27 protein-coding genes and 1 tRNA gene (2 of these 28 only partly in view) are annotated in these 57,671 nt (G+C 41.5%); 15 read left to right on the plus strand and 13 right to left on the minus strand.

Translation table 11 applies throughout. The annotated features are described in order from the left end of the window. Positions 1 to 3,965, minus strand: partial view of a T9SS type A sorting domain-containing protein gene (locus IPJ16_14750; GenBank protein ID MBK7628434.1) — the 5' portion only. It extends 2,047 nt beyond the left edge of the window; the window shows 3,965 of its 6,012 coding nt (coding positions 1-3,965); the start codon lies at positions 3,963 to 3,965; the stop codon falls past the left edge of the window. Between the two features lie 295 nt (positions 3,966 to 4,260). On the opposite strand from IPJ16_14750, the gene IPJ16_14755 reads away from it, so the two are divergent. From IPJ16_14755 to IPJ16_14765, 3 genes are all read left to right on the plus strand, one after another. Beyond that, on the plus strand, positions 4,261 to 6,351 hold the full coding sequence (locus IPJ16_14755; protein MBK7628435.1) for a tetratricopeptide repeat protein: 2,091 nt from the start codon (positions 4,261 to 4,263) through the stop codon (positions 6,349 to 6,351). A 291-nt stretch (positions 6,352 to 6,642) separates the two neighbouring features. Beyond that, on the plus strand, positions 6,643 to 7,830 hold the full coding sequence (locus IPJ16_14760) for a hypothetical protein (GenBank protein MBK7628436.1): 1,188 nt from the start codon (positions 6,643 to 6,645) through the stop codon (positions 7,828 to 7,830). Positions 7,831 to 7,906: 76 nt separating this feature from the next. After that, positions 7,907 to 8,317, plus strand: coding sequence for an FMN-binding protein (locus IPJ16_14765; GenBank protein MBK7628437.1), 411 nt, complete (start codon positions 7,907 to 7,909; stop codon positions 8,315 to 8,317). A gap of 128 nt (positions 8,318 to 8,445) precedes the next feature. Here the strand turns inward: IPJ16_14765 and IPJ16_14770 are convergent. Continuing rightward, positions 8,446 to 8,519: transfer RNA gene (locus tag IPJ16_14770), tRNA-Met, on the minus strand. A gap of 120 nt (positions 8,520 to 8,639) precedes the next feature. On the opposite strand from IPJ16_14770, the gene IPJ16_14775 reads away from it, so the two are divergent. The 4 genes from IPJ16_14775 to IPJ16_14790 all read left to right on the plus strand — a co-directional run bounded on the left by IPJ16_14775 (position 8,640) and on the right by IPJ16_14790 (position 13,046). Further along, positions 8,640 to 9,020 carry an SRPBCC domain-containing protein gene (locus tag IPJ16_14775; GenBank protein MBK7628438.1) on the plus strand — a complete coding sequence of 127 codons (381 nt, stop codon included), beginning with the start codon at positions 8,640 to 8,642 and terminating at the stop codon, positions 9,018 to 9,020. Positions 9,021 to 9,298: 278 nt separating this feature from the next. After that, positions 9,299 to 10,795 (plus strand): LptF/LptG family permease, encoded by a 1,497-nt coding sequence (locus IPJ16_14780; protein ID MBK7628439.1) that lies wholly within the window; start codon positions 9,299 to 9,301, stop codon positions 10,793 to 10,795. Between the two features lie 11 nt (positions 10,796 to 10,806). Next, the gene (locus IPJ16_14785) at positions 10,807 to 12,039 is read left to right on the plus strand and encodes a bifunctional 3,4-dihydroxy-2-butanone-4-phosphate synthase/GTP cyclohydrolase II (protein MBK7628440.1); all 1,233 of its coding nucleotides are present in this window, start codon (positions 10,807 to 10,809) and stop codon (positions 12,037 to 12,039) included. 41 nt (positions 12,040 to 12,080) lie between these two features. Continuing rightward, on the plus strand, positions 12,081 to 13,046 hold the full coding sequence (locus IPJ16_14790; protein ID MBK7628441.1) for a methionyl-tRNA formyltransferase: 966 nt from the start codon (positions 12,081 to 12,083) through the stop codon (positions 13,044 to 13,046). Here IPJ16_14790 and IPJ16_14795 read toward each other — a convergent pair. After that, positions 13,039 to 13,917, minus strand: coding sequence for a glucosaminidase domain-containing protein (locus tag IPJ16_14795; GenBank protein MBK7628442.1), 879 nt, complete (start codon positions 13,915 to 13,917; stop codon positions 13,039 to 13,041). The genes IPJ16_14790 and IPJ16_14795 overlap by 8 nt on opposite strands. 271 nt (positions 13,918 to 14,188) lie before the next feature. Between IPJ16_14795 and cdd the strand changes: the two genes are divergently transcribed. Then, positions 14,189 to 14,686 carry a cytidine deaminase gene (cdd, locus tag IPJ16_14800; protein MBK7628443.1) on the plus strand — a complete coding sequence of 166 codons (498 nt, stop codon included), beginning with the start codon at positions 14,189 to 14,191 and terminating at the stop codon, positions 14,684 to 14,686. Here cdd and IPJ16_14805 read toward each other — a convergent pair. Together IPJ16_14805 and IPJ16_14810 are read right to left on the minus strand one after the other, a co-directional pair. Next, positions 14,673 to 15,368 (minus strand): response regulator transcription factor, encoded by a 696-nt coding sequence (locus tag IPJ16_14805; GenBank protein MBK7628444.1) that lies wholly within the window; start codon positions 15,366 to 15,368, stop codon positions 14,673 to 14,675. The two genes, cdd and IPJ16_14805, sit on opposite strands and share 14 nt — an antisense overlap. A 1-nt stretch (position 15,369) precedes the next feature. Further along, positions 15,370 to 17,010, minus strand: a complete 1,641-nt coding sequence (locus IPJ16_14810; protein ID MBK7628445.1) for a HAMP domain-containing histidine kinase — start codon at positions 17,008 to 17,010, stop codon at positions 15,370 to 15,372. Positions 17,011 to 17,143: 133 nt separating this feature from the next. Between IPJ16_14810 and IPJ16_14815 the strand changes: the two genes are divergently transcribed. Continuing rightward, positions 17,144 to 17,803, plus strand: coding sequence for a hypothetical protein (locus IPJ16_14815; GenBank protein ID MBK7628446.1), 660 nt, complete (start codon positions 17,144 to 17,146; stop codon positions 17,801 to 17,803). 156 nt (positions 17,804 to 17,959) lie between these two features. On the opposite strand, the gene IPJ16_14820 is transcribed toward IPJ16_14815, so the two are convergent. Then, a complete protein-coding gene (locus IPJ16_14820) occupies positions 17,960 to 18,640 on the minus strand; it encodes an RNA pseudouridine synthase (GenBank protein ID MBK7628447.1) in 681 nt (226 codons plus the stop codon). Between the two features lie 11 nt (positions 18,641 to 18,651). Next, positions 18,652 to 19,467, minus strand: coding sequence for a 3-methyl-2-oxobutanoate hydroxymethyltransferase (gene panB / locus IPJ16_14825; GenBank protein MBK7628448.1), 816 nt, complete (start codon positions 19,465 to 19,467; stop codon positions 18,652 to 18,654). A 216-nt stretch (positions 19,468 to 19,683) separates the two neighbouring features. Between panB and dnaK the strand changes: the two genes are divergently transcribed. From dnaK to xseB, 5 genes are all read left to right on the plus strand, one after another. After that, positions 19,684 to 21,594, plus strand: a complete 1,911-nt coding sequence (dnaK, locus tag IPJ16_14830; GenBank protein MBK7628449.1) for a molecular chaperone DnaK — start codon at positions 19,684 to 19,686, stop codon at positions 21,592 to 21,594. Between the two features lie 86 nt (positions 21,595 to 21,680). Then, entirely contained in the window at positions 21,681 to 22,469 is a 789-nt protein-coding gene (locus tag IPJ16_14835) for a toxin-antitoxin system YwqK family antitoxin (protein MBK7628450.1), read from the plus strand. Continuing rightward, positions 22,469 to 24,121, plus strand: coding sequence for a S8 family peptidase (locus IPJ16_14840; GenBank protein MBK7628451.1), 1,653 nt, complete (start codon positions 22,469 to 22,471; stop codon positions 24,119 to 24,121). Before IPJ16_14835 ends, IPJ16_14840 begins: the two co-directional genes overlap by 1 nt. After that, complete coding sequence (xseA, locus tag IPJ16_14845) at positions 24,121 to 25,359, plus strand: exodeoxyribonuclease VII large subunit (GenBank protein MBK7628452.1); 1,239 nt, start codon at positions 24,121 to 24,123, stop codon at positions 25,357 to 25,359. The genes IPJ16_14840 and xseA overlap by 1 nt, the downstream gene beginning before the upstream one ends. A gap of 46 nt (positions 25,360 to 25,405) precedes the next feature. After that, positions 25,406 to 25,603, plus strand: coding sequence for an exodeoxyribonuclease VII small subunit (xseB, locus tag IPJ16_14850; GenBank protein MBK7628453.1), 198 nt, complete (start codon positions 25,406 to 25,408; stop codon positions 25,601 to 25,603). A gap of 179 nt (positions 25,604 to 25,782) precedes the next feature. On the opposite strand, the gene trxA is transcribed toward xseB, so the two are convergent. Then, on the minus strand, positions 25,783 to 26,142 hold the full coding sequence (trxA, locus tag IPJ16_14855) for a thioredoxin (protein ID MBK7628454.1): 360 nt from the start codon (positions 26,140 to 26,142) through the stop codon (positions 25,783 to 25,785). Between the two features lie 150 nt (positions 26,143 to 26,292). On the opposite strand from trxA, the gene IPJ16_14860 reads away from it, so the two are divergent. Next, entirely contained in the window at positions 26,293 to 27,723 is a 1,431-nt protein-coding gene (locus IPJ16_14860) for an HD domain-containing protein (GenBank protein ID MBK7628455.1), read from the plus strand. On the opposite strand, the gene IPJ16_14865 is transcribed toward IPJ16_14860, so the two are convergent. From IPJ16_14865 to IPJ16_14885, 5 genes are all read right to left on the minus strand, one after another. After that, complete coding sequence (locus IPJ16_14865) at positions 27,692 to 28,711, minus strand: endonuclease/exonuclease/phosphatase family protein (protein ID MBK7628456.1); 1,020 nt, start codon at positions 28,709 to 28,711, stop codon at positions 27,692 to 27,694. The genes IPJ16_14860 and IPJ16_14865 overlap by 32 nt on opposite strands. A gap of 159 nt (positions 28,712 to 28,870) precedes the next feature. Continuing rightward, a complete protein-coding gene (locus IPJ16_14870) occupies positions 28,871 to 29,869 on the minus strand; it encodes a type IX secretion system membrane protein PorP/SprF (protein ID MBK7628457.1) in 999 nt (332 codons plus the stop codon). A 28-nt stretch (positions 29,870 to 29,897) separates the two neighbouring features. Next, a complete protein-coding gene (locus tag IPJ16_14875; GenBank protein ID MBK7628458.1) occupies positions 29,898 to 34,376 on the minus strand; it encodes a gliding motility-associated C-terminal domain-containing protein in 4,479 nt (1,492 codons plus the stop codon). Next, the gene (locus IPJ16_14880; GenBank protein MBK7628459.1) at positions 34,289 to 38,998 is read right to left on the minus strand and encodes an Ig-like domain-containing protein; all 4,710 of its coding nucleotides are present in this window, start codon (positions 38,996 to 38,998) and stop codon (positions 34,289 to 34,291) included. Before IPJ16_14880 ends, IPJ16_14875 begins: the two co-directional genes overlap by 88 nt. Positions 38,999 to 39,024: 26 nt before the next feature. Then, positions 39,025 to 57,671 carry the 3' portion of an Ig-like domain-containing protein gene (locus IPJ16_14885; protein MBK7628460.1) on the minus strand. 3,877 nt of this gene lie beyond the right edge of the window, so only the last 18,647 of its 22,524 coding nucleotides appear in the window; its start codon lies beyond the right edge, outside the window; its stop codon occupies positions 39,025 to 39,027.

Here is a 57,671-nt window from a genome sequence, read left to right on the forward strand (position 1 = left end):
TTTTCACTTGCCAGGAAATTCATTCCATTAAGATCAACAACATTCGAGATCTGACCATCTGTTCCTTCAACAGCAATACCATTTACAAGTGAGATTCCGTTAACAAGCGAGATTCCGTTTACAAGTGATATTCCGTTAACAAGTGAGATGCCATTTACAAGAGAAATACCATTCACAAGAGATATTCCGTTCTCAGATATCTCAGATACCCTGAAATTTCCATCTTTAAATTCGACTATCAGGTTACCTGTCTTAACAATGTCATCTGAGTCAAATGGGATTCCATTTACCAGGGATATCCCGTTTACATTGGGGATACCGTTATCAACATGAATTGAAATTCCATTAACAAGTGAGATTCCATTAGTTATATGCTCACTGTTTACCATAACTAAACCGTTGACGTTCAGCAATTCGGCGCCGTTCACCAGTGAAATCCCGTTTCCGATAACATTACCACCTACTGATACGGTTGTGCCTGAGATATTAACTTCAATTCCATTTACCAATGAGATCCCATTTACCAGTGAGATTCCGTTTACCAGCGAAATTCCGTTTGGATTTGCCTGGTTAACAAGTGATATGCCGTTAAGAGCAGTTATATAACCGTTGCTGATTGTTAAAATATTCCCATCATTTACAAGTGCATCACCATTAACGATATCGGTCATATTGACAAAAGGAAGTCCGTTCACAAGCGAAATACCGTTAACAAGTGAAATTCCATTCCCTACTGGTTCTCCGGCCACATAAACAGTTGTCTCATTGCCTGTTACCTCAACTCTTACTTCTATTCCATTAACCAGTGAAATACCATTTACAAGTGAGATACCATTAACCAGCGATATTCCATTAATCAGAGGTACTCCGTTTACGAGTGAGATCCCGTTTACCAGGGAAATACCGTTGGTTAATGCATTGGTATGAGCGGTCCTTACTGAATCAAGTATTGAGCTGATGTTATCAATTACTAAGGGTTGTTCGGTATCCTGAACAATTTCGTATTTGAAATCCAGTTTAGCATCAGGTAATATACTTCCATAAACTACTGTTGTGTCTTTCGGAGTAATCTTAAGCGGTAGTTTATCGATTATAAGGTGTCCCGCATCAACAAATACAAGCTTATATTTTTCAGTAATAGAAAGGTCAAGTTCATTCTCCATGTTCAGTGAAGGGCTTAAAGCGGGCAAAATAGAGTACGATCCCACACCGGTTCCTGAATCAACCACTTTACCTTCGGTGGTTACACTATAATCGAGATGGTTCAGCCTTTCAGCTTCTTCTGAAAGCATTTTTCCTGCAGAAACAGCATCGGTAAGAGAAGAATAATTACCACTCGCTGTTTGAATAAGGTATGTAGATGTATAGTCCGGCATAACAGCACCATATTTTTTATGCACATCAACTGAAGATACAGTAACTGTTATTAATTCCTGATCAGAAGGTTTCTTTGGATTCGACAATCCTCCGTCGAGACGGCTGGGTGACTTTGGAGGTGTATAAGCCATAATAACCGGATTTCCCAGAAATGTATTGGTTACAAATATTGTACTTTCATTTGTCGCTGTAACATTTGCTGATGGAAGTGTATCAGTCCTGAAGACTATCCTGGTTGTATATACCGGATCTGAATCAATTCCGGTTTTTGGAATGAAGAAATCTCCGAGAGCTGTAAATGAGGTAAAAGGATCGCCGGGAGTACCGGTACCTGCCAAAACGAGGTTTGAAATATAAGGCTTTGGATTAGCAAAGAGCCCTATTGCCTTATTGGCCTGAATAAATCCTGCACCGGCAATATTAGCTGGCAGATCCACCGGAATAGCGGAGGCTTTCAATATGTTCAGGATCTCTGCAGGAGATGGAGCAGTACCTGTTCCCAGAGCATTTCTGCCACCGAATTTTATTTTGGCATTAATGATAAGGGCAGCAACAGCTGCTGCATGAGGAGCAGAGGCTGATGTACCAAAGAAATTTGGCATGTCTGTATCCGGATCAGGATTATCTGAATCGACAATCTTATCCCCGTCATCATCTTTCTGCCAGTCACCGTTTCCTGTTAAAAGATTAACAGTTGTGTTCACCCCGTTTGGAGCTAAGAAAGCAGGCTTGTCTGGCCTTACAACACCATTTACCGGAGTCCCTCCCTGAGAGGAAAAAGACATAACCTGAATTGCACCGTTATACTGTGGTGTACGGTCGAACCTTACAGCTCCAACAGCGATAGCTCCTGCAGCATTTGCATGACCAACAATAGTAGAAGTGCCCTTCTTTTGTGCAGCCTCGGCAATTTCAAATTTATCTCCACCCCTGAATAATATATATTTAAAACGAACCGAAGGCATAGTACCGGAGACTTTAGAAATAAGAATATTTGTAGTAGCTCCTCCTGCCTTTACAGAGAATGGTATAACTTCTATTGGGGCTCCACCGGTATTAACCCGGTTAAATCCAAGAACTGTCGATCCGTTACCACTCGACAGATAAAGGTCCATGTCAGTTTTAGTTGTAGACTGGGTTGGGTCCGAACCATCGTCCCATTGCAACACTATTGTATAAGTGCCTTCTCCAAGATTCACAAGCTGATAGATATCGCTACCACCGAAATCATGGGCAGTCCCGGCTATAGTACGGGGAGTCCCCGGACCGGCTAAATATAAATCTTCAAATGACCAGTTTCCGAAATTACCTGCAGATGTGAAAAAGGAAACTCCCTGTCGTACCACATCATCAACAGCACTGGCAACAACTCCGTCACGGAAAAAAGGTTCAGTTATATAGCTGATATCATCAACAATTATATTACATTTTCCTTTGGCGGGATCGGCAAGATCCCTGATTCCGTTTGCCATATCCAGCTCACCCATAGATCCGGTATAAAAAGCCAGTTCTGCGCCGGGAGCTATATCGTGAACAATCTGAAGCATGGCACGGCCTTCGTCGGACATTACTATTCCTGATGCCGCGTCAATATCTTTAAGTACATCAACATTCTTTGTATACCCATTCGGATTAGCAGTTCCGGGAAGGTCTCCATTACTTACATCAGCTGCTGCACCGCCTTTTGTATTATAACTATTTGAAATTACACCTATCTTCACACCTGTTCCATCAATACCATAACCCAAACGTGTAAAATCAGAGCGCAGTGCTTTATCACCCTGACTTTGGGTTAGTCCGGTCTGCTTCACAAAATAATTACCGACACCCGGATAGACTGGTCTGGCGTAATTAAGAGTGGAAGTCAGTGTGTTCATATCCAGCAGTCTGGATATTGGCATCCATCCTGTTAACTGCTTTAAAGCAGCATTTTCTAAAACCTTTTCAAACCCCCATCCGTTGAGGATTGTAAGTAAACTACCTGTCGTACCTACAGATACTGCCTCTATAAATACCTGATATACTCCGTTCTTTACTCTGAGCTGGAATATATTATCAGACTGGGCATTGAAATTAGGATATAAACTCTTGTATGTATTATACAGCGAAGTCAGCTCTGCACCAATAAGTGATTTATTACTAACCTTCCCACCCGGTGGCGGAGCATAATAAGGTATTATGTCGCTAACATCACTGCAATGGTTGGAATTTATATCTGCCGTCACAACCTTTACAACTCCATTAGGCAGAGTTACAGTCCACTGAACCTTGTCCTTAGATGTGAACTCCTGGCTGAAAACCTTATTCTGCACCCCTGTCAGGAACGAGGTTATCGCATATTTCTTTGTTTGCCCGTTATTGTATAGAACGACGCTGTTGGGCTGATCCACAGTAACAACCTGGGTGTTTGGATTATCATATCCGAAATTGGCTTTATATGTTCCATTTCCGATATACTCGACACAGTTAACAACGATATTAATATCCCTCTTCTGACTAAAAGAGGTAAGAGGAAAAAAGAAACTTAATAATAACAGATTTAAAATTACCTTTAAGTAACTTAGGTTGGAAAGACTTGATCTTTTCACGTCGGCAAATTTTAGTTAACAAAACGAAAACAGAAGAATACGATCTAAAAAGCTTATTTCTTGAAAGTTACAGGTTCATTCCACCCTAACACGTTTACTTCTTCCCGTTAACTAATCTATACAAATGGACCTGCTTATGTTTCTAAACAAAAAATAAGCTATAATGTTTATATAGACAATGTAAATTTAAAAATAAATTTTAAATTAGGAGTCGTTATTAACTGTAAATAAACAATTTGAATAGTTTTATGTTGTTTATGAAATAAAGAATAAATACATCTTTAATGACTCTTTAATGAAGAAAGCATTACTCATCTTATTTTCTATAATTCTTACTACTCATCAGGTAAGTGGCATACAGATCACAGTAACGGATAGTTTAAAGCAGGTACTTAAAACCTCCGGGGAAGATACATTAAAGGTTAATATTTTGATTTCCATATGCAAAAATGAATCCAGATCGTCACCAGACAGTGCTATTTTCTACGGTACAGAAGCATTAAAGCTCTCTGAAAGTCTCGGTTTTGGTAAAGGCTCAGCAAATGCCAACAAGTATATTGGAATGGGTTATTATTTTCTCGGTAACTACAGTGAAACAATTAATTACTGGCAGCAAGCCTTAAACAGCTTCGAAGCCATAAACGATAAAATTGGCGTTTCGAATATCCTTAGTAACCTTGGCGCCCTTTATGCAAATCAGGGTGATGATGTAAAAGCCCTGGATTATCATCTGAGATCACTAAAAGCGGCAGAAGAATCTAAAAACACTCTCCGGATAGCAACATCAATGATCAATATAGGAGTTATCTACCTTAATAATCCTAAAACCCATGACCTCTCACTCAAGTATAATCTCTCAGCTTTGCCCCTGAGTGAAAAAATTGAAAATAATGATGCAATAGGTACTGCAAGTGTAAATATCGGTGAAGTATATTTCTACAGGGAATCATATGACACTGCTCTCTTCTATTATGAAAAATCGCTCAGCGCCTTCAGAAAATCGAATTCCGGAAATGTTCCTTATACCCTTACCAACATTGGAAAGGTTTATATGAAAAGCGGCGACTTTAAAAAGGCGATCGAGGTTCAGAAAGAAGGGTATGAGATTGCAAAACAATCAGATGCAAAGCTTGAGATGGCACAAACGCTTCTCGGACTGGCAGAAACATATTCTATAGCAAAAGATATTAAATCGGCCATAAAAACCTACAAAGAAGCCAGTGAGACAGCAGAAGAAATCGGAGCAAAGAAGGAATTAAAACAAGCATATGAAGGGCTCTCAGTTTCATATTCGAAAATGTCAGATTATAGCAATGCATTTAAATATCAGACACTGCTTACAAACATCAAGGACACTTTATACATTACAGCCAATAACAACAAGATTCAATTTCTGGAACTAAATTATGAACTCGACAAAAAGGAGACACTGATAAGCCTGCAGGATGTAAAAATCAAGAAACAGAAATTTACTCAGAGGACCTTTATTATCGGTTTTATATTAGCCATTCTGGTGGCTATACAAACTTACAGAAACTACCGGAGGAAAGTAAGGACCAATGAGCTCCTTGCCAAACAAAAGGCTGAAATAGAGGTCATAAACAAAAACCTTACTGACAGCATTAACTATGCCGAGAGGATCCAGTCAGCTATGTTCCCATCCAAAGATATTTTGTCGGAAAACCTTTTCGAATATTTTATTTTATTCAAGCCACTTGATATTGTCAGCGGTGATTTTTACTGGTTCAAACAAAATAACAATTCAATTTTTGTGGCAGCTGCAGACTGTACCGGACATGGAGTACCCGGAGCTTTTATGAGTATCCTTGGTCTTACGTTTCTTAATGAATTAGTGCATAGCGCTATTACAATTAATGCAAATGAAGTATTAATCAAGCTCAAGGATCACGTAATAAGAACCCTGCATCAGACTCAGACCTACACCAGTGCCAGAGACGGAATGGAAATGGCCCTTTTCATTCTGGATTTAGAAACCAATATAATCCAGTTTTCAGGAGCACGTCGTCCTTTATATCTGCTAAGAGATAAGCAGATTACCGAATTCGCAGGTGATAAAATGCCATTGGGGATCCATGATGAAGCGGACAACTCATTTACAAATAAAGAGATAGAAATAAAAAAGGATGATATCGTCTATTTATTTAGCGACGGATTTGTAGATCAGCTAGGGGGCCCTGACAGAAAAACATTCAAGACAAAGAAATTTAAAGATCTCCTGATAAACAATTGCCATCTCTCTATGAATGAGCAAAAAGAAGTTCTTGAAAATGCATTTGAGGAGTGGAAATCGAATATTGAACAGATAGATGATATCCTGGTAATAGGAATTAAATTCAAATTTGGGGCAGGCGGATCAGAGGTTTAGTGATTAACTCAAAATTACGATTTTTTTCAGTTTATAACCTGATTGGATACCGGAAAGTAAAACATGTATTTTCGACCTCCCAACTTTCACATTACATTGATCCAAAGTAATTTAACATACAAGCATCACAGGTATCTACCCAGGTTCTAAACTAAAACCTGTAATATCAGGTTATGTTGCCCCATTGTAACCGGTAGAAACCTGGCAGTGTTCGAAAAAAATAAACATTGCATATATCATTATTTAGAATGCTTCTAAATAACATTCTTTCCTAACTTTGCATAAAAAAAAATGAAAAGAAACATATTCCTTGTATTGCTCATTCTCTCAACACTGGCATCAGAGATAAATGGACAGGAAACAAATGAACCGAAAAATCTGTCTGCTGATATTCTGACAAAAACAGAAGACAAGCTAGTTTTCGGAGGATATGGCCAGATTGATTTCGCAAAACCGTTCTCAAAGGACAAAACCATCAATTCAACTCTCGATGTATCGCGGCTTATTCTTAGTATGGGTTACAATTTTTCCGGCAAAACCTCATTTTTCACCGAAATAGAATATGAACATGTAAAGGAATTGTACGTTGAGCAGGCGTTTGTTAATCATTCATTCAATGATTATCTAACACTCAGGGCCGGTCTCCTTCTGGTTCCGATGGGTATAATAAATGAATATCACGAACCAACAACTTTTAACGGTGTAAACCGGCCTTCGGTCGATAATCTTATAATTCCAACCACATGGAGGGAAATTGGTTTTGGAATTACCGGAAGATTCCAGGAACCGGGACTTAAATACCAGTTATACATGATGAATGGTTTCCTTGGGCATGATGGCACGAAAGGACTAATTACAGGTGAAAAATTCCTAAGAGATGCACGTCAGAAAGGGGCTAAAGCCGTCATGACCTCCCCGGATTTTTCTGGCAGGATAGATTATTTTGGAATAAGAGGATTAAAAATCGGATTATCATGCTATTATGGCAAAACTGAATCTGGTCTCTTTAAAAATCTCGACCTTACCAATCCGGAAATGGTATCGAAGGCTGATTCATCTGTTGTTGGTATTACAATGGGTGCCCTTGATGCCAGATACAGCATAGGGGCTCTTTCATTGCGTGGCGAATTTGTAATGTCATCACTCTCAAATACACTGCAATACAACGGATTAACTGATAAAAATGCACCGAAGGCTGTTAGGGGAATGTATAGCGAGATCGCCTATAACATGCTCTATGGCACAAATTCACAGTACAGCCTTACTGCATTTTTCAGGTTTGAATCCTATGATACCCATTTCAAAGTTGATCCTGGTATAACAAAAGAGGCAAAGTACAATGTAAACGAATATATATTCGGTATCGGTTTCAAGCTGGCAGAAGGGGCAGTATTAAAGGCCGATTATCAAATTGCTCAGCCAGGGGATAATTCACAGTCTAGAAAAGTTTTCAATGCAGGAGTTGGCGTGTGGTTTTAAATAAATAACAGAAAGGGCTTATCGTATGGTATTTGCATTAATTTCACTCTTACTGATCTTTTCAGGACCTTCCCCAATGAGAGAAGAGTACAAAAAAGCAGTTGATAAAAACATTTCAGCAATCCTTGGATATGGTGAACTAAAGTTTCTCCACACCGATTCAGGGAAAGAATATTACAGTTTCAGGTCGTCAGAGGAGAGAAACAATGCCTCTATGGTTCTTTCATCTGCAAAAGGCAGGTTCGAGAGCTTCGATTACATGATTATAATAAATCCTGATTATGAGATCATTGATATTAAAATTCTTAAATACCGGTCTGAGTACGGTTATGAAATATCCAATAAAGGATGGCTTAAACAGTTCTATAGTAAACCTGATACACGGTTCGAGTACCGGAAGAATATCGATGCTCTTTCAGGAGCAACTTTTTCTGCACAGTCGCTTGTCAATGACGTTAATCTGATAATAGATTATCTGAAAAAATAACTATTACCTCTTCCTCACTGCTTTCAGGAGATAGAGGGGCCATTGCAATTTGCCATATCAGGCACCAAACCTGGTACAAAACAAAAACCACCTACATATTTAATTATGTAAGTGGTTAATTTTCTTTGTAGCGAGACCGAGAATTGAACTCGGGACCTCATGATTATGAATCATGCGCTCTAACCAACTGAGCTATCTCGCCATCATGATCTTTTTGCGGGTGCAAATATAACAAGTTGTTTACAATTTAACAATAAGGTAGTTTAGTTTCAGTTTTTTTTCTATATTGCAGAAAAAGTTGGCTAAGGAATAAAAATTTATCATGAGGTTGAAGTTCGAATTGGAATATACACTTAACTGTTCGGCGAAAGTTCTCTTCTCGCGTCTAAGTACACCTGAGGGTCTGGGCGAATGGTTTGCAGAGAAGGTAAACGTGGAAGGTGATCTCTTCTCATTTTTCTGGAACAATACCGAAACAAAAGCAAGGTTGTCGGCAATGAAGGAGAACAAACTGGTGAGATTTGAGTGGCCGGAGATGGATAATGAAGATGAAAACTATTTCGAGTTCAGGATAAATATGGACGAACTTACAGGCGATCTCGCACTTATCATAACTGATTTCGCTGAAGCAGACGAAAAAGAAGATGCCATTTATCTCTGGGATAATCAGATCCAGGACCTGAAGAGGCTTTTGGGGATATAAAGGAGTAACGGCGTAAAGGCTTAAAGGCCTGGAAAAGGAGAAAGGAGAAAGGGAGAGGGGGAGAAAGGGAGAAGAAAATAAATATTTTTTCTAAATCATCTATCATCAATTATACATAATACATCAATTTTTCCGTTTAATCATTACAGCATTGTGCTATTGCGCCCTTACGCCTTTACGCCATTGCGCCCTTCTTCCACATTAGTAAAAATGAATTGTTCCCAGACACAATATTTGATAAAATTCAAGTATTTTTGCACTTCAAATGAAATCAGTCAGTGAAAAAGGTTGACAGCTTTGTATTAAAATCATTTATAGGCCCGCTGGTTTTTACATTTTTCATTGTGCTTATCATACTCCTTTTGCAGTTCCTCTGGATGTATGTCGACGAACTGGCAGGTAAAGGTCTTGAATTCAAGGTCCTTGCCGAACTCCTTTACCATTTTGCCATGACCTTCGTTCCAATGGCACTGCCGCTGGCAATACTCCTCGCATCGCTTATGACTTTCGGTAATATGGGGGAATTCAGCGAGCTTTCTGCACTCAAAGCTTCAGGAATACCTCTTCAGAGAATAATGAGGCCACTGATCGTTCTTCTTGCAATCCTGGCAGTAGTCTCCTTCTTCTTTTCTAATAACGTCCTGCCCTATTCCACTGAAAAAGCGCGTACCCTGTTGTGGGATATCAGAAGAAAAAAACCTGACATAAATATTCAGGCCGGAACTTTCTATAACGGAGTGCCTGATTTCAGCATTAAGATTACAAAAAAAGATCCTGAAACAAACCGTCTGGAGGACCTTATAATATACGACCATCGCGACCGCAGAGGAAATGCCTCAGTAATACTCGCTGACTCTGGTTATATGAAATTAACTCCTGATGAAACAGGACTGATTATGACCATTTATTCCGGTCATGCCTATAACGAGATGCCTGAAAAAAAAGCTGGGGTCACTTACAGAAGGTATCCATCCAGAAAAGATCAATTCATAGAACAATCTATCGTAATCCCGCTTACCGGCTTCGATCTTGAACGAAGCGAAGAGGGCCTTTTCAAGTCAAATGCTGCAATGAAAAATATTGCAGAACTGACATTTTGTATTGACTCGATGAATAAAAAATATACTGAAAAAGTTAACTTTCAGTTCTCTGAATTTAATGAAACAAAGCTCTATTTCGAAAAAAATTATGTAACAGATTTTTCAGACACACCCAATCCTTCCGATACTCTGAGAAGACTTAAAACATTCGATGCCAGGGCTATTTTCGATTCCCTGACAGTTTTTGACAAAAGAACTGCACTTACTTCAGCTATAGAAAAGCTCAAAGATGCCAACAGCTTTCTTACTGTAAAAAATGAATCACTTCATTATGAGGTAAAAGCTATCAAGCGTTATGAGGTGGAATGGAATAAAAAACTGACAATGTCATTCGCCTGCCTGGTTTTCTTCTTTATTGGCGCTCCTCTTGGAGCAATAATACGTAAAGGAGGCCTTGGTACACCCGCAGTCATCTCTATCTTCTTCTTTGTCATATATTATGTCATATCAATTTCCGGTCAGAAGCTTGTTGAAGAAAATGTAGTTGGAACATTCGCAGGCATGTGGGCAGCTTCATATATTCTGCTGCCAATCGGGATCTTTCTCACATATAAAGCAACAACAGACTCGGTAATCATGAACATTGACACTTATCTTATGTTCTTCAGGAAGATAAGGGATTATTTATTTCGGTTTTTTATGAACGGTACAGGAAAAAAACCTGCATCAAGTTAATTATTTCTAAAATGAACGGTTTTAAGTTAAATACAATTGAAGAAGGGATTGAGGATATCAGGAACGGAAAATTACTGATTGTCGTTGATGATGAGGACAGGGAGAATGAGGGTGATTTTATCTGCTCTGCAGAGCTTATTACTCCCGAAAAAGTCAATTTCATGGCCAAGCATGGTCGTGGATTAATCTGTGCAGCATTACCTGAGGAGAGATGCGAAGAGCTGAACCTTGATCTAATGGTTGGCATAAATACTTCGTTACACGAGACTCAGTTTACTGTTTCTGTCGACTTGCTTAACAACGAAACAACCACAGGTGTCTCAGCCAAAGACCGGGCTTTGACCATCAAGGCCCTGGTGGATCCTTCTACCAAACCATCTGATCTTGCCCGTCCGGGTCATATCTTTCCCCTTAAAGCTAAAGCAAAAGGAGTACTGAGAAGAGCAGGGCATACAGAAGCTGTTGTTGACCTGACAAGGATGGCAGGACTTCAGCCGGGAGGTGCTCTCGTTGAAATTATGAATGATGACGGCACAATGGCCCGAATGGACGATCTTCAGATTATAAGCGAAAAATTCGGCATAAAGATCATTACTATAAAGGACCTTATTACATATACGCTCGACAGGGACTCGATTATCGAAAAAGGAGATAAGGTACATCTGCCAACTGACAAAGGCGATTTTGAGTTTATCCCATTCCGACAAATAAGTAATGGACTGGAACATGCCGCTCTTATCAAAGGCACCTGGACAAAAGATGAACCGGTAATGGTCAGACTACACTCATCATGCTTCACCGGCGATATATTCGGATCGATGAGATGCGATTGCGGACAACAACTTCAGAAGGCCATGGCAATGGTTGAAAAGGAAGGAAAAGGAGTTGTTATTTATCTCAGCCAGGAAGGCAGGGGCATCGGGCTTCTTAATAAAATAAAAGCTTACAGGCTTCAGGATGAAGGAATGGATACTGTTCAGGCAAATCTTAAACTTGGATTCGGGGAAGATGAGCGCGACTATGGTGTAGGCGCCAGCATAATGCGCGAACTGGGACTTGGAAAGATACGCCTGATTTCAAATAATCCGGTAAAACGTGCCGGCCTCGAAGGTTATGGTATAAAAATCACCGAAACGATTCCTCTAATAATTGAATCCAATCCCTACAATAAATTCTATCTTGAGACAAAAGCAAACAAAATGGGGCACGATCTCACCTGCTACAAACATATTGTTAAGGATTAAGAATTTTGCTATTTTTGAAAATTATTAAGATCTGACCATTCATGAAAAACCTCAGGATTGTCTTTATGGGAACACCTGAGTTTGCGGTTGCAACTCTCGGATCGCTGCTTATGAATGGATTTAATGTGGTTGGTGTTGTTACAAGCCCCGACAAACCTGCAGGAAGAGGCAGAAAAGTTACAAAAAGTGCAGTTAAGGAATTTGCCGAATTCAGCTACCTGCCCATAATGCAGCCAGCCAATCTAAAAGATCTTGGATTTATTCAATCACTTAAAGACTTAAAAGCAGATCTCTTCATTGTTGTTGCTTTCAGAATGCTTCCTGAATCAGTATGGAAAATTCCATCAATCGGGACAATAAACCTGCATGCATCACTCCTGCCCGACTATCGTGGCGCAGCTCCTATAAATCATGCTATTATAAACGGTGAGCAGTACACAGGTGTAACAACATTTTTTATTGATGAAAAAATAGATACAGGAAAAATCCTTTTAAGAGAGGAGATACAGATCTTTCCTTTTGAAAATGCCGGTGACCTCCACGACAGACTAATGAAACACGGAGCCCGTCTGGTAATTAGAACTCTTTCAGATATTTCAGAGAACAGTATCAAACCTGCCTCACAGTCAGAGCTCATCAAACCCGGTACTATTCTGAAAAATGCTCCTAAAATAAATCCCGACTTTTGTGTTATAGACTGGACAAAAGATCCTGTCGCACTGAATAACTTCATAAGGGGACTGGCTCCCTATCCATGTGCCAGGTCAGTTTTTATTAAAGAGTCTAACACATATTCTTTTAAAGTATTTGAAGGTTATCCAGAAAATGCAATGCACTCCTTAAGACCAGGGCATATTATTTCAGACGGTAAGCATTACCTGAAGATTGCCTGCAGAGACGGATTTATAAATATCGTTACCCTGCAGCTTGAAGGTAAGGTAAAAATGAATACTGTTGAATTCCTCAGAGGATTCAGGATAAATGAATACGAAATCAAAATTAATTGACAGGTTTAAGGCTTCTTAACCACAGTTTCTTTCCTGGTCCGGGTTCAGTTCCCTCATCAATACGGTTCATCTCATAAAGACTTTTAATCTTTATCCCAAATTTTTGCGAAATAAGATACATTGTATCTCCCTCTGCTGTAGTATAGTAATCCTTACCCGGCTCTGCCTTATCCCTTTTCGGCTGCAGATAGAGTATCTGTCCGGAAACAGGTACGAAACTGTCATTTAGTTCATTGTATTTAGGCAATTCCCATCTGAGCAACTGAAACTCCTTCTCAATCTTTTCCCTGGTATCGCCATCTCTCACAATAATATATTGGATCCTGTTATTCTCCATAATTCTTGGCACACGTGCAGCCACTTCACTATTTACATTCGTATTCACAACCGGAGTATTTGGCGAAGTAATGACAGTTTCTGTTGTGACACTTCTGCCCCTGTCAAGTGCCATGAGATTATTCTCCTCTATATTTCTGATTAACATGTTTGCATAATCGGGATTTGTTGCATACCCTGCCTTTTTCAATCCCCTGGCCCATCCTTTATAGTCTGTAACATCAAGGTCAAAAAGAGAAGTATAACGCGAACCAGATTTCAGAAAATCAGAATGATCATAATATGATTCAGCAACTTTCTTATATTTCCTGAAACATTCATTTCTTTTATCATCATGGTGACGAATAGTCTGGCCTGTCCAGTCGTTATGGCACTTAATTCCAAAATGATTATTTGCTTCAACAGCAAGTCGGCTCCTTCCAAAATCTGACTCAATCATTCCCTGTGCCAGTGTAATACTTGCAGGAATGCCCGTTCTCTTCATCTCGCTTATAGCCAGATCTTTATATGTGTCAATATAATCCCGGGCCGACATACCCGACCCTGATGTGGAAACAACAGGCTTATAAGTTTTACAGGAAGTAAATCCGACAATAATAACAATTAATAAAGATGTAACGCTAATCCGCATGTATGGTCTGTTTTCTGCAAAATAAATAAATAAAAGGTTCTAAAATGCCCTGAGTTATCCGAAGTGCATAAAGGTTATTAACAATCCGTACAGTCAGTTAAACTTTAGGCACTCCAAACTCTAGGCACTTCGAACTTTATTACTACTTTTGTAATCCAAACTGAGTTAGGGTGTTATGACAAAAACCAGAAGTATATCATTTTCCTACACAGAATTTGAAAAGAGTGAGGAACTTAAAGATAGTGACAGGCAGCTTATTGCAGTTGCCCTGGAATCTGCCGGGAAGGCATATGCTCCATATTCCAAATTCAGAGTCGGAGCTGCTGTTAAATTGGAGAGTGGTCTGATTATCAGCGGTGCAAATGTTGAAAATGCAGCATTCCCTTCAGGCATTTGTGCAGAAAGGAGTGCTCTGGCTAATTCGATATCAAATCATCCGAAAGACAAGCCTGTGACAATTGCGATTGTATCGATGACATCTGAAGGAATAACAAATGATTTTCCATCACCCTGCGGGAATTGCAGACAGGTAATAGCAGAAGAAGAATCAAGGATTGGAAGTAAAATCAGGATTATTCTTTCAGGCAAAAATAAAACAGTAATAATTGACAGTGTAAGCGATTTGCTGCCATTACAGTTTAATAAAGAAAACTTAAAAGTTACTCTTCCCTGACAATAAGCTGGAAACCTGCACCATGAATATTCTTGATATTCAGATTAGGATCTTCTGACAGAAACTTCCTCAGTTTTGTGACATAAACATCCATGCTTCTGGCTGTAAAATAGTCATCTGATCCCCATATTTTTTTAAGTGCCAACTCTCTGCTTATAAGCGCGTTTGGATTTACTGCAAGTAATTCAAGCAACTGGGATTCCTTCGGAGACAACTTTTTTTCATCTTCTCCCATTGTGAGAGTCCTGAGCCTGGAGTTGAATATAAACTTACCTATTTCGTATATATCTCTTGTACCATCCTGAAAGTCACGTCTCGAAAGGATAGCACGGATTTTAGCAAGTAAAATATCTGTGTCAAAAGGCTTTGTGATATAATCATCGCCCCCTACTCCATAACCTTTAAGCACGTCCTCTTTTAGCTTTTTCGCAGTTAGAAAGATAATCGGTACCTCATTATTTATCTGACGAATCTCCTGTGCAATAGTAAAACCATCAACATGAGGAAGCATAACGTCCAGGATGCAGATATTGAAGGTTCCTTTTCTGAAATGGTCAAGTGCGTACTTGCCATCGTCGACCCATTCAACGGAATAGTCATTTATCTCAAGGTATGACTTAAGGACTGAACCAAAACTCAGATCATCCTCAACAAGAAAAATCTTAACAGGTTTGTTACTCATATTAGTTCTCCCAGTTAAATGGTAAAAATATCTCGAACCGGCTTCCTTTACCGGGTTCACTGAATACAGTTATGCTGCCTTTGTGCGCATCAATAATAGCCCTGGCATAGTTTAATCCCAGTCCGAATCCTTTTACATCGTGCACATTCCCTGAACTCTGCCGGTAAAACCTTTCAAAAATCTTGCTCTGAACTGCTTTTGACATACCTATTCCTTTATCCTCAACAGACAAAATTACACCTTTCTCATTATTTATTGTAGAAACAGTAATCTCCGGGGATTCAGGCGAATACTTTATGGCATTATCGAGAAGGTTATTAACAAGGTTTAACAAATGCTCATTATCACCATAAATAATGGGATTATCAGCATTAAGATTAAGAGAAATAGTCCCGTTACGCTGCTGTACCTGAATATCTATAGATTCAATTGCGTGATCAATTACAGAATGTATTGAAACATTCTCAAATCTGAATTCAATCTCCTTTTTATCAAGTGATGCAATTTGCAGGATAGTCTCAACCTTCTTATTCATGCGGGCATTCTCTTTCTTGATCATACCGATGAAGTGTCTTACACTTTTCTCGTCGTTGATAACTTTGGCATTTGTTATTGTATCTGCCGCCAGCGATATAGTAGCGATTGGTGTCTTGAACTCATGAGTCATATTATTTATGAAATCCGATTTCATCTCGGAGATCTTTTTCTGTCGTATAATAAAGTACAGACTCAGGGCGAAAGTTGCCAGAATGAACAGTGAGAAAAGCAGGGAACCGCCAAGGATCCAGACCATGTTACCCAGAACATAATTAGCCCTCTCAGGGAATACGACTGAAAGGATGAGATCCTGCCTAATCAGATTATCAGGAAATAACTGGATCTTATATTTACTCTTCAGAAAATCATTCTTCTGGGGTTTCTTACCCGACATATTCTGAACCACCCCGTTTTTAATAATAGCAAACTCATAAGGAGTCTCAATTTGTGCATATTGCAGAGATCGCTTCAGATTAAAATCTATTTCTTTGTTATCGAGTTCGAGAGTTTTTTCCCAGGAGTATATTTCAGATATCATCTGATTGCTCATATTCTGAAACTCATTCGACCTTTTCTTTACCCATTCAAGAAATTCCGATTGTCTTATATAATCAGCCCTGGAACTTGTGCTGTGACTATCGCCGCTTTTGACTATTTTAAGATTCCCGGATTTATCGGGAGCAGCAACAACAAAAGAGAGTGAATCAGAAACAATTGATGTGTCACCATTATATGTATACGATTTATTAATTGTTGTAACCTTCCCTGTATCGTAGTTACTGCTTATTGTCTGATTTGTAATCCTGACACTGAATTTGCTTCCCGGCTCAGAAGAGTAAGTACCTATACTCATATACCCTGTTATATCCCCTGGATTATTTCCGAGAGCTAAGGGGTCATTCAACATGAAGTTGTTGAAGAAATTCATTTTTCGTGATTGCTCGATATCATTTGCAGCATTACTAAGAGCCAGTGAAACATTATAATTAAATCCGTTATTCTGAATACGTATAGCATTTGTTATCCATACTATCTGAACCCAGATAATACCAATGACCGAAAAGATCATCATTATGATAAGTCCTGTGAATCGCATCTTATTCATAGCACAAAAATAAAATTTAAAGCAATTGCTTATTAGCTATTTAACTTTTCATTAACTCTAATTAACCTAACATTAACCGATCATTTTGCAGATTGCCGTACTTTTGATCTATTATTAACAAAATCTATAAGCCATGAAAAGATTTCTAACAATTCTGACGCTCTCATTCATAGTTTGCCTTATACCATTTTCCGGTATAACAGCACAGGAGAAGAAGAGTGAACAGAAAATTAAAGTTATTGTAGATGACGGATCGGGTACCAAAGTCGTTATTGATACCCTTATTAAAGACGGACTAACCAAAGATACTGTTATTGTTAAAGGAGGAAAGATGGTTTTTATAGGCCATTCCGGAGTTGAAAAGATTAACAGGCATACGGACGGATCCGGTAATGTTTATGTATATGTATCCTCCGACGGTGATGAACCCGCAAAAGACTCCAGGTCAGTTACTGTTGTCAGCTCCGATGATGCTACATGGACAGTAAAGGATTCTGAGGGAAAAAACGAAAAGACTGAAAGAACTATTTATATCAGCGACGGGAAGAGTAACGATAAAAAGATAGAGAAAACTTACAGTGTAACAGTTTCCAAGGATGACAACGAATCACCTGAATATGAAACCAGGTCAATCATTGCAAAAGATGGCATTGTAGTTACTGTTGAAGGTAATGATGAAACAAAAGTAAAGGAGCTTGTAAAAGAGATTCAACAGAAAATGGGAGTTCAGCCTCCTGAAGCTGATACAGATGGAGCTGGAAAAGTTTCAACAAAAAAGGCTGTAAAAAAGTAATTAAAATTTTCTTTTACCGCTTAGGGCCACAGAGTTTTCGCAGAGGTACGCAGAGTAAATTGTTTTAAGGATTTCTCAGCGGTTCTCTGCGACAGCCTGAGCTCGCGAAGGCCTTTGCGTTCTCTGCGGTTAATTAATTCAGACACAAAAGAGGTATTATTTTACCGAATCCATAAAGACAGACCAGATATCACCTTCAGGGAAGTGGCCAATGATTGATACCGGTTCCTTTTTGACAGGGTGAATAAATTCAACCTTCCGGGCAAACAGGCTTATACTTCCGTCTTCATTTGATCTCTGGAATCCGTATTTCAGGTCACCTTTTATCGGGCAGCCAATTTTTGCCAGCTGAGCTCTGATCTGGTGATGTCTTCCTGTATGTAGCTCTATTTCTAGCATATAAAAACGCTCAGATCTTCCTTTTAATCTGTATGTAAGACTGGCAGATTTCGAACCCTTCACCTCTGTATCAAAGACATAGCTTTTATTCTGTGCCTCGTTTTTCTTCAGAAAATGTGTAATAGTGGCCTCATCCTCAGGAGGACGCTCCTTTACAATAGCAAGGTAAGTTTTCTTCACCTGCTTATCCCTGAACATCTCATTGAGCCTCTCAAGTGCTTTTGAAGTACGGGCATAAAGCAGGACTCCGCTTACTGGTCTGTCGAGCCTGTGAACCACACCCAGAAAAACCTCTCCAGGCTTTTTATATTTCTCAGCAAGATATTTTTTTACCTCGGTATCGAGTGATACATCACCGGTTTTATCGCCCTGTGCCAGATCTGAGGATCTTTTATAAACAGCAATAATATGATTGTCCTCGTATAGTATTTCTGCCATCTGAATTATTATTAATACTGCTCCTTTTCGTTAGGAAAATCCTGCGATCTTACATCTGTAATATACGCCTGGACAGCCCCTTTGATCTCGGTATGGAGGTTATGATACCTCCTGAGGAATCTTGGAGAAAACTCCTGTGTAATACCAAGCATATCGTGAAGAACAAGAACCTGACCATCACATTTTCCTCCGGCCCCTATGCCGATAACCGGGATCTTTAAACTTACTGTAACCTCTTCTGCCAGTCTCGCCGGTATCTTTTCCAGAACTACAGCAAAACAACCTGTCTGCTCAAGTAACCTGGCATCCTCCATCAGCCGGCGTGCTTCCTCTTCCTCCTTTGCCCTCACAACATATGTCCCGAACTTATGTATTGCCTGCGGGGTGAGTCCGAGATGCCCCATCACAGGAATACCTGCTGACAGTATTCTTTCGATTGATTCAACTACCTGAAAACCTCCTTCAAGCTTAACTGCATGGGCGCCTGTTTCTTTCATTATCCTTATTGATGAAGCCAAAGCTTCCTTGGAGTTTCCCTGATATGTTCCAAAGGGAAGATCAACTACTACCAGCGCTCTCTTAACGCCTCTGACAACAGAAGCAGCATGGTAAATCATATTGTCGAGTGTAATCGGCAGAGTTGTATCATAACCTGCCATTACATTTGAGGCAGAGTCACCTACCAGAATAACATCTATTTCTGCTTCATCGATGATTCTGGCAATGGAATAATCGTAAGCCGTTAACATGGCAATCTTTTCACCTTTGAGCTTCATCTCATTTAGAACATGAGTGGTTACTCTTTTGACAGTTTTATGTATCGACATAATAATTAAAGTGTTGATTCCAGCCGACAAAGTTACAGAATTGTATCGGATGATTCATATCAGCTCATACTTCTTTTTGATTTGGCAGACCCAGACAGAATCTCTGTCGTTTTGTCACAACTTAAGTCATATTTACCTGAAAAATTAATTTTTTCACAATGGCATAATCATTGCTTATCCAAATTAACAAACTGAAAATTTTTAAACTATAATAAAATGGGAAAAATAATTGGCATCGATCTCGGAACAACAAATTCATGCGTTTCAGTAATGGAGGGCAATGAACCAGTTGTAATCCCGAACAGTGAGGGAAAAAGAACCACCCCTTCGATAGTAGCATTCATTGATGGAGGAGAAAGAAAAGTGGGAGATCCGGCTAAACGGCAGGCAATAACCAACGCTAAGAATACTGTGTTCTCGATAAAAAGGTTCATGGGCGAGACATATGATAAGGTAACAAAAGAGATTAAAAGGGTATCCTATACAGTGGTTAAAGGGGATAATAATACACCCAGGGTAAAAATAGATAACCGAATGTATTCACCTCAGGAGATATCTGCAATGATCCTTCAAAAGATGAAGAAGACTGCAGAAGATTATCTCGGACAGGAAGTTACAGAGGCTGTTATAACTGTTCCTGCATATTTCAGCGATTCTCAGCGTCAGGCTACAAAAGAGGCTGGTGAGATTGCCGGACTAAATGTAAAAAGGATAATTAATGAGCCTACTGCTGCTTCACTTGCATATGGCCTTGACAAAAAATCACAGGATCTTAAAATTGCAGTGTTTGACCTTGGCGGCGGAACATTTGATATATCAATTCTTGAGCTGGGCGACGGCGTATTTGAGGTAAAATCGACAAATGGTGACACTCACCTTGGCGGTGACGACTTTGATCATATGATCATCGACTGGATGGCAGAAGAATTCCTTAAGGATGAAGGTGTTGACCTTAGAAAAGATCCTATGGCTTTACAGCGTCTGAAAGAGGCTGCAGAGAAAGCCAAGATTGAACTATCAAGCTCAACTACCACCGAAATCAACCTTCCTTATATAATGCCGGTTGACGGAATTCCAAAACACCTTGTAAAAACACTTACACGTGCCAACTTTGAGAAAATATGCGATAAGCTTATTCAGGCATGTATCGAACCTTGTAAACTGGCTCTTAAGGATTCAGGACTTAAAGTAACTGAGATTGATGAGGTACTTCTTGTTGGAGGATCAACACGTATACCTGCAATACAGCAGCTCGTTGAGAAATTCTTCGGAAGAGTTCCTTCCAAGGGAGTTAACCCCGATGAAGTGGTCGCTATTGGTGCAGCTATTCAGGGTGGAGTTCTCACTGGTGAGGTAAAAGATGTACTTCTGCTCGACGTTACTCCGCTTTCTCTCGGAATCGAAACAATGGGTGGTGTCATGACCAAGCTGATCGAATCAAACACAACAATACCAACCAAAAAGACAGAGGTATTCACAACAGCAGCCGACAGTCAGCCATCAGTTGAAATTCATGTTCTTCAGGGCGAAAGACCAATGGCAGCAGGGAATAAAACAATCGGACGATTCCATCTCGATGGCATTCCTCCGGCCCCAAGAGGGGTTCCTCAGATCGAGGTATCTTTCGACATAGATGCAAATGGTATTCTTCACGTAGGTGCGAAAGACAGGGGAACAGGCAAAGAGCAGAGGATCAGAATTGAAGCATCTTCCGGGCTTAGCGATGATGAGATAAAAAGGATGAGAGACGAGGCTAAAGCCAATGCAGAAGCTGACAGTCTGGCGAAAGCAAAAGTTGAGAAGATAAATACTGCTGACAGTATGATCTTTACAACTGAAAAACAGCTTAAGGAATTTGGTGACAAACTTCCGGCAGACAAAAAGCCGGCTATTGAGGCAGCACTGGCTAAACTCAAGGAAGCTCATAAAGCTCAGGATGTTGATGCTATAGACAAATCCCTTGCTGAACTGAATTCAGTATGGCAGGTAGCTTCGGAAGAGATGTACAAGACTGCACAGGGTGCAGGACAGCCTACAGCTCAGCCTGGTCCGGAACAACCTACATCAGGCAACACTAAATCAGGTAATGAAGAAGTTACAGATGTTGACTTTGAAGAAGTAAAGTAAATATTCAATAATCATAGAGAAAAGAGGTCGAAGAAATTCAACCTCTTTTTTTTGTACTTTTATAGATAATTTTACGTTAGCAGTATATGAATGTAAAGACCTTATCAATCATAGCTTTTCTGGTAATATCTGTCGCGGCAAACTGTCAGACTGATACCAAAATAAATATTACCGACACAAGAGGGATGAAACAGGGCCGTTGGGAAAAAAAGTACCCTAATGGTAATACTATGTATGAAGGATTCTTCAGTGATGATCATCCGGTCGGGGAGTTTAAAAGGTACTATGATGATAAAACTCTGAAATCGGTTCTCATCTATAGCAAGGACGGAAAGGAAGCTGCGGCAGAACTCTATCATCCAAACGGATATTTAGCATCCAGAGGTAAGTATGTTAACCAGTTAAAAGAAGGAAAATGGAAATTCTTCTCTCAAATAGTCAGCGGATACCTTCTGAGTGAAGAACAATACATTAAGAATATACGAAATGGCATTTCACTTACTTTTTATCCCGATAGTACTGTTGCTGAAAAAGTAACTTATGTAAACAATGTAAAACATGGTGAATGGATAAAGTATTATCCTGACGGTAAAGTATGCCTGAAAGCAACTTATGTCAATGGAAAAGTGAATGGATTATTTGAATCGTGGTACGAAAACGGGGCCATACAGTTCTCAGGAGAGTATAAAAACGACTTAAGGAACGGAAAATGGCTCATCTTCAATAATAAAGGGTCATTGAAATATGCATTGGAATACATTAACGGAATAACTACAGATCGCAGACTGGAACTTGAGGAATCTAACTTTCTAGATTCACTTGAACTGAATATGGGTAAAATTGCCGATCCGGAAAATTCGGAGATAATAAGATAATGATCCTTTCTTTGCATCCATATAGAAATGCTATAGTAATTCTGGCAGCTCTTTTGTTGCTAACTGTCTCATTTCCTGCAAATGGGCAAAGCAATGCATATTTCTACAGAGTATATTTTAAAGATAAGGGAGATAACAATCCGGATAATACAACTCTCGAATCGGTGGTATCGCCAAGAGCAATTAAAAGACGCAGTAAAATTGGGATCACACATCCGGATATGAAAGATCTTCCTGTCTGGCAGGGATATCTGAGTCAGATAAAGTCGACAGGGCTTTCACTTCATTGTAAATCAAAATGGATGAATAGTGCTGTTTTCAGGTCTGACCTTCCAATAAACATAACTGCAATTCAGAATCTTCCTTTTGTAGCTGAGGTAAGGATTGTTAAAAGACCAGGCATCAAGAGCAGCTTCACTAATAAACTTGATTTTCAGGAGATTGCAGATGATTTTTCTGCCTTCGACCGCCCGATAACCATGGTGAACGGCTACCCTTTGCATAACTCCGGATACAACGGCAGCAATGTCCTTATTGCAGTACTTGATGGAGGATTTATGCTAGCCGATAAGATCTCATCACTGAGCCACCTGAGAACCAGAAATGGCATAAAGTATACTTACGACTTTGTTAACAATACAGGATATGTCTATAATTCAAGTACTCATGGCACAGCCGTTCTGTCGATACTTGCCGGAAAAGCTTCCGGGTTTATTGCCGGTACAGCCGCTGGTGCTGATTATATTCTTCTCAAAACTGAAGACACCGGGTCAGAATACCCGTGTGAAGAGGATTTCTGGATAGCTGGTGCAGAGTACGCCGACAGTGCAGGAGTTGATATTATTACCTCATCTCTGGGATATTATAATTTTGACGACCCTGCCATGAATTATAAATACAGTGACCTAAACGGAAATAATGCTTTTATAACCATAGCTGCTGACATCGCAGCTGCAAAAGGGATACTCGTTGTCAACAGTGCAGGCAATGAGAGGAACAAGGTGTGGAAAAGAATAATATTCCCGTCAGATGGCGACAGTGTTCTGGCTTCAGGAGCTGTCCAGGGAAACAATCTGATTTCGGACTTCTCTTCAGCCGGACCCTCCTACGACAGAAGAGTAAAGCCTGATATATCGACTATGGGTGTGAGTGTTCCGCTCCAGACTGCCGTGGCCTCTTTTACAAGGGGAAATGGAACATCATTCTCATGCCCCGTATTGAGCGGCATGGCAGCATGTCTTATTCAGGCAGTACCTGAAGCCGGGAATTATGATATCATAGAAGCTATCAGATCCAGCGCTGACAGAGTCAATACACCTGACTCATTATATGGATATGGGATCCCCAATATGGTTACCGCCCTCAATAAACTTCAGGACAAATATTTAAGAGTTCCTGAAGAGAATCCGGTAGCAGCGCCAAATCCTACCACAGGCTATTTTGAGTTCATATTAAAGGAACCTGACAGTAAAATAACTATCGAAGTGTTTTCAATGTCGGGCACATTGATCATCAGAAAAGAGTTTCCTCAATACGCCGGAAGGAGAATAAGTATTACAGAACTTCAGAACCACAATCAGGGGATATACCTGGTAAGGATTACAACAGATACAGGAACAAGTGTTCACAAAGTAGTTAAGATAAATAACTAATGATGAGCGAAAAACTGACTCTTACAGATCTGCAGCTATTAATCAGAGACTCTTTGTACATAGCCTTACCGGAAATGTATTGGGTTATAGCCGAGATTTCAGAGATTAAAGAAAACAGCTCAGGGCATTGCTATCTGGAACTGATTGAAAAGCATCCGGATGAGAATAATGTAAGGGCAAAGATTAAGGCAATAATATGGAGCAACAGATACAGGTTTATCAAATCACTGTTTGAAAATATTACAGGGGAATCGATTAAAGAAGGATTAAAGGTACTTGTAAAAGCTAAAATTGAATACCACGAGATATACGGACTCAGTCTTGTGATTACCGACATAGATCCGGCATTTACAGTAGGTGAGCTGGCTATGAAACGTCAGCAAATCATTCACAGACTCGAAAAAGAAGGCGTAATCACAATGAATAAGGAAATTGACTTTCCATATGCTCCCCAGAGGATAGCTGTCATTTCCTCAAAAAATGCAGCAGGATATACTGATTTCATAAAGCAGCTTAAAGGTAACAGCTTCGGATACACCTTCTATACAGCCCTGTTTGACAGTGCTATGCAGGGATCAGATCTGGAAAATGATATTATTAATGCTCTGAACAAAATTGCTGACAATTCAGAACAATTCGACCTGGTTGTAATTATCAGAGGCGGAGGTTCTCAGGCTGATCTAAGCTGGTTCGATAATTATAATATTGCTTACCATATCACCCAGTTTCCTTTACCGGTAATTACAGGTATTGGACATGATAAGGATATGTCTGTTACAGATCTGGTTGCATATAAGTCACTAAAAACACCTACAGCGTCAGCCGAATTCATCATTGGGTGTCTGTCTGACGCCGAAAACCATATTTATGAGATGTGGCAGAGAATCAGAGAGATTTCAGTACAGTATACCTCAGGGGCCGGACTGGTACTGACAAATCATGCAGCCAGACTAACAGCGGCAGCAAAATCATATTCACAAACAAAAATGTATTCGATTGAATCGCTTCTTACCAGTCTGAAAAACAAAACCCTGAATTACACTAATTTAATGAATTCAAAACTGAATGTTCTTGAAGTTTCTCTTAATATTCTGAATCCGGACAATGTTCTGAAGAGAGGTTATACGATAACATCGCATAATGGCAAAATTATTAAGTCAAAAGCGGATTTAATGGAAGGAGATGTGATTGATACCAGGTTTAGTAACGGGACAGCGAGGAGTAAGGTTATTAGATAGAAATCATCGGTCTCGCAATGACTAGTTAATTATAAAATTAATATATATGGCAAAGAAGGAATTTTCATTCAATGATGCAGTATCTGAAATTGAAGAAATACTGCAAAACATAGAGGGTGGAGAACTTGACGTTGATAAGCTGTCAGTTGAGGTAAAACGTGCTTCAGAACTTATAAAGCAATGCCAGAAAAAACTGAAATCGACTGAAGATGAAATCAACAGTATCTTCAGGGATTTGGCATAAAAAATAAATCAGGACCAAAGTCCTGATTTACTTCTTTACTACCCTAAACCTAAATCCATGAAAAAAACTCTTGTAACTTATAGTTACTACCTTCTTAATAGTTAAACGCTGGTTGGCTTAGAATTGTTACGGTATTTTGAATATATTTCCTGAAATAATACTGGTTTTTGACGAATAGCCTATTTCTCTACACCAAGTACATCTTTAAAAGCTTTAACAAACGTTTCTTTCGGGAGTGCTCCCATAGCCATTTGTGGTTGACCCTCAGCAGGTACGAACAGAAATGAAGGGATGCTTCTTATACCAAAAGCTGATGCCAGTTCCTGCTCCTCCTCAGTATTAACTTTGTAAACATTAAGTTTCCCGTCAAAGTCTTTGGAAAGCTCTTCAAGCACAGGTGCTACCATTTTACATGGACCACACCAGTCCGCATAAAAATCAATTACACAAGGTTTTGTGCCTTCAAATTTCCACTCTTTATTTTTCTCGTAATCGAATACTTTATTCAAAAACGTCTCTTTTGTTAAATGCTCTACCATTTGGATTTTATTTATTAAACATTCAGAATTTCAGTTTGTTTAATATCTCACAACCTTTATGCCAATAAACCATTAAATGCATAAGTTACAAAAAATAGAGTATTAATTGTAACTTTGTCAGGAATTAATAACAAATTGTCATATCTATATATGAACATATGTCTAAATGACAAAATATTTGAGTTACTTTCTGAAGTGGTAACATCTGAGAAAACAGAGGCATATGTTATTGGCGGATGGGTAAGAGACTGTCTGCTTAAAAGAGATCATGCTGATAAGGACATTGATATCGTAGTGGTTGGAAGCGGTATTGACATCGCGAGAAAAGCAGCCAGAAAAATAAATCCCAAAATAAAAGTCAGCGTATTTAAGAATTTTGGAACTGCAATGTTTCGGCATGGAGATTATGAGATTGAGTTTGTTGGTGCACGAAAAGAGTCATACGACAGAGGTTCACGTAAACCAATTGTTGAAAACGGATCTTTGGAAGATGACCAGAAAAGGCGGGATTTCACAATTAATGCACTGGCAATCAGTATCAACAAGGAGACTTTTGGTAAATTTCTTGATCCGTTTGATGGTATTACCGATCTTAAGAACAAGATCATAAGGACCCCGCTTGAACCTGATACCACTTTCTCAGATGATCCGTTGAGGATGATGAGAGCCATACGCTTTGCAACACAGCTGAATTTCAGCATTGAGGAAAGGACCTTCAAATCGATAGCTGAAAATGCGGAACGGATAAAGATCGTATCGCCTGAGAGGATTGTTACAGAGCTGAATAAGATAATTATGTGCGACCATCCTTCAAAAGGTTTTATCCTGCTTGAGAAATCAGGTCTGCTTAAAATTGTCTTTCCTGAACTGGATAATCTGAAAGGAGTTGAAACCAAAGAGGGTAAAGCACATAAGGATAATTTTTTGCATTCTGTTAAAGTACTTGACAACATAAGCAAAAACACTGATAATCTCTGGTTAAGGTGGGCCGCCCTGCTTCATGATATTGCCAAACCGGCAACTAAAAGATATCAGGATGATACAGGCTGGTCATTCCATGGACATGAGTATATGGGTGCAAAGATGATACCTGAAATCTTCAGAAGACTAAGGCTTCCTCTTAATGAAAAAATGAAATATGTCCAGAAACTTGTAGATCTGCATCTCCGTCCTATTGTACTATCACAGGAGGTTGTAACGGACTCAGCTGTAAGAAGATTGCTATTCGAAGCAGGTGACGATGTTGATGATCTTATGGTCTTGTGCGAAGCAGACATAACATCTAAGAATGAAGCAAAGAAGACCAAGCACCTGGAGAACTTCAGACTCGTAAGAATAAAACTTAAGGAGATTGAAGAAAAAGATGCTGTAAGGAATTTTCAGCCGCCTGTAGATGGAAGTGAAATTATAAAGACCTTCGGAATTAAACCGGGCAAAGAGGTGGGAATAATAAAGAATGCTATCAGGGAAGCAATACTTGACGGCATAATCCCAAATGAACATGATGCAGCACGAAGACTTATGCTGCAAAAGGGAAAAGAGATAGGGCTTACTCTTGATGAATCGTCTTCAGCAGACTGAGTTTAAGTAAAACAGGCAGATGGTCGCTGAATCCACCCTGATACCTGTAACCCCGATATGTAGAATAAGGTGTAAAACCCGGATATTTAGGATCTTTCATCAGAAGAACATCTGATTTTAAAATTGAAAAGCAGTCTGATTCAGCGTAAAATCCTGCCGTTGATCTTAACAAAGACTCCGATATAAGCACCTGATCAATCATTTCCCAGGTGCCCTGATAACGATAAGTTCCATTTCCCTCTCCGGCATGCTTTTCAGAAATGTTTATCAGGCGACCTGAAGACAATGGATCAGTTGTCAGAACTTGTATTTCCTGATCATCAGGAGTGCTGTTGAAATCTCCCATAATAATGACCTTGCTCACAAAGTGGCTGCTCAGTATTATTGAATCCGTTTTTTCCCTCACCATCTTTGCAATATTTAACCTCATACTTTCTCCTGCAAGAACTCCTCCCCTTCTTGATGGCCAGTGATTCGCGATAAGATGAAGAGTATCCTTCTGCAGAGCAAACTTCGAATAAAGTACTTTTCTGGTTGTGAAATTTTCCTCTTTAACACCCTCTGGCATCCAGTATTCTGCAGAAATCAGACTTAACAGATCACTTCTGTAAATCAGGCAAACATCTATACCTCTCTGATCGGGTGAATCCTCATGTACTATACGGTATTTATATTTTGATAAGTATGTCCCATAAATAAGGTCTTCAAGGACTTTCCTGTTCTCAACCTCACTCATCGCAACAATTTCAGGCGGAGCCCATTCACCTGCCATGATTATTGTTTTATAAAGAGAATTGATTTTATTACGATATCGTGTCTGGTTCCATCTCAATACACCGCTTGGAAGAAAATCATTATCGTTTTTAAGTGTGTCGTCAAAAATGTCAAACAGGTTTTCTACATTATAGAACATCAGCCTTAAACTATTTAATTCTTCAGTCTGGGAAAAACCAATATTTGTTCCTGGTAAACACAGGATAAAAATCAACAATAATAATTTTAAGATAGTTCCGTACATAGCAATCTGCTGAAGGATTTAATATTCAGTGATCCAAATATATTTCTTTGCAGGGCCAGAAAAATAACATTACTACAAAAAAAAAGCCCTGATTCAAAGTGATCAGGGCTTAAGTTTTAATTCATGTATTTAGAATGGTGTTATCCATCTGTATCTCCTGGCACTTTCGCCAAACTTGACTGCCAGGGTCAGTTCGTGGGAACCCATACTCTGCTTTCTGATATCTGTCAGAGTGAAGTCGAAGGCATATGCAAATATAAAACGGTCATACTTCAATCCCATCAGCATTATCAAAGCATCATTAGTTCTCCATGAGAGACCTGCCCAGTAATTATCTTTATAAAATACTCTGGCTGTAAGGTCCATCTGCACCGATTTGAAAAGCATGTCAGACGATTTTATGAATGCTGCAGGTTCAAGAGTAAAATCATTGTTTAGAGGAAACTTATAGCCACCGGTAAGAAAGAAATGTCCAAGTTCATTTCTTTTGGTAGCTGAAGTATCACCAAATATTAACGAGCCTCTCAGCAGATTAGTCATTGCCATGCCAACATAATACTTCGAAGTAGTAAAACTTGCTCCAAAATTAAAGTCCGTAATGAATACTGATCTGTCGTAAGAATTCAGCAATGGATCATCGGGATCAAAAATCAGCCCGTCTGTATTTATTGAGAACTGGTAAGCAGTCAATGCGAGACCAAAGGCCAGGTCATTTGGATAACCTCCCGATTGTCCCATCCCAATATGGTAAGCATAGGCTGCCTGGGCACCGGTTCGTTTCATGATTCCGTTATTATCATTAAAGATGTACCCGCCCAGACCTACTTTACCACCTTTTGTTGGCTTAACAAGTTTTTTCCTTACCGATGTGGATTTAGAAATGTAACTGTTTTTAAGGAGACGGGTCTGACCACTGACTGCATATGTGCTTGGGGCCCCTGACATACCAACCCATTGTTCTCTTACAGTCAGGTTCACTGTGGTATAACCATCGCGGCCTGCAAATGATGGATTTATTAAAAATCCATTCATTACATACTGACTATACATCGGTACCTGCTGTGCTATTGCCGTTCCAAAAATGAAACTGAGAACAATTGCTGGTAGTATGCTTCTAAAATACCTCATAAAATTAAGTGACGAAATATAATAATAATTATCTGATTATACTTATTACTCCTGAACGTGGTTCCGAACCATTGTTAAGGTGCAGAACATAGTGATAAGAATCTGTTGGTAACTCAGCACCTTTAAAGGTTCCATTCCATTCATTAGCAGAAATATTCTTTGTGTTATATACAAGTTTTCCCCATCTTGTAAATACGAATACCTCTGCATCCGGGAAGAGATCGATATTCTTGATCTTCCAGGTGTCATTAAACCCGTCATTATTAGGGGTAATTACCTGTGGAATCTCAATACATGTCTCAGATCCGGTATAGGCTACAACCACATCAACAGATGTTGCACAGCCATTTGAATCGGTTATCACAGCACTGTAGGTACCGTTGGTAACAGTTGCTCTGTTTGCTGTGAGTACACCATCTGCCCAGATTACATTGTAAGGCTGCGTTCCTCCGGTTATTGTCAGGGTAATAGTACCATCAGGTTCACCCGGACATGATGCATTCGTAGTTGCAGAAGCTACTGAGAGAACTGCTGGTTCAGTAACAGCAACCGGTACATTAACTGTACACAGATTGGCATCTCTCACTGAAATAGTGTAATTGCCAGCTGCCAGGCCTGAATAAACACCAGTTAACTGGAAGATACCGCCATTCAGACTATACTGATAAGGTCCGGTTCCTCCACTTCCTCCAACAGACAGAGTTCCATTAGAAGCTCCGGAACATAAAACATTTGTCTGGGCCAGAATGGCTCCGGTAAGTGCAGCAGCCGGTTGAGTTAGGGTAACTGTAACATTACTAGTGCAGAGGTTTGCATCCTGAACCGTTATTGTATATGTCCCGGCAGCCAAAGTGTTAAATGTACCTGAAACCTGATATGAACCGGTTCCAATCTTATACTGATAAGGAGCGACACCACCTGATCCGGCAACTGTTACACTACCGGTACTGCTTCCAAAGCAGAGAATATTCACAGAGGAGCTTATTGCTCCGCTTACTGCTGCAGAAGGCCCTGAAATAGTAACATTAACAGTGGATGTACTCAGTGCAAAATCTCTGATAGTAATCGTATAATTACCAGCTGCAAGTGTCGTGAATATAGCAGAAGGCTGGAATGTAATACCATCCTTACTGTATTCATAAGGAGTTACACCACCAGTTCCGATAACTGTAACACTTCCTGTTGAACTTCCAAAGCAATCGACATTAGTCTGTGACGAAACGCTTACTGCCAGAGGAGCCGCCGGTTGTGTTATTACAACAGCAACATCGAATGTACAAAGGTTTGCATCCTGTATTGTTACCGTATAATTACCTGCTATGAGTGAGCTGAATGTACCGGAAACCTGGTATAAGCCTGCTCCGATCTTAAACAGATATGGTGCAGTACCTCCTGATCCGGCAACAGTTACACTGCCATCATTTCCTCCGTTAATAGTTACATTTGACTGAGAGGTAATGCTTCCGGACAGAGCAGTTGCAGGTTGGGTTAACAGAACAACTGTTGCCGCAGGAGAGCAAGTGTTTGCATCACTTACAACGACACTATAAGTATCTGCTATTAAGCCTGTCTGATCTTCAGATGCAGCTATTACACCCGTTCCGGTCCAAGCAAAGGTGTAAGGTGCTGTTCCTCCTGTAACTGTCAGATCTATTGATCCTGATGCAATACCATTGCACAGAATATCTGTCTTCACATAGGCTACTGAAGGAGTTGTATTTACAGTCACTATTACCGGCTTAATATCAAAGCAACCTGTAACCGGATCAGTACCTTTTATATAATAGGTACCGGAGGAAGCTGTTGCCGGTGTTGCATATGACAATGTAGCTGCTGCATCAGTCCAGTAAGTAAAGGCAAGTCCTGCTGTACTGCCTGTTGTAACTGCCGAGGCCGTTAGATCGACTGTTGCCGGTGAGCACACTGCTGAAGGATTAACTACAGAAACAGCTGGTGTTGTGTTTACCGTAACAACTACTGGTTTGATATCGAAGCATCCGCCACCGATAGTTCCTTTTATATAATAGGTTCCTGTCGAAGCAGTTGCTGGTGTTGCATAAGCAGTTGTTGCTAATGCATCTGTCCAGTATGTATAAGTAAGTCCAGCTGTACTGCCTGCTGTAACTGCCGCAGCCGTTAGATCGACTGTAGCAGGTGAGCATACTGCTGAAGGACTAGTTATAACTATAACAGGAGTTGTATTGACCGTCATTGTCAACGGTGCCGATGTGGCAGGATTACCTGTAGGACAAGTTGCATTTGAGGTAAGATCTACAGTTACTATATCGCCTGTTACTGGTACATATGAGTAAGTTGCTGAGTTGATACCTGCATTTACTCCATTGACCTTCCACTGATATACAGGGGCTGCTCCTCCATTAACCGGGGTAGCAGTGAAGTTAACTGTGGTTCCTGTACATACAGGGTTGGCATCGGCAGCTAGTGTGACACTTACAGGAAGCAACGGATTGACTGTCATTGTTAACGGTGCCGAGGTGGCAGGGTTACCTGTCGGACAGGTTGCATTAGAGGTAAGTTCTACTGTTACAACATCACCTGTTACTGGTATATATGAGTAAGTTGATGCGTTGATGCCTGCATTGACTCCGTTGACCTTCCACTGATAGACAGGGGCTGCTCCTCCATTTGTCGGGGTGGCAGTGAAGTTAACTGTTGTGCCTGCGCATACAGGGTTGGCATCAGCTGCTACTGTCACACTTACAGGAAGCAACGGATCGACCGTCATTGTTACCGGTGCCGATGTGGCAGGGTTACCTGTCGGACAGGTTGCATTCGAGGTAAGATCTACTGTTACTATATCGCCTGTTACAGGTACATATGAGTAGGTTGCTGCATTAACACCTGCATTGACTCCATTGACCTTCCACTGATAGACAGGGGCTGCACCACCGTTTGTCGGGGTGGCAGTGAAGTTAACTGTTGTGCCTGCACAAACAGGGTTGGCATCAGCTGCTACTGTGACACTTACAGGAAGCAACGGATTGACTGTCATTGTTAACGGTGCCGAGGTGGCAGGGTTACCTGTCGGACAGGTTGCATTAGAGGTAAGTTCTACTGTTACTATATCGCCCGTTACAGGTACGTATGAGTAAGTTGCTGCATTGATACCTGCATTTACTCCATTGACTTTCCACTGATAGACAGGGGCTGCACCACCGTTTGTCGGGGTAGCAGTGAAGTTAACTGTTGTGCCTGCACATACAGGGTTGGCATCAGCTGCTACTGTGACACTTACAGGAAGCAACGGATTGACTGTCATTGTAACCGGTGCCGAGGTGGCAGGGTTACCTGTCGGACAGGTTGCATTCGAGGTAAGAACTACTGTTACTATATCGCCTGTTACAGGTACATATGAGTAGGTAGCAGCATTAACTCCTGCATTAACTCCATTGACTTTCCACTGATATACAGGGGCTGCACCACCATTTGTCGGGGTAGCAGTAAAGTTAACTGTGGTTCCTGAACATACGGGGTTGGCATCGGCTGCTACTGTAACACTTACAGGAAGCAACGGATTGACTGTCATTGTAACCGGTGCCGAGGTGGCAGGGTTACCTGTCGGACACACTGCATTCGATGTCAGGTCAACTGTAACTATATCACCTGTTACAGGTACATATGAATAGGTTGCTGCATTAACACCTGCATTAACTCCATTAACCTTCCACTGATATACAGGTGCTGCACCACCATTTGTCGGGGTAGCAGTGAAGTTAACTGTTGTGCCTGCGCATACTGGGTTGGCATCGGCTAATATTGTTACACTAACCGGGAGATTTGGGTTAATGGTCACGCTCTGCTGTGCTGAGACTACGCCACCACAACCACCTGTGATTGTATAGATAATATCGCAGGTTCCTGAGGCAACTCCGGTGACCAGACCCGCTGCATCAACTGTAGCTATTGCAACATTGCTGCTGCTCCATGCACCTGTACCTCCGCCAAGTACAACTCCATTAGCTGTATAGGTGGATGTGCCTGTGATACAAAGTGGACTGCTGCCTGTTACTGAAGTGATACCTGCATTGGGATTGATCGTAACACTCTGCTGTGCTGAGACTACTCCACCACAGCCGCCTGTGATTGTATAAATAATATTTGCTGTGCCTGCACTTACTCCGGTAACCAGACCTGTAGCATCAACTGTAGCTACTGCTGCGTTGCTGCTGCTCCATGCACCTGTACCGCCGCTAAGGACAACTCCTGTAGTTGTATATGTAGCTGTGCCGCCTATACATAATGGACTTGTGCCTGTAACTGATGTAATGCTTGCATTTGGAGATATGGTTACGCTCTGCTGTGCTGAGACTACTCCACCACAGCCGCCTGTGATTGTATAAATAATATTTGCTGTGCCTGCACTTACTCCGGTAACCAGACCTGTAGCATCAACTGTAGCTACTGCCGCATTGCTGCTGCTCCATGCACCTGTACCGCCGCCAAGGACAACTCCTGTAGTTGTATATGTGCTGTGCCGCCTATACATAATGGACTTGTGCCTGTAACTGATGTAATGCTTGCATTTGGAGATATGGTTACGCTCTGCTGTGCTGAGACTACACCGCCACAGCCACCTGTGATTGTATAGATAATATTTGCTGTGCCTGCACTTACTCCGGTCACCAGACCAGCTGCATCAACTGTAGCTACTGCTGCGTTGCTGCTGCTCCATGCGCCTGTACCTCCGCTAAGGACAACTCCTGTAGTTGTATATGTAGCTGTGCCGCCTATACATAATGGACTTGTGCCTGTAACTGATGTAATGCTTGCATTTGGAGATATGGTTACGCTCTGCTGTGCTGAGACTACACCGCCACAGCCACCTGTGATTGTATAGATAATATTTGCTGTGCCTGCACTTACTCCGGTGACCAAACCAGAACCGTTAACTGTAGCTACTGCCGCATTGCTGCTGCTCCATGCACCTGTACCTCCGCCAAGGGTAACACCATTAGCCGTATAGGTGGAGGTGCCTGTGATACAAAGTGGACTGCTGCCTGTTACTGAAGTGATGCTTGCATTGGGAGTGATAGTAACACTCTGCTGTGCTGAGACTACGCCGCCACAACCACCTGTAATTGTATAGATAATATTTGCTGTGCCTGCACTTACTCCGGTAACCAGACCTGTAGCATCAACTGTAGCTACTGCCGCATTGCTGCTGCTCCAGGCTCCAGTGCCGCCGCCTAGGACAACTCCGTTAGCCACATAAGTGGCAGTGCCTGCTATACATAATGGACTTGTTCCTGTTACTGAGGTAATGCTTGCATTTGGAGTGATAGTAACACTCTGCTGAGAGGATATTGTTCCTCCACATCCGCCTGTAATAGTATAAATAATATTACATGTACCTGCTACTACTCCTGTCACTAAACCTGTCGTATTGTTCACTGTAGCTACTGATGGATCACTGCTGCTCCATACTCCGGTACCTCCACCCAGGACAACTCCATTAGCTGTATAAGTAGCTGTGCCTCCTATACATAATGGGCTTGTTCCTGTTACTGAGGTGATACTTGCATTGGGATTAACGATAACGCTCTGCTGTGCCGAGACTACGCCACCACAACCACCTGTAATTGTATAGATAATATCACAGGTTCCTGAGGCAACTCCGGTTACAATACCGCCTGCACTTACTGTGGCGATTGAAGTATTACTGCTGCTCCATGCGCCTGAACCACCTCCAAGAACAACACCATTAGCTGTATAGGTTGCTGTGCCGCCTATACATAATGGGCTTGATCCTGTTACTGAGGTGATACTTGCGTTTGGAGTGATGGTCACGCTCCGCAGTGCTGAGACCACGCCTCCACAACCACCTGTAATTGTATAGATAATATCACAGGTTCCTGCTGCAACTCCGGTTACAATACCGCCTGCACTTACTGTCGCTATTGCAACATTACTGCTGCTCCATGCTCCTGTACCGCCGCCTAGAACAACACCATTAGCTGTATAGGTTGCTGTACCGCCTATACATAATGGACTTGATCCTGTTACTGAAGTAATACTTGCATTGGGAGTAATGGTTACACTCTGCAGTGCTGAGACTACACCGCCACAACCGCCTGTAATTGTATAGATAATATTTGCTGCACCGGCACTTACTCCGGTGACCAAACCTGATGCATCAACTGTAGCTACTGCCGCATTGCTGCTACTCCATGCTCCTGTACCGCCGCCCAGGACAACTCCATTAGCTGTATATGTTGCCGTGCCTGTGATACAAAGTGGACTGCTGCCTGTTACTGAAGTTATACTTGCATTTGGAGTGATGGTTACGCTCTGCTGTGCTGAGACTAAGCCGCCACAACCGCCTGTAATTGTATAGATAATATTTACCGTACCTGCACTAACCCCGGTAACCAAACCGGATGCATCAACTGTAGCTACTGCTGCGTTGCTGCTGCTCCATGCACCTGTGCCTCCGCCAAGGGTAACACCATTAGCTGTATATGTGGCTGTGCCGCCTATACATAATGGACTTGATCCTGTTACTGAGGTAATGCTTGCATTTGGATTGACGGTCACACTCTGAAGTGCTGAGACCACGCCGCCACAACCACCTGTAATTGTATAGATAATATCACAGGTTCCTGCTGCAACTCCGGTTACAATACCGCCTGCACTTACTGTCGCTATTGCAGCATTGCTGCTGCTCCATGCACCTGTACCTCCGCCAAGAACAACTCCTGTAGTTGTATATGTAGCTGTACCGCCTATACATAATGGACTTGTGCCTGTTACTGAAGTGATACTTGCATTTGGAGTGATGGTTACGCTCTGCTGTGCTGAGACTACGCCTCCACAGCCACCTGTGATTGTATAAATAATATTTGCTGTGCCGCCACTAACTCCGGTCACCAAACCGGAAGCATCAACTGTAGCTACTGCTGCGTTGCTGCTGCTCCATGCTCCTGTGCCGCCGCTAAGGACAACTCCTGTAGTTGTATATGTAGCTGTACCGCCTATACATAATGGACTTGTGCCTGTTACTGAAGTGATACTTGCATTTGGAGATATGGTTACACTCTGCTGTGCTGAGACTGTTCCTCCACAGCCGCCTGTGATTGTATAGATAATATTTGCTGTGCCTGCACTTACTCCGGTGACCAAACCAGAACCGTTAACAGTGGCTACTGCACTGTTGCTGCTGCTCCATGCACCTGTACCGCCGCTAAGGACAACTCCTGTAGTTGTATATGTAGCTGTGCCGCCTATACATAATGGACTTGTGCCTGTAACTGATGTAATGCTTGCATTTGGATTGACAGTCACACTCTGCTGTGCTGAGACTGTTCCTCCACAGCCGCCTGTAATTGTATAAATAATATTTGCTGTGCCTGCACTTACTCCGGTAACCAAGCCTGCAGCGTTAACTGTGACTACTGCCGTGTTGCTGCTGCTCCATGCACCTGTCCCGCCGCCAAGAACAACTCCGTTAGCTGTATAAGGTACTATTCCTCCTATACATACAGGACTTGCTCCTGTAACTGAAGTAATACTTGCATTTGGATTAATGGTCACGCTCTGCTGTGCTGAGACTACACCGCCACAACCACCTGTGATTGTATAGATAATATCGCAGGTTCCTGCACTTACCCCGGTGACCAGACCAGCTGCATCAACTGTAGCTATTGCAACATTGCTGCTGCTCCATGCACCTGTACCGCCGCCTAGAACAACTCCATTAGCCGTATAGGTGGAGGTGCCTGTGATACAAAGTGGACTGCTGCCTGTTACTGAAGTGATACCTGCATTGGGATTGATCGTAACACTCTGCAGTGCTGAGACCACGCCACCACAGCCGCCTGTAATTGTATAAATAATATTTGCTGTGCCTGCACTTACTCCGGTAACCAGACCTGTAGCATCAACTGTTGCTACTGCTGCGTTGCTGCTGCTCCATGCTCCTGTACCGCCGCTAAGGACAACTCCTGTAGTTGTATATGTAGCTGTGCCGCCTATACATAATGGACTTGTGCCTGTTACTGAGGTAATGCTTGCATTTGGATTAATAGTTACGCTCTGCTGTGCTGAGACTACACCGCCACAACCACCTGTGATTGTATAGATAATATTTGCTGTGCCTGCACTTACTCCGGTGACCAGACCAGCTGCATCAACTGTTGCTACTGCAGCATTGCTGCTGCTCCATGCGCCTGTACCTCCCCCAAGAACAACTCCATTAGCCGTATAGGTGGAGGTGCCTGTGATACAAAGTGGACTGCTGCCTGTTACTGAAGTTATACTTGCATTTGGAGTGATGGTCACGCTCTGCTGTGCTGAGACTGTTCCTCCACAGCCGCCTGTGATTGTATAGATAATATTTGCTGTGCCTGCACTTACTCCGGTGACCAGACCAGCTGCATCAACTGTAGCTACTGCTGCGTTGCTGCTGCTCCATGCGCCTGTACCGCCGCTAAGAACAACTCCTGTAGTTGTATATGTAGCTGTGCCGCCTATACATAATGGACTTGTGCCTGTTACTGAGGTGATACTTGCATTTGGAGATATGGTTACACTCTGCTGTGCTGAGACTACACCGCCACAGCCGCCTGTGATTGTGTAGATTATATTTGCTGTGCCTGCACTTACTCCGGTGACCAAACCAGAACCGTTAACTGTAGCTACTGCCGCATTGCTGCTGCTCCATGCACCTGTACCTCCGCCAAGGGTAACACCATTAGCCGTATAGGTGGAGGTGCCTGTGATACAAAGTGGACTGCTGCCTGTTACTGAAGTGATGCTTGCATTGGGAGTGATAGTAACACTCTGCTGTGCTGAGACTACGCCGCCACAACCACCTGTAATTGTATAGATAATATTTGCTGTGCCTGCACTTACTCCGGTAACCAGACCTGTAGCATCAACTGTAGCTACTGCCGCATTGCTGCTGCTCCATGCTCCAGTGCCGCCGCCTAGGACAACTCCGTTAGCCACATAAGTGGCAGTGCCTGCTATACATAATGGACTTGTTCCTGTAACTGAGGTAATGCTTGCATTTGGAGTGATAGTAACACTCTGCTGAGAAGATATTGTTCCTCCACATCCGCCTGTAATAGTATAAATAATATTACATGTACCTGCTACTACTCCTGTCACTAAACCTGTCGTATTGTTAACTGTAGCTACTGATGGATCACTGCTGCTCCATACTCGGTACCTCCACCCAGGACAACTCCATTAGCTGTATAAGTAGCTGTGCCTCCTATACATAATGGGCTTGTTCCTGTTACTGAGGTGATACTTGCATTGGGATTAACGATAACGCTCTGCTGTGCCGAGACTACGCCACCACAACCACCTGTAATTGTATAGATAATATCACAGGTTCCTGAGGCAACTCCGGTTACAATACCGCCTGCACTTACTGTGGCGATTGAAGTATTACTGCTGCTCCATGCGCCTGAACCACCTCCAAGAACAACACCATTAGCTGTATAGGTTGCTGTGCCGCCTATACATAATGGGCTTGATCCTGTTACTGAGGTGATACTTGCGTTTGGAGTGATGGTCACGCTCCGCAGTGCTGAGACCACGCCTCCACAACCACCTGTAATTGTATAGATAATATCACAGGTTCCTGCTGCAACTCCGGTTACAATACCGCCTGCACTTACTGTCGCTATTGCAACATTACTGCTGCTCCATGCTCCTGTACCGCCGCCTAGAACAACACCATTAGCTGTATAGGTTGCTGTACCGCCTATACATAATGGACTTGATCCTGTTACTGAAGTAATACTTGCATTGGGAGTAATGGTTACACTCTGCAGTGCTGAGACTACACCGCCACAACCGCCTGTAATTGTATAGATAATATTTGCTGCACCGGCACTTACTCCGGTGACCAAACCTGATGCATCAACTGTAGCTACTGCCGCATTGCTGCTGCTCCATGCTCCTGTACCGCCGCCTAGAACAACTCCATTAGCTGTATATGTTGCCGTGCCTGTGATACAAAGTGGACTGCTGCCTGTTACTGAAGTGATACTTGCATTGGGAGTGATGGTTACGCTCTGCTGTGCTGAGACTAAGCCGCCACAACCGCCTGTAATTGTATAGATAATATTTACCGTACCTGCACTAACCCCGGTAACCAAACCGGATGCATCAACTGTAGCTACTGCTGCGTTGCTGCTGCTCCATGCACCTGTGCCTCCGCCAAGGGTAACACCATTAGCTGTATATGTGGCTGTGCCTCCTATACATAATGGACTTGATCCTGTTACTGAGGTAATGCTTGCATTTGGATTGACAGTCACACTCTGAAGTGCTGAGACCACGCCGCCACAACCACCTGTAATTGTATAGATAATATCACAGGTTCCTGCTGCAACTCCGGTTACAATACCGCCTGCACTTACTGTCGCTATTGCAGCATTGCTGCTGCTCCATGCACCTGTACCTCCGCCAAGAACAACTCCTGTAGTTGTATATGTAGCTGTACCGCCTATACATAATGGACTTGTGCCTGTTACTGAAGTGATACTTGCATTTGGAGTGATGGTTACGCTCTGCTGTGCTGAGACTACGCCTCCACAGCCACCTGTGATTGTATAAATAATATTTGCTGTGCCGCCACTAACTCCGGTCACCAAACCGGATGCATCAACTGTAGCTACTGCTGCGTTGCTGCTGCTCCATGCGCCTGTACCGCCGCTAAGGACAACTCCTGTAGTTGTATATGTAGCTGTACCGCCTATACATAATGGACTTGTGCCTGTTACTGAGGTGATACTTGCATTTGGAGATATGGTTACACTCTGCTGTGCTGAGACTGTTCCTCCACAGCCGCCTGTGATTGTATAGATAATATTTGCTGTGCCTGCACTTACTCCGGTGACCAAACCAGAACCGTTAACAGTGGCTACTGCACCGTTGCTGCTGCTCCATGCACCTGTGCCGCCGCTAAGAACAACTCCTGTAGTTGTATATGTAGCTGTGCCGCCTATACATAATGGACTTGTGCCTGTTACTGAGGTAATGCTTGCATTTGGATTGACGGTCACACTCTGCTGTGCTGAGACTACGCCGCCACAGCCACCTGTAATTGTATAAATAATATTTGCTGTGCCTGCACTTACTCCGGTAACCAAGCCTGCAGCGTTAACTGTGACTACTGCCGTGTTGCTGCTGCTCCATGCACCTGTACCGCCGCCTAGAACAACTCCGTTAGCTGTATAAGGTACTATTCCTCCTATACATACAGGACTTGCTCCTGTAACTGAAGTAATGCTTGCATTTGGATTAATGGTCACGCTCTGCTGTGCTGAGACTACACCGCCACAACCACCTGTGATTGTATAGATAATATCGCAGGTTCCTGCACTTACCCCGGTGACCAGACCAGCTGCATCAACTGTTGCTATTGCAGCATTGCTGCTGCTCCATGCACCTGTACCGCCGCCTAGAACAACTCCATTAGCCGTATAGGTGGAGGTGCCTGTGATACAAAGTGGACTGCTGCCTGTTACTGAAGTGATACCTGCATTGGGATTGATCGTAACAATTTTGTTTGTTGTATTTATGCAACCACCAATTGTAACACTATAAGTTATAAGAGAGGTTCCGTCACTAATACCAGTAACCAGACCTGAAGCTGCACCAACTGTAGCTACCGACGGATCACTGCTGCTCCAGGTACCTCCTGGAGAAGTACTTACCCATGTGTCAGTAAAACCTATACATAATGAAGAGACCCCTGTAATTGTTTGAGCTGTGGGGGCAGTTATGGTAACTGTCGTAGTCACCTCACAACCTGTAGGCAAAGTATATGATATAAGTGAGGTTCCTGCAGATACTCCTGTAACAACACCACCTGCATCAATTGTAGCGACTGCAGGTGTTGCACTGCTCCAGGATCCTCCTGGTGTGATATCTGATAGTGTGGTAGTTGATCCAACACAAACAGTGAGGGTTCCTGTAATAGGTGCTGGCAATGGATTTACTGTGGCAATTACTGGTTGAATAGTATAACAACCTGAACCATCAGTACCTTTAATATAATATGTACCTGATACTGCAGTTGTAGGTGTTGGATAGGCAACAGTTGCAGATGCATCAGTCCAGTATGTATATGTTAGTCCCGCTGTGGAGCCAGCAGTTATTGCCGGTGCAGTTAAATCAACAGTTGAAGGGGAACATACCGGCGCCGGGTTGGTAATTGAAACCGTTGGTAACGCATTAACAGTTACATTGTATACTGTAGGAGCTGCTGCTGTACAGCCTGCGGCATCGCGATAGCTAACACTAATAGTCTGTGCTCCAGAGGAAGTCCATGTAACAGTTGCTGTACTTGAAGTATTAGTTCCTCCGGATGTAATGGAACCTCCTGTAATCGCCCAAACATAGTTAGACATACCACCATCAGTAGTATAGACATTACCTGTCGATTCATCACAGACAGGTGTAATCCCATTCAATGATGGAACAGGAAGTGGATTGATTGTCACCGTAACCTCTGTCCTTGACAAGCTAAAACATGTTCCGCCTCCATCTGCTTCAGCATAATATTTATTACCATTTGTCAATGCATCTCCTACCGCCAGAAGTGTCCCTCCTACCGGAGCATCATACCAGTTAACATTCACTCCCGGAGGTGTTGAAGCAGCCAGATTCCCTACCGTAGCTGAATTACAGAAACTCTGTGATGCAGGAGCTACTGGTGGATCAGGTAGTATAGTAAAATTAATATTTACATCATCAGATGAAATACATGTTCCGTTAGTAATCGTCCAGCGGAGAACATATCCTACACCATTCAAACCAATAAACTGACTCGACGGGCTGGAAGGTGTCAGAACTGTACCTCCTGCACCGCTTATTATGCTCCAGTTCCCGGTTCCGACAATTGCCGTACTTCCGTTAAGAGTAACTGTTGTTATACCACATTCTGTCTGATCTGTACCAGCATTTGCAGGTGTTGGAGTTGCGTATACTGATATTGGTGTTGGATCAACCACCCCGATCTTAGTTGCAATCAGGGTATTATATGAATAATCTGTTAGCTTATAAATACCCGGACCAGGTGTGGGGAGTGTATATGGAAGATCACCTGAGGTTATCGTAATAATTGGCTGAACAGCACCATTGATTGTATAGGTTAATTTATAATTAAAAGGAATTGGATCGGGAGAAGTAAAGGTAACAGGAATTCCCGCTGCACCGCATACCGGACCTGTTGGAGTAAACTGGGCTCTTGGCTTAAGATTTGTAACAGCAGCCAGAGTATAATCATCTGAACCATTAGATGTTAACAATCCAATTGTAGAAGCTGTTCCATTTAAATTATTACCCGCCGATGAGGTTGCAATCTCATTCCAATTTGCTGCCAGGAAATTTGCAACCCTGATAAATGACATACCTCCTGTTATCAGAGGTGTTACATCACTCGATGGTGTCCAGTTGATATTTATCTTGGACTGTTTACCGGCTGTTGAAGTAACTGTATAATACTCCATTGCGCTGACTCCCTCAAGCGGAGATAAGAAATCATCAGATGTGGTATTTGGATTTTGATACTGAGCTGTCCAAAGATCCGGACCTGTCTGGGTCTCAGAAATGGTGAGCTTGTTTCCCAGAATATTTCCAATTCCTACTTTGTAAATTCCTATTGGATAAAGGAAATTATCAAACTGACTGATTTTCTTAACAAGTGGTCCGTCAATGAAGGATGTTATGCTACCTCCGGCAGGGACAACACAATTATTGGAAGAATTAGTGATTGTCAGACTTCTGCCCGACCCGGTATTAATCAATCCGTTGGTTAGCATAAGGTTACCCTTGACCTCAATAGCTCCCGCATCGTTTATTCTCAGACCTGCAGCATTATTAATCTCAAAATTGTTAAACGCGCTGGCTCCTATGAAGTTACCCATCTTTGTTCCACCAATAGTCTGGGCAGCCGACCCACTGAAAGAAACAATAGCTCCCGGTCCCGTTCCTGAATTGAATGTACCGGAGAGGTGCTTCATTCCACCGTTTATCGAAAGTTTTTTGTTATAAACGCTATTATCAACTATTGGACCATTAACCGTTAGTGTGTCACATATCACAAGATCTTTATTCGGAAGAACACGTGTACCTGTTCCTGAGAATAACAGATTTGGAATATTATCATAAAGGTCAGCGATAATAGTATAAGTACCTGAACCTCCATACTCTACTGTAGCATTCCCGGCGCAACTGAGGAACGAAGTGTAAACTCCGGCAGGGAATGTACCTTTCTGCAGCTCGAGTGTTCCATTACCACTTACGGTTCCCAGATTGTGGCCAAAATATGGCTCGGCAACAATTAATTTATTGTTAATCGTTGTCCGGTATGCCGACAAATTATGATCATTCAGAGTTACAACATGGTTAACATTAACAATAAATCCGTTAGGACCACCGACTGGACAAGGATATGGATCTCCTGCTGTCTGATTCCAGATAGCATTATTTGTCCAGTTACCATTTGCATTCGATGTATATGTTGGAATATTTGTGAAGAAAGCTGTATTGATTCCAGCAGTATATTCCCCACTAAGGTTATTTGAACCTAAATAAGTTGTGGTGATTTGATTAGTAGCAGGATTAACTCCCGGCGCTACTGACCAGTTAGTTCCCGGGACAATAGTATGTGCTGCTAGATAATTTGCCTCATCACCAACAACATCACTCTGCAGATAATTCAGAACAAGATTTCCATTGAATCCGGTAATTCCTGAACTTTGAACCTCCCAGTAGTAGTCGAGTGCATTTGCCGGATCTTTTACTGCCGGATGCATGTCGCTGATATTGTTAATCCTGACGTATCCAACAGTATTACTCTTGTCAAGAGTCAGTAATGCAGGGGTATACTTACCGGATGTTCCTATTGGATAAAGGAAAGTAACAGTTGCCGGAACAATTACAGGATTAAAGAACTTCCTCAAACCCACATTACTGAATACTCCGTCCGATGTGATCATTTTAGTCGCACCCAGAGTACCAGGTACAGCTATAATGTCGCTGTTCGTGCCTAACGAAACCAGATTCTTCTTGATATCAAGTATACCAAGCGTCATGGTGAGGTCTTCCTGAATCGTAATATTATTCTCAATTGTAGCACCTGCCGCATTATTAAGTTCAAGTCGTGCGTATGCTCCAAAACCTGATATTTTCTGCTGAACAGTTCCATTAAGAATAATTCCGCTGTTTACTGCATCATTGTCGGTATAACTTCCTTCATTTGAAACATCTCCTTTGACAAATATAGAATGTGCTCCTCCAATCAAAGTTCCTGTACTGATTGTAAGATTATTAGCTATTGTTGTAGGATTGCTCAGAGCAAGGGAAGTACCCGGACTAACAACAAGGTTATTAAAGTTAACTGCTCCTGTAATTGCCTGAATTCCAAGATATGAGGAAGCATTAGGTGAACTGAATGTTGTTGTATTAGTCCCATAAACATATCCTCCGACACCAGGAGCATTGTTTATTAGATTTCCATTGAATGTTACATCTATGTTATTCGCGTTAAGTATCCGGTTTGCACTGATTGTCATATCGCCGTTAAGAACAAGCGGACTTGACAATAGTCTGACAACACCTGGCTGTCCTGCAGCTCCTGCAATTGTCAGATGGTTCAGAGGAACATTAGCATCGAGGAAATAGTTCTGAGGCGCAGCTAAAGCTCCCTGGGAGAAAATGATTGTACCACCGGTAACCAAACTTGTTTCCGGTCTCAGATATACGTCACCGAACGGAGATGAAGGAGTTATAGCAGCATCAGCTCCACGGACAATTGTTATTGTTCCCCCGCTCATTGTAAAATCACTTCCGGGGTTAACCACCTCAAATTTTGCGTTGGTAGTCGGATAGACTAAACCTCTACCGTTTATTGTCACGGAACCCCCGCTCTGCGAATATTTTAATATACCTCCGGCATTTGATGTATTTCGTCTTATCTGGCCATTGACTACAAGATTACCACCCTGAATATCTATTGCAGATGATCCGCCCACAGAATACTCAATATCATTATTGTTATTCGGTGCTGCTATCTGACCTACATAAACATTTCCGGCAACAAGTGTAAGTTTTCCATTCAGTAAGAGGTCACCATTATTGTTGGCGGCATTTCCGATAAGAATATTTCTATTGGTTGCATTATTCGGATAATTGACCAATAGTCCGGCAGTGGAAGGAATTGCAAATGGCGTAACAGTTGAGATTGTAAAATCACTTCCCGGATTATTCCTTTGATATCTTACTGTTCCATTGAGAAGGGTAAGCCAGTTATCAACAGGAGTTGTAAGCACACCACCTATATCAATTGTGAGAGTTGTTGCCTGAGATGAACCCTTATCTACTGTAACAACATTGAATATTGTTCCTGGTCCTGCAGCTCCCGGAATTCCCGGAGTATGAGTTATAGAGGCATTATTTGGACCAAAGAATGTTACTGGAACGACACTTGCACCATTTGAGAAATTAACCCAGCTGGTAGTTTGTGTTGCTCCATTACCCATTACGTTATTGGTATTGTTGATCAGACTTCCTCCAATTCTAAGACTCTGATTATTTGCTCCGCCCCAGCCGGTCCAGGCTGTTATAGCTCCCCATGGGGCTACTTTAACATCGCCGTTGACAACAATATCCTGCCTGAGGGCACCATTCCCAATCCATATTAAGGCACCGCCCTGAATATCCATGTTCCCTCTTACCGTTATTGTTTTTGCAATCGGAACTGTAGGTGCAGTTGGATATGGTGTCAGATTCACCCAGTTTGGACAATACCATGAGTCTGCATTCTGACCTCTTGTAACGAGGTTACCATAAACAGTAAGATCGGTGTTACCAAATATAATATTTGAACCTCCTAATGGAGATAGAATCAGATTTCCATAGGACGCAATATTATTTGGTAGCCAGTAGGTAGTACCTGCTGCAGGGTTTGTCGAATATAGTTCTGTAGTACCTAAGTTAACATTGAAATCAGAAAAGTCTCCTGTTGGAAATGCATAAGTACTTCCCGATGTCCATGATGTAGTTACTCTGAAGTTACCGTTGCCGCTGGTATGATTAATCACCATACTAAAATTACAGGCTGGGTTATAACCCACATCAAGAGCTGATCCTTTCTCAATTTTTAAACTTGCACAGCTTCTTACATCAGTATTGGCAACAGTATTGTTGGTTGCCAGATAAACTGAGTCTCTGGCACCGATAATAACAATGTCATTTGCACCGGGAATAGTACCTGCTGCTACATCTGTGTGTGAGATTTTTGACCAGGTATTTACATCGCTCCAGAGACCGCTTCCTGCCAGGGCTCCGTTGATTCTACTGTAGTAAATCTGAGGTGTGCCAAATGGAGTTGTTGGATTATTGTCGCCTGCTGTATAATCACCATCGAGGAAAGCAACATTTTCGAGGAAAGTACCAGATCCAGGTTCTCCAATAATATTATTTGTTACATCATCAACGTCATCTACTGTACCATTTGTCCAGGTACTTGTCGGAACATCAAATCGTGCAGCTACATACTCAGTCTCAGATACATCACCTCCAAACACAACATTGCTCTGATCATAGTAATATCCATGAGTTACAGAACCTCCGGTTAAATTAAAACCTGTCGATTTTGTACGCCAGAAATAGGTAAGGCTTCTGCCTGGCACAGTTAAATTAGGATGTGCAAAGTTAACAGGGATGACTGTTATTGAGCCATATGCTGAAGGAGTTCCATTAATCTTGATAGTTGCAGGAGTGTAATTACCAACGCCTATCGGGAAACTAAACGGGACAGTTGATGTGTATACTTTTGTCAAACCTCCGTCACCTGTGTTTCCTGAAGATTTAATATAACTTGATGTACTACCTCCGGTAATTGAAGCAGACGAATTAAGTCTAAGATTATAAGTGTTAATATTAAATTGTTTTGCAGAAACAAATGTTAGCGCACCGTTCAATGTCATGTTAGCCAGCAAAGAAACAGGAGCAGTTGCTGCATTGGTGTTATTCAGATCGATATTGTTAAAGATTCCTGCTCCGTCAATAGTCTGAAGGGCAGTTCCATTTAGTACAATTTTTCCTGTTCCAATATGAATACCGGAGTTGAATACATTTCCGGCAATGCTTACCGTATTGCCTTTATCATCCATAGTTCCGGCAACCAGCCTGAAATCGCTTGCCACATTGATTGCAGTCTGTGTTCCTGCAAATCTCAGAGAGTCTCCAGCAACTTTATTGATCGTTAGTTTATTAAGTGCGAGAGGTGCTGCCAGATTTACAGTAAATAGCTGATTACCTGCTCCGTTAAATATTGTTGCATTGGTTCCCGGAGTATAAGTTGTTCCGGAAGCAATTGAATAATTCCCTCCTATAGTTACATCCAGGTTTGTTGCATTAAAATCACCTGATGTCAAGGTAAGGTCCTTCTGAACAGTAAGCGGATTTGTACTTAATCGTACAACCTTGGCGCCACTTGCCCTGTTGATTATAAGATTATATAAAGGTCCGTTTGAATAGATATTATAATCGGCATCAGCATCCACGGTACCTGTTGTTGGAAGGATTCTGATAGTTCCTCCGGTAACATTCATATTACCAACCGGACATGAAATATTAAGTGCAAGAGGTGTTGCGGTGGTATTCGATACATCATATACAGAAAGTGTTCCTCCTGACATAGAGAATCCGTTTGCAGCATTACTTCCGATATTGAAAGAACCTGTACCTGCAGCCTGATCAATTGCATTTGCTGCCCTGGCTGTATTCATTACAGCATTGGCAAGACTTACAGCAGTGGGATAATTGATAGTATTTGTGAAACGCCCGCGGATATTAACATTACCACCTGTCTGGACATAAGATACAAGTCCTGCTCCGGCACCTTCAGGATTATGGAACTGTTTTGTATCGACTTTTCCTCCATTAATAATGTACTGACCGGCAGCAAAACTATAATACAGCAAACCGGATGATTCGCGTGTTGACAAATAACCGCTGTTTACCTGAAGCTTGCCAAGGTTAACTATACCGGTATATCCTCCGGTAGTCTCAATACCATTTATAGTATTATCTCCACCAGATAGCCCATAGGCTGCATCAACTTCACTAGCATCATCAGCAGTCGAGAGAACTATAACACCGGCGCCATCAAGGACCAAGGCTCCATTTAATGGGATAAAGAAATCACTTGAATAACCTGCAACAATTGTATTTCCTTCTGAAAGTGAAGGAATTGCAACCAATCCCTGAAGAACCAGTGTTCCATTCTTAATCCAGAGAGATTTTTTAAGGTTCGGATTTGCAGCAGGTGCAGCAGGCAAAGTAGTGCTTCCCTCAGAAGTATTCGCACCAAACAACCTGAAATTGGAATATGCTGTTGAATTGACAGTCAGTTTGAATGTCTGATCGGTTCCCTTATCAACTATAAGGTTATAAAAGTCAGTAATTCCATTACATGAAAGAGTATTATCACTCAATCCCTGGAAATATACTGTTGCAAATCCGTCAGAAGCCAGTTCATCATAAACCGGATAAGCAAGATTCGTAAACCTTACACTTCCGTTGTTTGTAAAATTGCCGTAGATCTGAATCCTGTGAGACTGATCATCATAGTATTTAAGGAATGCTCCATTATTTCCTGTTATACCTATTGGTGAAACAGCACCGTTTGTACCACCTGTTCCAACTGTAATGAAACCTCCATTATCGACAGTAACATTACCATTTATTAGGATCTGAAGTCTTCGTGAAATTGCATCATTAATCTGGAATGTGCCCTGTTTAACATTCAGATCACCATTAAGTGTTAAATTATTTGTAAGGGTAACTATACCTGAACTTCTTATATTCAAATGGTAGTAGATTGACTGTGCACCAGACATTAACCCGATGTTGGTGTACTCTGTTGTACCTCCGTCTGTTGAAACAAACGTGTTTGTCAGCACCGGAACAGTTGGAAAGTCAGGTGAATTCAGCTTCAGAACTCCATCCCCTTTCAATGCAGTCAGAGGCTGCAAAAATCTGAATGCTGCCTGATCAAGTATACCACCATTATTTATCGTAATGTCAAGTCCCTGTGTGCCAACATGCCCTGACAGAGTAACTGTTCTGCCTGATAAAATAACTACTTTATCATTCTGTCCGGGAACCATAGTGCCAGGACCTGTTGTTCCTCCCGGATCGAATGTCCAGGTAGTTGCTGCATTCCATAAACCTGTCTGATAAGAATAGAAGGTGCTAGGTGAACCTACAGTCCATTGTCCTGTAATTGTGGCACTCCCTGTTGATGTAGCAGGATTTGCACCTGGTGCAGAGGGACCGGTTGCAACAGACCAGGAACCTGATGTATTGGTATAAGGTTGGAATAGTAAGGCATCACCTACCACTTCTCCTGCATTGTACCCGAATGAAAGTATTCCGGCAGGAAGAGTTGTAATATTTGCGGCTGTCAGATCCCAGTATTTATTTATACTGTTTGAAGTAATATTCAGGTTGGATGCAACAGCTCCCACTGAAATAGTTCTTACAACTGCACCTCCAACAGCAGGTAATCCGGATATAACCAAAGGATTATAGAATCCGCCACTACCAACCGGATAGGTAAGGTTATATGTATTATTATTTAAGCCGGATGTACGTATGAATCTCCCTATACCATCGGTTTCAATCATTGTAGTAACACTGAATGGACCACCAGCAACTGCAGTAGTATTGGAAAGCGTCAGATCAAAGGCGCCCAGCTGTAAAACACCTGATGTCAGTGTAAGAATACCGCCAGATGTGATGCTTCCCTGCAACGATTTCTTGCCACCACCGGAAACAGTAAGGTTACGATAATTCGGACTTCCAAATACCGTCTGATCGCCGGCACGGTTATAGTTTATTGTACTGGCAACGGCTGCTGTGGTAAGTGTTCCAGCAAAATTATTTGTTGCTCCGCCAAGATTCAGGTTATGTGTCCGGCTGTTTAAACTCATATCAACTATTCCGGTACCGGATAAGTTTCCAGAAACACTTATTATTCGTGCAGCTCCTCCATCAAATCGCAGAGTTGCATCCGTAACATCAAGATTACCATTAAAAGTAATATCTCCGGCACCAAGGGTTTTAATTCCTGATCCTCCGATATTTACATCCTGATAATTTACACTAACAAAAACCTGTTGATCGCCGGCACGGGTATAGTTCACTGTACTACCAGATCCTGCTGTAGTGTTGAATGCTCCTATGGCATTATTGGTACCATTAAGTGTAAGAACATGAGCTAATCCGGCACCACTCATATTAATTGCTCCGGCACCGCTCAGGTTTCCGGTCACAGTAACGTTTCTTGCAACTGTATTTCCAAAATCAAGTGTTCCTAAGGTTAATGTAAGAAGGTTATTAACGGTTATGTCTCCCTGTATTGTCCTTATTTGTGAGCTTGTCTCTGTAACTAAATTATTATATGTTCCTGCAAAAATCTGCTGGGCAACAGCTCCGCTATAATAAACATAACCTGAGCCACATGTAAAGTTTGATATAGCATTATTTGCACCGTTAAGTCTGAGAGTGTGCACAAAACTGCCTCCGGTCATGTCTATAGCTCCGGTACCACTAAGGTTTCCTGCGACAGTAGCATTCCTTAAGACTGCGTTGTCAAAATAGAGAATAGAACCAGTTATAGTAAGGTCACCATTTACAATAAGATTACCTGCCTGAAGTGTCTTATTTCCGCTTCCTGAAAGAGTAAGATTATTATATGTAGTTCCCCTTAATACCTGAGCCACTCCATTATAATTAACTGTTCCGGTACCTGGTGTGAAAACACCGGTTGAAGTATTATTGCCTCCTATGTTTAAAGTTCCTGTTGTAAATGTCAGTGCTCCTGCACCAGTCATGTTACCTGCTACATTCAGCGTATTAGTTGTAACATCAAAACTGCCGCCGGCAAGAGTAAGGTCCTTACTCAATGTGATAGCCCCCTGAGCAGTTTTACCCCCTGCATTACTGATTGTAATGCTTGCATAATCTGCCCTTGTGTCAACTTTTTGACCCGCTGCGCCACTAAAGTTTATTAAGGAGTTGGCTCCCAGATTAACAGTTGGGGCATTGGTGGTTGATATCGATGAATTTCCATCTATATTAAAACCGTCGAGATCTGTTGTAATAAGTGTACCATTTACACTTATAACATTTCCTGCTGCGTTTGATAATATCTGGCCAGTGGTAGTATTTAATGTTCCGTCGATTGAAAGATCAGTTCCGGTACCATCGTAGACAGTGAAATTATTCGCATTCATAGTTAAAGTACCACCCGTTGCAATGGTCATCTGATCAGCATTATATGTTGCTGCATTCAATGTAATGTTATGCCCGCTTCTTATTGTTATTCCTTTGTTATTAGAATAATTTGGAGTTACAGAAGTGGCAGTTCCTAACCCTACTCCAGGATCAACAGGAGTATTTGTTACCTCCCAGACTGCCAAACCACCATTCCAGTTACCATTTGCTTTTGACCAGTAATATACATCCGGCGCTGAGAATGAAGTAAAATCATTATTATCCAGTTTACCTGAAGTTTCATTCAGAGCAGAAGTTGTTAAAGTGGAGTTGGCTAATGGAACCGTATTACTAGCAATATCAGCTGTCCATGTTGATAACCCTTTATCATAGCGCTGCAGTTTGAAATTTATCTCATCTGCACCAACTACATCTGCTGTCGGATAAGTAAATACTGTTGAATATGTATAAGTAGTTAGAGACGGAGCACTAAAACTCCAGTATCTGGTTATATAGTTATCTGTTTCCAGATTATTTGGCTGCTTGGCATCTGTTACTCTGATCCCCAAAGTAGCTGCTGTGGCATTATTTGCAAACGTAATCGCAGCAGGACTATACTCAACCGTACCAGCATTATCACCAACAGGGAAAGTAAACACTGGTAGTGGTGCGCCAACTGCAAAACTTCTCTTCAGATAGCCGGTACCGCTTGTTACAAACATATTATTGGCATTAAAAGCTCCTGCAAGAGTCGCAACCTGCAGATCAGAGTTCTTAATTTCAATGATACCATTTGTAAGACTGGTTGTCCCGGTCACATTAAGTTCCTGGTTTCCTAATGTCATAATCAGACCAGCACCTCTGTTCATGTTTAAAGTTGCGATTGTAGTAGGTGAAGAAGTGAAGAGACCATCAGGAATGGTAAAAGCAGATGCATTTGGATCAAATCGCAAGGAACTTAATGCTCCCGGAGTAAATGTGCCCGAAGTGCGAACAAAAGGTATGGCAGCATTTGTAACGAATGCCTGACCATTTAAGTCAAATTCTCCCTTTGTAAGGGTAAGAGAATTACTCATTGTTAATCCCTGGTTATTCCAGGTAAGCTTATTGTCCCTGTTTATTGTTAAGTCTGAAATAACTACAGGGCTTGCAATGAATGTCCCATCAGGAATCACGAAGGCAGCACCTCCGGTATTACCGGCAGTTCCAAATACGAAGGATGTTGTATTTCCTCTTGTAATAGTCCCGGATGTTTTGATAATAGGGGTATTGCCATTCTGGAAGGTTATAGTATTAACACCAACATTAAATGTTCCTCCATTCATATTGAGTGTCAATGAACCATTAATCGTTAAACCCTGGTTATTCCATGTTAATCCCTGATTTAAAACACTTTTATTAATTCCCAGATCTGCTAAAGCAGTAGGATTATTTGTAAAATAGTTTGCTGGTATTGTAACAGTATTGCCCAGCATCGCAGCCGGTGTTCCAAAATTTATGGTTGAACCTGAGGCCGTTGTCAACGTACCATTTGTTCTGGCAAGAGGGGCATTGGATGTAATGAAATTAATCTTATTAGCCTGCATGTCGAACACTCCGTTTGTAAGCGTAAGTGAACCTTGCAATGTAATATCAGGTTTTGCCAGTGATACATTTGTTAAATTATTAACAGTAATATTATTTATATTGCCATCAGCCGTTCCCGGGACTTCATTTCCAGATATCACCGGTGCTAATGATGTATTATAGTTGATATTATAATTTACATTGGTTAAATTCCAGGCTGGAGTAAGTATCAGAGAACCATTTGTTCTTGTGGTTGTAATGGTTGCAGCTGCTCCGGCTCCAAAAGTAAAAGTACTTGCATTGGAGGTTCCAAGGGATCCACTTGTCAGATTCAATGTTCCAAGGTTTGAGGCAATTGCCAGATTACTTTTCAGATCAACTGAAGGAGTAGAACCAGAGGTGTTATTTATGCCAAGAGCTAATATCCTTCCTGCGGTTCCATCAGTAAAAGTACCTGTGCCTGAAATTGTTTGCTGAGCAGTGCCGCTGAATTCAAGATAAGAATTTGCTGATGAGCTATTGAATGTTCCATTATTTGTTAAATTCCCATTCAGATAAAGAGTTCTTCCGTTTAATCTAAGTTCGCTTGCTGCGCTATTGTTTATTGTTATATCACCTCCTACATAGAACGGACCATCATATAAAAGAACATGACGATTGGTCCCGGTAGCTGTATTAATAATAATATTTCCCAAATTATAAGTGCCTGCATTATTGGTTCTTATGTCAAACCCATCAGCAGATCCACCTGAACTGGTACTTACACCATCACCAAACTGAATTGTACTTCCTGTAAAATTAGGTGCGACCAGACTCCATAACAATAAAGTTGTCTGTCCATTACCAGTTGCTGCATATGCAATCGGGTCAACTATTGTCATTTTCCCGCCGGTAAAATTTATTGTCCCCCTTAAGTCAACAAGGTAAGCAGCAGCAGTAAAATTGTCACCTCCAACATCACTTCTTTGGCAATCAATTATAAGATTTCCATCGCTAATATTAATTGTACCTGATCCCTGGTTATTAATGCCACCATAAAGTTTTATTGTTGCATTAGGTCCATCTAATTGTAGTACTGAGGTAGCAGCAGTTAGAACCAATTGATCATTACCGCTTCCATATTCGAAAGTTCCTGCACTAACTTGTAATATACCTGAAACAGTAGGCACTCCTGATGAGGTAGCTACTCCCGCACCTACACTCGATATATTTGCTCCGGCATTATTTATCCAAAGTCTACCGGTTGAGGTACTTATAGTTTGTGAACCATAGTAAGGTGTAATTGCTGAAGCACTTGAAAGTTTAAAAGTACCGTTGGTCAGGTTCAGATAATTGGCTGCTGATGATGGAGGAGACATTGTAATAAGCCTCTGTACATCAATGATATTAACTGAAGAAGCACCCTTATTTACAGTAATGGCATTAAAGTTACATGTTGCTCCAGTACCCGTTATTGTATTATCTGTTGCCCCGGTAAAAGTTACATTACATACCTGGCCTGCAGCCTTGTACATATTAAAATCACCGTCCACTACTAAATTACCAGCAATTGACAATAAGTGTGTGGCATTAAATGCTCCAATGTTGATTGCACTACCTGCATCAACCTGGACATTACCGGTAACATTAATAGTTTTGTTTGCAACTGCATTTCCCAGAGTTAATACTGAGTTATTTGTAACCAAAACATTTCCGCTTATATTGGTAGTACTGCTTCCTCCTCCAAAAACAGTAGGAGTGCCGCTTATAACAAAATTTCCAACTATATCGATACCAACTGAAGGTGCAACCGTTACATTGTTTGTTGTAACATTGAGATCATTCCCAATAGTTATAATACCTCCATTTATTGTTTTTGTTCCGGAACCTGCCAGATCAATATTGTAAAAACTTGTTGGACCAGAAATAGTTTGTGCTGCTCCGTTAAAAATTATCTTATCATTAGATATATGACTTGCAGTAGCATTTCCTGACCAATTGCCAACGATTGTGTGTGTAAATCCACCGCCATCAAAGGTAGATCCGGCATTTAGTATCACATTTCCCTGAATATCAAGGGCATATCCGGCAGTTGTAGTATTTGAACTTGTAGCGAGGGTTATGTTATTTAACTGGACAGATGTTGGAGTTCCGCTAATCACATGATTAGGATCGCCGGCACTTGTAAATACCACATTACAAGCCTGCGCTGCTGAATTGAACATATCAAATGTCCCATTAACAACAAGGTTTTTATATAAATTCAAAGTATGTATTGAAGCAAAAGCTCCAACATTTACATCCCCGCCGAGTAGAACATTCAGATTATTTCTTACTGTTATTGTTCTGGCTACTGCAATATTTCCAATTGTAAGAACTCCAGATACACCATTTCCTATAGTTAAATCATAAACATCAATATTCTGGTTAACAGTTACAGTATGACCATTTTGGATTATGAAAGTACATAATCCGCTTGTGAGATCACCAGCTAAAGGATCTGTGCCTCCACCTGCCGGATTTGAATCCCAGTTGGTTAAAGTGCTGAATAAGCCCGTACCCTGTGAATAAAAGATAGTACTTGTAGCCCACATTACCAAAGTTCCCGGATCGCCATTATCCTGATCGAATGCTTCACCGGCCAGTGCACCGGAAGCACCTGAAAGTGTAATAACTCCAGCTCCTGATGTTTTTCTAATATTATAGGTAGGTCCTGCATTGAAGGTAAGAAGGGAAGAAGCAATCGGATTTGCAAAACCATCGAGATTTACATACTCATTAAATCCTGTGCCGTTTGAAAAAGAACCATTATTCAGTGCAGTAATTGCACCATTACTTATTGTAATATTTCCATAATCAAGAGCAAAATAGTTACCTGTAAAAGTACCGGTTGCAGCACTCTGAACTATTGAATATGACCCGGCACCGTTTCTGGTAATCGTAGCCGGTGTGCCGGCTCCTCCGGCAAATGAGAATGTTCCTGCATTGTTAATGCTCTTACCATTTGATACAAGTAAAACAGCACTATTGTTGACAGTAAAGGTTGCCCCATTTACAATATTAATGTTTCCTCCTGTAGTTAAGGTCCTGGTATTCAGACTAAATATCCCACTTGTAACAGTAATATCTCCATCAATTGTGAATGCGGAACCAAGATTTGCGCTAAATGCCCCCATTGCAACTTCAAAGTTACTGATTGTGCCTGCGCCGCTTATTGTCTGATTCGACACTCCACTTATTGCCCTTATTTTTCCGGTACCTGTATGTGTGCCGTTTACAGTAATATTCCTTATTACATTAATATTATTCCCATTATCAGCTAATGTATTGTTTGTCCCAATATTCAGATCTCTGTTAACATTAACAATTCCTGCGGCTGTTTTAGTCACAGCAGCAGAAGCTGTAAGGTATAAATCGCCATAAGATGGAATATTTGAAATAGTCTGAGGCAGGTTTGAATTATAAAATACGATACTTGAAACATCAAGAGTAATATTTGGAGTAACAAAACCTGTTGGAAACATTGTTGAGCTGGCAGCATTGCCTAAATACAATCTTGTACCCGCACCAAGTGTCAAGGTCCCGGTTGCATTACCTGTAATCTGAAATCCGTTATCAAGAAGATAGGCAGTACCCGAAACATCCAAGTTTCCATTAACTGCTACTGGTGCACCAAGAGTCTTGTTGTTGGTGCCTGACAAACTGAGATTATGATACGTAGTTCCGATTATTGACTGGTTCCCAACCCTTGTGTAATTAACAGTATTCAGATTTGCTGTTGCATTTAAAGTAGTTATAGCTGCCCCATTACCAATTGTAAGAATGGAACTTGCCGCCTGAGTCAATCCACCGGTACCTGATAAAGCATTAGTAACAGTCAGATTATTGTTGTTTGTTAGTGTAACACCAGTAACTGTTACATTAGCTATAGATAATGTGCCTGTAAGATCTTGTGAATTAGTATTAAATGTCTGAACTGCATTTCCTG

The organism is Bacteroidales bacterium, assembly GCA_016709865.1.
Taxonomy (GTDB): Bacteria; Bacteroidota; Bacteroidia; order Bacteroidales; family VadinHA17; genus LD21.

Excerpts from the sequence above, each read along its gene's own strand:
- IPJ16_14755 (MBK7628435.1), top strand. The coding sequence starts at position 4,261 with ATGAAGAAAGCATTACTCATCTTATTTTCTATAATTCTTACTACTCAT.
- IPJ16_14840 (MBK7628451.1), top strand. The coding sequence starts at position 22,469 with ATGATCCTTTCTTTGCATCCATATAGAAATGCTATAGTAATTCTGGCA.
- IPJ16_14875 (MBK7628458.1), bottom strand. The coding sequence starts at position 34,376 with ATGTATAGGCGGCACAGCACATATACAACTACAGGAGTTGTCCTTGGC.
- xseB (MBK7628453.1), top strand. The coding sequence starts at position 25,406 with ATGGCAAAGAAGGAATTTTCATTCAATGATGCAGTATCTGAAATTGAA.
- trxA (MBK7628454.1), bottom strand. The coding sequence starts at position 26,142 with ATGGTAGAGCATTTAACAAAAGAGACGTTTTTGAATAAAGTATTCGAT.
- IPJ16_14870 (MBK7628457.1), bottom strand. The coding sequence starts at position 29,869 with ATGAGGTATTTTAGAAGCATACTACCAGCAATTGTTCTCAGTTTCATT.
- IPJ16_14760 (MBK7628436.1), top strand. The coding sequence starts at position 6,643 with ATGAAAAGAAACATATTCCTTGTATTGCTCATTCTCTCAACACTGGCA.
- IPJ16_14815 (MBK7628446.1), top strand. The coding sequence starts at position 17,144 with ATGAAAAGATTTCTAACAATTCTGACGCTCTCATTCATAGTTTGCCTT.
- IPJ16_14835 (MBK7628450.1), top strand. The coding sequence starts at position 21,681 with ATGAATGTAAAGACCTTATCAATCATAGCTTTTCTGGTAATATCTGTC.
- panB (MBK7628448.1), bottom strand. The coding sequence starts at position 19,467 with ATGTCGATACATAAAACTGTCAAAAGAGTAACCACTCATGTTCTAAAT.
- IPJ16_14860 (MBK7628455.1), top strand. The coding sequence starts at position 26,293 with ATGAACATATGTCTAAATGACAAAATATTTGAGTTACTTTCTGAAGTG.
- IPJ16_14765 (MBK7628437.1), top strand. The coding sequence starts at position 7,907 with ATGAGAGAAGAGTACAAAAAAGCAGTTGATAAAAACATTTCAGCAATC.
- IPJ16_14820 (MBK7628447.1), bottom strand. The coding sequence starts at position 18,640 with ATGGCAGAAATACTATACGAGGACAATCATATTATTGCTGTTTATAAA.
- cdd (MBK7628443.1), top strand. The coding sequence starts at position 14,189 with ATGACAAAAACCAGAAGTATATCATTTTCCTACACAGAATTTGAAAAG.
- IPJ16_14785 (MBK7628440.1), top strand. The coding sequence starts at position 10,807 with ATGAACGGTTTTAAGTTAAATACAATTGAAGAAGGGATTGAGGATATC.
- IPJ16_14795 (MBK7628442.1), bottom strand. The coding sequence starts at position 13,917 with ATGTCGGCCCGGGATTATATTGACACATATAAAGATCTGGCTATAAGC.
- IPJ16_14805 (MBK7628444.1), bottom strand. The coding sequence starts at position 15,368 with ATGAGTAACAAACCTGTTAAGATTTTTCTTGTTGAGGATGATCTGAGT.
- IPJ16_14810 (MBK7628445.1), bottom strand. The coding sequence starts at position 17,010 with ATGAATAAGATGCGATTCACAGGACTTATCATAATGATGATCTTTTCG.
- xseA (MBK7628452.1), top strand. The coding sequence starts at position 24,121 with ATGATGAGCGAAAAACTGACTCTTACAGATCTGCAGCTATTAATCAGA.
- IPJ16_14775 (MBK7628438.1), top strand. The coding sequence starts at position 8,640 with ATGAGGTTGAAGTTCGAATTGGAATATACACTTAACTGTTCGGCGAAA.
- dnaK (MBK7628449.1), top strand. The coding sequence starts at position 19,684 with ATGGGAAAAATAATTGGCATCGATCTCGGAACAACAAATTCATGCGTT.
- IPJ16_14790 (MBK7628441.1), top strand. The coding sequence starts at position 12,081 with ATGAAAAACCTCAGGATTGTCTTTATGGGAACACCTGAGTTTGCGGTT.